This is a genomic window from Devosia sp. P1_H9 (assembly GCF_056405135.1).
On record NZ_JBFUCQ010000016.1, the window covers coordinates 1 to 57,671 of the forward strand.

45 protein-coding genes (1 of these 45 running past the window's edge) are annotated in these 57,671 nt (G+C 64.9%); 19 read left to right on the forward strand and 26 right to left on the reverse strand.

The window, feature by feature from the left end; genetic code table 11:
* Positions 1–321: 321 nt before the first annotated feature.
* Together AC1DYL_RS21500 and AC1DYL_RS21505 are read left to right on the forward strand one after the other, a co-directional pair.
* Positions 322–864, forward strand: a complete 543-nt coding sequence (locus tag AC1DYL_RS21500; RefSeq protein ID WP_477174746.1) for an RNA polymerase sigma factor — start codon at positions 322–324, stop codon at positions 862–864.
* Positions 861–3,029 carry a vWA domain-containing protein gene (locus tag AC1DYL_RS21505; protein WP_477174710.1) on the forward strand — a complete coding sequence of 723 codons (2,169 nt, stop codon included), beginning with the start codon at positions 861–863 and terminating at the stop codon, positions 3,027–3,029. The genes AC1DYL_RS21500 and AC1DYL_RS21505 overlap by 4 nt, the downstream gene beginning before the upstream one ends.
* Before the next feature lie 22 nt (positions 3,030–3,051).
* Here the strand turns inward: AC1DYL_RS21505 and AC1DYL_RS21510 are convergent, their stop codons facing one another.
* The 5 genes from AC1DYL_RS21510 to efp form a co-directional block, all read right to left on the reverse strand.
* Positions 3,052–3,684 (reverse strand): hypothetical protein, encoded by a 633-nt coding sequence (locus AC1DYL_RS21510; protein WP_477174711.1) that lies wholly within the window; start codon positions 3,682–3,684, stop codon positions 3,052–3,054.
* Positions 3,685–3,686: 2 nt separating this feature from the next.
* On the reverse strand, positions 3,687–4,859 hold the full coding sequence (locus AC1DYL_RS21515) for a hypothetical protein (RefSeq protein ID WP_477174712.1): 1,173 nt from the start codon (positions 4,857–4,859) through the stop codon (positions 3,687–3,689).
* A gap of 6 nt (positions 4,860–4,865) precedes the next feature.
* Positions 4,866–5,231 carry a hypothetical protein gene (locus tag AC1DYL_RS21520; RefSeq protein ID WP_477174713.1) on the reverse strand — a complete coding sequence of 122 codons (366 nt, stop codon included), beginning with the start codon at positions 5,229–5,231 and terminating at the stop codon, positions 4,866–4,868.
* A 128-nt stretch (positions 5,232–5,359) separates the two neighbouring features.
* Positions 5,360–6,310: a ring-cleaving dioxygenase gene (locus tag AC1DYL_RS21525; RefSeq protein WP_477174714.1), complete on the reverse strand. Its 951-nt coding sequence runs from the start codon at positions 6,308–6,310 to the stop codon at positions 5,360–5,362.
* 175 nt (positions 6,311–6,485) lie between these two features.
* Positions 6,486–7,055: an elongation factor P gene (gene efp, locus AC1DYL_RS21530; protein WP_477174715.1), complete on the reverse strand. Its 570-nt coding sequence runs from the start codon at positions 7,053–7,055 to the stop codon at positions 6,486–6,488.
* A gap of 139 nt (positions 7,056–7,194) precedes the next feature.
* On the opposite strand from efp, the gene epmA reads away from it, so the two are divergent.
* The 3 genes from epmA to AC1DYL_RS21545 are packed head-to-tail and all read left to right on the forward strand — an operon-like array spanning position 7,195 to position 10,162.
* The gene (gene epmA, locus AC1DYL_RS21535) at positions 7,195–8,265 is read left to right on the forward strand and encodes an EF-P lysine aminoacylase EpmA (RefSeq protein ID WP_477174716.1); all 1,071 of its coding nucleotides are present in this window, start codon (positions 7,195–7,197) and stop codon (positions 8,263–8,265) included.
* Complete coding sequence (locus tag AC1DYL_RS21540; RefSeq protein ID WP_477174717.1) at positions 8,262–9,329, forward strand: lysine-2,3-aminomutase-like protein; 1,068 nt, start codon at positions 8,262–8,264, stop codon at positions 9,327–9,329. Before epmA ends, AC1DYL_RS21540 begins: the two co-directional genes overlap by 4 nt.
* Entirely contained in the window at positions 9,326–10,162 is an 837-nt protein-coding gene (locus AC1DYL_RS21545; protein WP_477174718.1) for a carbohydrate-binding family 9-like protein, read from the forward strand. Before AC1DYL_RS21540 ends, AC1DYL_RS21545 begins: the two co-directional genes overlap by 4 nt.
* Before the next feature lie 3 nt (positions 10,163–10,165).
* On the opposite strand, the gene nudC is transcribed toward AC1DYL_RS21545, so the two are convergent.
* The 3 genes from nudC to AC1DYL_RS21560 all read right to left on the reverse strand — a co-directional run bounded on the left by nudC (position 10,166) and on the right by AC1DYL_RS21560 (position 12,739).
* Positions 10,166–11,125, reverse strand: coding sequence for an NAD(+) diphosphatase (gene nudC, locus AC1DYL_RS21550; RefSeq protein ID WP_477174719.1), 960 nt, complete (start codon positions 11,123–11,125; stop codon positions 10,166–10,168).
* A 137-nt stretch (positions 11,126–11,262) separates the two neighbouring features.
* A complete protein-coding gene (locus AC1DYL_RS21555) occupies positions 11,263–12,003 on the reverse strand; it encodes a sugar isomerase domain-containing protein (protein ID WP_477157020.1) in 741 nt (246 codons plus the stop codon).
* A gap of 1 nt (position 12,004) precedes the next feature.
* Entirely contained in the window at positions 12,005–12,739 is a 735-nt protein-coding gene (locus tag AC1DYL_RS21560; protein WP_477174720.1) for a GntR family transcriptional regulator, read from the reverse strand.
* A 205-nt stretch (positions 12,740–12,944) separates the two neighbouring features.
* On the opposite strand from AC1DYL_RS21560, the gene AC1DYL_RS21565 reads away from it, so the two are divergent.
* A complete protein-coding gene (locus AC1DYL_RS21565; protein WP_477174721.1) occupies positions 12,945–13,577 on the forward strand; it encodes a GNAT family N-acetyltransferase in 633 nt (210 codons plus the stop codon).
* A gap of 31 nt (positions 13,578–13,608) precedes the next feature.
* Here the strand turns inward: AC1DYL_RS21565 and AC1DYL_RS21570 are convergent, their stop codons facing one another.
* From AC1DYL_RS21570 to AC1DYL_RS21590, 5 genes are all read right to left on the reverse strand, one after another.
* Positions 13,609–14,385, reverse strand: coding sequence for an SDR family NAD(P)-dependent oxidoreductase (locus AC1DYL_RS21570; RefSeq protein WP_477174722.1), 777 nt, complete (start codon positions 14,383–14,385; stop codon positions 13,609–13,611).
* Positions 14,382–15,377: an ABC transporter permease gene (locus AC1DYL_RS21575; RefSeq protein ID WP_477174723.1), complete on the reverse strand. Its 996-nt coding sequence runs from the start codon at positions 15,375–15,377 to the stop codon at positions 14,382–14,384. The genes AC1DYL_RS21570 and AC1DYL_RS21575 overlap by 4 nt, the downstream gene beginning before the upstream one ends.
* 70 nt (positions 15,378–15,447) lie before the next feature.
* Positions 15,448–16,488, reverse strand: coding sequence for a sugar ABC transporter substrate-binding protein (locus AC1DYL_RS21580; protein ID WP_477152063.1), 1,041 nt, complete (start codon positions 16,486–16,488; stop codon positions 15,448–15,450).
* A 38-nt stretch (positions 16,489–16,526) separates the two neighbouring features.
* A complete protein-coding gene (locus AC1DYL_RS21585; protein WP_477174724.1) occupies positions 16,527–17,297 on the reverse strand; it encodes an ATP-binding cassette domain-containing protein in 771 nt (256 codons plus the stop codon).
* A complete protein-coding gene (locus AC1DYL_RS21590; RefSeq protein WP_477174725.1) occupies positions 17,294–18,442 on the reverse strand; it encodes an ROK family transcriptional regulator in 1,149 nt (382 codons plus the stop codon). The genes AC1DYL_RS21585 and AC1DYL_RS21590 overlap by 4 nt, the downstream gene beginning before the upstream one ends.
* 144 nt (positions 18,443–18,586) lie before the next feature.
* Between AC1DYL_RS21590 and AC1DYL_RS21595 the strand changes: the two genes are divergently transcribed.
* From AC1DYL_RS21595 to AC1DYL_RS21655, 13 genes are all read left to right on the forward strand, one after another.
* The gene (locus tag AC1DYL_RS21595; RefSeq protein WP_477174726.1) at positions 18,587–19,183 is read left to right on the forward strand and encodes an ANTAR domain-containing response regulator; all 597 of its coding nucleotides are present in this window, start codon (positions 18,587–18,589) and stop codon (positions 19,181–19,183) included.
* A gap of 2 nt (positions 19,184–19,185) precedes the next feature.
* Complete coding sequence (locus AC1DYL_RS21600; RefSeq protein ID WP_477174727.1) at positions 19,186–20,397, forward strand: CmpA/NrtA family ABC transporter substrate-binding protein; 1,212 nt, start codon at positions 19,186–19,188, stop codon at positions 20,395–20,397.
* Positions 20,398–20,758: 361 nt separating this feature from the next.
* Complete coding sequence (locus tag AC1DYL_RS21605; RefSeq protein WP_477174728.1) at positions 20,759–22,063, forward strand: CmpA/NrtA family ABC transporter substrate-binding protein; 1,305 nt, start codon at positions 20,759–20,761, stop codon at positions 22,061–22,063.
* Positions 22,064–22,137: 74 nt separating this feature from the next.
* Positions 22,138–23,022, forward strand: coding sequence for a nitrate ABC transporter permease (gene ntrB, locus AC1DYL_RS21610; RefSeq protein WP_477174729.1), 885 nt, complete (start codon positions 22,138–22,140; stop codon positions 23,020–23,022).
* 10 nt (positions 23,023–23,032) lie between these two features.
* Positions 23,033–23,827: an ABC transporter ATP-binding protein gene (locus AC1DYL_RS21615; protein WP_477174730.1), complete on the forward strand. Its 795-nt coding sequence runs from the start codon at positions 23,033–23,035 to the stop codon at positions 23,825–23,827.
* A gap of 392 nt (positions 23,828–24,219) precedes the next feature.
* Complete coding sequence (locus AC1DYL_RS21620; protein WP_477174731.1) at positions 24,220–25,503, forward strand: MFS transporter; 1,284 nt, start codon at positions 24,220–24,222, stop codon at positions 25,501–25,503.
* Positions 25,500–27,950, forward strand: coding sequence for a nitrite reductase large subunit NirB (gene nirB, locus AC1DYL_RS21625; protein WP_477174732.1), 2,451 nt, complete (start codon positions 25,500–25,502; stop codon positions 27,948–27,950). Before AC1DYL_RS21620 ends, nirB begins: the two co-directional genes overlap by 4 nt.
* A 5-nt stretch (positions 27,951–27,955) precedes the next feature.
* Complete coding sequence (gene nirD / locus AC1DYL_RS21630) at positions 27,956–28,288, forward strand: nitrite reductase small subunit NirD (RefSeq protein WP_477152073.1); 333 nt, start codon at positions 27,956–27,958, stop codon at positions 28,286–28,288.
* A 12-nt stretch (positions 28,289–28,300) separates the two neighbouring features.
* Positions 28,301–30,940, forward strand: a complete 2,640-nt coding sequence (locus tag AC1DYL_RS21635) for a nitrate reductase (protein ID WP_477174733.1) — start codon at positions 28,301–28,303, stop codon at positions 30,938–30,940.
* Between the two features lie 111 nt (positions 30,941–31,051).
* Positions 31,052–36,535 carry an MG2 domain-containing protein gene (locus tag AC1DYL_RS21640; protein WP_477174734.1) on the forward strand — a complete coding sequence of 1,828 codons (5,484 nt, stop codon included), beginning with the start codon at positions 31,052–31,054 and terminating at the stop codon, positions 36,533–36,535.
* Positions 36,532–38,658, forward strand: coding sequence for a penicillin-binding protein 1C (gene pbpC, locus AC1DYL_RS21645; RefSeq protein ID WP_477174735.1), 2,127 nt, complete (start codon positions 36,532–36,534; stop codon positions 38,656–38,658). The genes AC1DYL_RS21640 and pbpC overlap by 4 nt, the downstream gene beginning before the upstream one ends.
* 1,308 nt (positions 38,659–39,966) lie before the next feature.
* Positions 39,967–40,143, forward strand: a complete 177-nt coding sequence (locus AC1DYL_RS21650; protein WP_477152077.1) for a hypothetical protein — start codon at positions 39,967–39,969, stop codon at positions 40,141–40,143.
* A gap of 575 nt (positions 40,144–40,718) precedes the next feature.
* On the forward strand, positions 40,719–41,465 hold the full coding sequence (locus tag AC1DYL_RS21655; protein WP_477174747.1) for a Crp/Fnr family transcriptional regulator: 747 nt from the start codon (positions 40,719–40,721) through the stop codon (positions 41,463–41,465).
* Between the two features lie 64 nt (positions 41,466–41,529).
* On the opposite strand, the gene AC1DYL_RS21660 is transcribed toward AC1DYL_RS21655, so the two are convergent.
* The 13 genes from AC1DYL_RS21660 to AC1DYL_RS21720 all read right to left on the reverse strand — a co-directional run.
* Positions 41,530–43,389 carry a glucose/sorbosone family PQQ-dependent dehydrogenase gene (locus AC1DYL_RS21660; protein WP_477174736.1) on the reverse strand — a complete coding sequence of 620 codons (1,860 nt, stop codon included), beginning with the start codon at positions 43,387–43,389 and terminating at the stop codon, positions 41,530–41,532.
* Between the two features lie 116 nt (positions 43,390–43,505).
* Positions 43,506–44,342, reverse strand: coding sequence for an NAD-dependent epimerase/dehydratase family protein (locus AC1DYL_RS21665; protein ID WP_477157003.1), 837 nt, complete (start codon positions 44,340–44,342; stop codon positions 43,506–43,508).
* A 12-nt stretch (positions 44,343–44,354) separates the two neighbouring features.
* Complete coding sequence (locus AC1DYL_RS21670; protein ID WP_477174737.1) at positions 44,355–45,317, reverse strand: mannonate dehydratase; 963 nt, start codon at positions 45,315–45,317, stop codon at positions 44,355–44,357.
* Between the two features lie 157 nt (positions 45,318–45,474).
* Complete coding sequence (locus AC1DYL_RS21675) at positions 45,475–46,320, reverse strand: ABC transporter ATP-binding protein (protein WP_477152081.1); 846 nt, start codon at positions 46,318–46,320, stop codon at positions 45,475–45,477.
* A 3-nt stretch (positions 46,321–46,323) separates the two neighbouring features.
* Positions 46,324–47,343, reverse strand: coding sequence for an ABC transporter ATP-binding protein (locus tag AC1DYL_RS21680; protein ID WP_477174738.1), 1,020 nt, complete (start codon positions 47,341–47,343; stop codon positions 46,324–46,326).
* A gap of 5 nt (positions 47,344–47,348) precedes the next feature.
* Positions 47,349–48,263, reverse strand: a complete 915-nt coding sequence (locus AC1DYL_RS21685) for an ABC transporter permease (protein ID WP_477152083.1) — start codon at positions 48,261–48,263, stop codon at positions 47,349–47,351.
* An 11-nt stretch (positions 48,264–48,274) separates the two neighbouring features.
* Positions 48,275–49,273, reverse strand: a complete 999-nt coding sequence (locus AC1DYL_RS21690) for an ABC transporter permease (protein WP_477174739.1) — start codon at positions 49,271–49,273, stop codon at positions 48,275–48,277.
* A 71-nt stretch (positions 49,274–49,344) separates the two neighbouring features.
* Complete coding sequence (locus tag AC1DYL_RS21695) at positions 49,345–51,141, reverse strand: ABC transporter substrate-binding protein (protein WP_477152085.1); 1,797 nt, start codon at positions 51,139–51,141, stop codon at positions 49,345–49,347.
* Between the two features lie 756 nt (positions 51,142–51,897).
* Complete coding sequence (locus tag AC1DYL_RS21700) at positions 51,898–52,728, reverse strand: carbohydrate ABC transporter permease (protein ID WP_477174748.1); 831 nt, start codon at positions 52,726–52,728, stop codon at positions 51,898–51,900.
* 62 nt (positions 52,729–52,790) lie between these two features.
* Positions 52,791–53,717: a carbohydrate ABC transporter permease gene (locus tag AC1DYL_RS21705; RefSeq protein ID WP_477157000.1), complete on the reverse strand. Its 927-nt coding sequence runs from the start codon at positions 53,715–53,717 to the stop codon at positions 52,791–52,793.
* A 69-nt stretch (positions 53,718–53,786) separates the two neighbouring features.
* Complete coding sequence (locus AC1DYL_RS21710; RefSeq protein WP_477152087.1) at positions 53,787–55,064, reverse strand: ABC transporter substrate-binding protein; 1,278 nt, start codon at positions 55,062–55,064, stop codon at positions 53,787–53,789.
* Between the two features lie 189 nt (positions 55,065–55,253).
* Positions 55,254–56,339, reverse strand: coding sequence for an ABC transporter ATP-binding protein (locus AC1DYL_RS21715; protein ID WP_477174740.1), 1,086 nt, complete (start codon positions 56,337–56,339; stop codon positions 55,254–55,256).
* 210 nt (positions 56,340–56,549) lie between these two features.
* Positions 56,550–57,671 carry the final stretch of a glycoside hydrolase family 2 protein gene (locus tag AC1DYL_RS21720; protein ID WP_477174741.1) on the reverse strand. The gene runs 1,623 nt beyond the window's last position, so only the last 1,122 of its 2,745 coding nucleotides appear in the window; its start codon lies off the right edge, out of view — the gene reads right to left on this strand; the stop codon is at positions 56,550–56,552.

Below are 57,671 nucleotides of genomic sequence, written 5' to 3' on the forward strand. Positions count from 1 at the left end.
GCGATGCGGCAGGGGATGCGCCCCGGCACTGGTGGCATAGGCCCAAAACCCCGGCCGGCCGGCGAGGCGTGAGCCTCTTTCATCTGCGGACTACCGCTACGGGGCAAACGCCTCGCCGGTCCCGCTTCGTCTTCCTCGATCAGGGGAAGGTTCTTTGAAACCTCCGAAGCCCACGGGCTGTCGGATGCATCAGCTTGCCTCCGCTCATTGCATGCGAAAAATCTTCACCCTCACCCCAAGGATCAGCCCGCGTTCATCGTCTCACCCTAGAATGCCGACGGAAAGCTCACGCAGGTGCTACGATCCTTGACGCCTGAATTCATGAACACCGGGGTGCTCGACGCCCCCACAGCCGACGAAACGCTGATCGCGCGGGCGGTCGGCGGCGATCGGCGTGCATTTGGCGAGTTGGTGGAGCGGCACTACGACTTCATCTTCCGCACGGCGTGCAAATGGTGCGGCAAGGTTTCGGATGCCGAGGATGTGGCGCAGGATGTGTGCGTCAAGCTCGCCTCGATCCTCAGGAGTTTCGACGGGCGCTCGGCGTTCACCAGCTGGCTCTATCGCGTGACGCTCAACGCGGTGCGCGACATGCAGCGAGCCCGGAGCCGGCGCGGGCGCAACGCCGACCGCTATGCCGAGGTGGCGCCGGACGAATACCTGCCCGAGCAGGAAGACGCAGCGACCTGTGGGGAGTTGTGGAATGCGGTGCGCAGACTTCCCGAACAGCAACGGGATGCGGTGCTGCTGATTTACGCGGAGGGGATGAGCCACGCCGAAGCCGGCGTGATCATGGGGTGCAAGGAGGCGACAGTCTCATGGCACGTCCACGAGGCAAAAAAGACCCTGAGGGGGCTCCTATGAGCAACCACATGAACGACGACGACAAGCTGAACGCGTTGCAGCAGGCGCAGACCCCGGCTCCTTCGGGGGCGGCGCGCAGCCGCGCGCTCGATGCCGCGATGCTGGCGTTCGATGCCGAGCAGGCGAGCCAGAAGAAAGCTGCCCAAGGAAATCCGATCACCCAGCGTCTCAGGTCCATCTTCGCCAATGCGAAAGGGACTTGGACCATGAATACGCGTCTCACCTATGGCCTCGGCACCGCAGCCGTCGCACTGCTGCTGCTGCCGCTCGGCTACCAGCTCTACACCACCACCGCGATCACCCCGATCGGCGTGCCGCCGGTGGCCGTCAGCACCACCGACGCGGACAAGCCGGTGGTGCAGCCCGAACCCGCGCCGATGGAGATCGGCCGCGTCGATGCGCTGAAGAAGGAAGCAGCCGGCGGCGCGACGGCCACCACGACGGCCGAAGCCCCTGCAACTGTCGGCGCCGATGGCAACGTTTCGAACCTTGCGGCGGCTGCGCCGGAAGGTGAGACAGATCTGCAAATGCGCGACGAGGTCGCTCCGCAGGCCAGCATGTCGCTCGATGCAACGGCACCGGTCGCACCGATGACCGTGATGCGAATGGCTGCGCCCAAGCAACAGGCGGCCAATCCGACCCTGTCTGCCGGCATGATGCAGGAGGAATCGTTCGCCGCGGCACCTGCGCCGGCCGACGCGACGATTGCCACGCCGACGGAGCCGAGCGGCGACGAGTTCACCAAGTTCACGGAATCGCCGGTGAAGGTGGTGAAGACCGAGCCTGTCTCCACCTTCTCGATCGACGTCGATACGGCTGCCTATTCGTATGTCCGGCGCTCGCTCACCGAGGGCTGGGTGCCGGAGCCCGATGCGGTGCGGATCGAGGAGCTGATCAACTACTTCAACTACAACTACCCGGCCCCGACCGACGCCTCGACGCCGTTCAAGCCAACCGTCTCGGTCTATCCGACGCCGTGGAACGGCAAGACGCAGATCGTTCAGATCGGCATCAAGGGCTATGTGCCCCCGGTGACCGAGGACAAGCCGTCGAACCTGGTGTTCCTGATCGACACCTCGGGGTCGATGGATGAGCCGGACAAGCTGCCGCTGCTGAAGCGGGCGTTCGCGCTACTGGTCGACCAGCTCGGCGCAAACGACACGATCTCGATCGTCACCTATGCCGGTTCGGCCGGCGTCGTGCTGGAGCCGACCAAGGCGACGGAGAAAGCCAAGATCCTCGGCGCGCTGGAGAACCTCTCGGCCGGTGGATCGACGGCCGGTGCCGAGGGCATCGAACTGGCCTACCGGCTGGCTGAGCAGAACAAGGTGTCCAACGGCGTCAACCGGGTGATCCTCGCGACTGACGGCGATTTCAATGTCGGGATAGACGATCCGGAAGACCTGAAGACCTACATCAAGAGTAAGCGCGACGGCGGGGTGTTCCTGTCGGTGCTCGGCTTCGGCCAGGGCAATCTCGGCGACGACACGATGCAGGCACTGGCGCAGAACGGCAACGGCAATGCGAGCTACATCGACAGCTTCAAGGAAGCCCAGAAGGTGCTGGTCGAGGACGCCGGCGGCACGCTCGAGACCATCGCCAAGGACGTCAAGATCCAGGTGGAGTTCAACCCGGCGGTGGTCAGCGAGTACCGGCTGATCGGCTACGAGACCCGGGCGCTGAACCGCGAGGACTTCAACAACGACAAGGTCGACGCCGGCGAGATCGGCGCGGGGACCACCGTCACCGCGCTCTACGAGATCACCCCGGTCGGCTCGGGCGCCGAGCTCAACGATCCCTTGCGCTACAGTTCCGAGGGTACTGCGGAGTCGCCTGGGAATGGCGAGATCGGCTTCCTCAAGATGCGCTACAAGCTGCCCGACGAGGAGACCAGCAAACTGATCGAGCAGGCGATCGGTCAGGATCAGGCCGTATCGAGCCTCTCCCAAGCCTCCGAGGACTCGCGGTTTGCCGTCGCCGTCGCCGCCTTCGGGCAGAAGCTCAAGGGCTCCAACTACGGCGAGATGAGCTGGAACGACATCCGGGCCCTGGCCCAAGGTGCCCGCGGCGCCGACGAGAATGGCTACCGCGCCGAGTTCATGCAGCTGATCGACATGGCCAAGGTGCTGGTACCGGAAACCGAGGCGGCGACGCCCAAGCAATAGCGCCGCCAGCCCCCCACGGCGCTTACGAGCGCGGCCCCGCTGCTGACGGTACCGCGCTCGACTGCGTCGAGAGGCGCAGATCGTATAGAAAGACGGCATAGACGCGGCTGCCGGTGCCGGCTGGTCCCGACACCTTCTCTGCGTCGGGATAGATCAAGGTGATGTCCACGAAGCTGGAGCTTCCAATGACGGCAGCCGGAATGGCGATCTCTCTCGTTGTCGCTGAGCGTCCTGCAAATTCCAGCGTGCCAAGCGAGGCGCCATTGACGCTGACTTCCACGCGCTGCCGGGTGGTGTCGCGATCGACATAGGGTCGCATGTTGAGTTCGAGCAGCAGGTCGGACGGCGCCGCAACGGCGAAGCGCAGCATGGATCGGTCGCCGTCTGACCAAGAGCCCGCTGTGTCCGGATCGCGCCATCCGCAGCGGGCGAGCGACCCGCGTGATGCGCCGCCGTCGGCTCCGAACGAGACGCGTTCGCCAAGGGCATAGGTGCCCCGTACGGGCAGGGGGAAGCAGTCGCTGGATTTGTCGATGTAGTAGGCGCGATAGAGCGGATCGACGGTGGGCGACATGGCGATGGCGAGAATGGCGGCTTCCCCCGCAAGCAGCAGGGCGGCCAAGCTGTAGAGAATGGTGCCGCGGCGTTGGCCCATGGCTACATTACGAACAGCGAACTGTTCATCCAGCCGATCGTGAGCACGATGTCGAGGATGATGAAGATCGGAAAGGCGAGCAGCCAAGCCGGCGTCCAGCGCGACACGAGATCGGCGATAGCCCACCCGATAGGGGCCAAGCCGGCAACGAAGCGAACCAGCGACGTCGGGCCTGCCGAAAGCGAGACCAGGATGCAGAGCAGGCAGAAGATCGCGGCGGGCAGGCGGCGCTGGACCACCAGCAACAGGCAGGCGGCGGCGCCGACCAGAGCCGCGACTGTCCAACTCGCGGTCACCATGGCGGCCGGAGTCAGCGGCCAGGTCAGCGTCAGCAGCGCGCTGATCGTATCGAGCGGGCTGACCAACTCCCGCCCCCAGGCGCGCTGGATGTGGGCGAAGGCAAATCCATCGCCGGTGAGGTAGCTGAGATAGGCGATGTAGACGAACAGACCCGCCGGGGCGAGCGCGACGCCCAGCACCAACCGGGGATTGCCGAGCAGCGCGAGCGGCAGGTCGCCCCAGCGGCCGCCGGCCTTGAGATGCTGCTCCACGGCACGGGTCAGCAGCGCGAAGACCATCAGCACGCCGGTGATACGCGTCGCCGAGAGGAGGGCGGCAAACAGGCCAGCCAGCACATAGCGCGACCGATCGAGCGCCAGCAGGGCTAGCGTCGTCAGGAGGATGAAGAGCGCCTCGGTGTGCAGACTGGAAAACAGGAAGGAGAAGGGGCCGATGAGCAGGCCGGTGGCGAACAGCCAGTAGGCCCGTGCGCTGGCGAACAGTGGGCGCGCTGCCAGGGCAGCGAGGATTGCCGCCGTGTTCGAAACGATGAAGCCGGCCCATTCGGCCGACAGCCCGGTCACGCGGCCGAACAGGGCCGCGAGGGCGGGCGAGAGCGGAAAGAAGGCCCAGTTGGCGGCGCCCGGGCGCAGCCGGACACCCGGCGCAAGATCGTAGCCGCCATTGGCGACGGTTCTGTACCACCCACAGTCCCAGACGCACAGCGCGTGCACATAGCCGGTCAGGTCAGTGCCGCCCTTGATCCACGCGAAGACAGCGAACCGCAGGGCGATCCCTGCAAGTGCCAGAAAGAGGAGTACGGCAATGCGCCGGTACGGCACCGCCCCGGCTAAGTGGTGCCGTGCCTCCGCGATCGCTTGGTCGGCGGCTGTCATGCGGACCTAGCCGAGGCTGCCGCCCTCGTTGTTCCCGCCCTCGTTCCCGCCACCGGTGCCTGTCGTGGTGGTGGTCGTGGTGGTCGTCGTCGTGACGATCACGTCAGGTCCGTCACCGTCGTCAGAGCTACTTAGCGATTCGGCGGGCCAGACGTAGTTTGGTGGCGAGCACTTGGCGTTGTGCATTTCGGGGTCAGTGACCATCCAGCCGAAGCACTCGACGAAGTGATCGATCTGTTCGATCACCTCGGGCGTGAAAAAGGCCTGGCTGGTGACCGTGCTACCCAAGAACAAAAGCCCGGCAGTGGGAATAGCAACGACCACTAGGCGCAGGCGAGATTTCGGCTTGGAAGATTTGTTGGATTCCAACATGGGAACTCCGTGACGCTGTGCGATGGAGAAGCAGTGCACGAACCGCACACTGCTTCTCTCTGCCCGCCACAGTTAGCGAAGGGCTCGTGTTGGGGCAATCCTTCACGCTCGATCTGGCAACTATATTGTTACAACGGCTTCAAACCTGCTTCGATCTCGGCCCGACGGTCCTCCAGGAACGGCGGCAAGGCCAGGCGCTGGCCGAGGGTTTCGAGGGGTTCGTCGGCGGTGAAGCCTGGGCCGTCGGTGGCGATCTCGAACAGGATGCCGTTGGGCTCGCGGAAGTAAAGCGACTTGAAATAGAAGCGCTCGACCTCGCCGCTGGAGCGGACGCCGAATTGAGCGGTGCGCTTCACCCACTCGTCGAACTGCTCCTTGTCCGGGGTGCGGAAAGCGACATGGTGCACGCCGCCGGCGCCCTGGCGGGCCTGCGGCAGATCGGGGTTCACCTCGACATGCAGTTCGGCCGCGGCGCCGCCTTCACCCATCTCGAAGACATGGATTTCGCCATTCTTCTCGCGTGCCGGGTAGGAGCGGACCTCGCGCATGTTCATCACCTTGGTCAGCACCGGCTCGGTGCGACGGAGATCAGGTACGGCAAGAGTGATGGGGCCGAGGCCTATGATCTGGTGCTCGGCGGGGACCGGGCTCTCGGCCCAGGGGTGGCCGGCAGCGGATTTCGGATCGGCGATCAGACGGAAGCGCTGGCCTTCGAAGTCCTCGAAGTCGAGCGACAGGTGTCCGGCACGTTCCTTGATGTTGCCCGAGGAAATGTCTTTCTCAGTGAGGTGTTCCTTCCACCACTTGAGATCGGCTTCGGAGCCGACACGCAGGCCGGTGCGCGACACTTCGTGGTTGCCACGCTTCGACGGTGCGGTGGGCCAATCGAAGAAGGTGAGATCGGCGCCCGGCGAGGCGATCGCGTCGCCATAGAACAGATGATAGGCGCTGACGTCGTCCTGGTTGACGGTCTTCTTGATCAGCCTGAGGCCAAGCGTGCGGGTGTAGAATTCGACATTGCGCTGCGCCTGGGCGGTGATCGCCGTCAGGTGATGAATGCCTTCGAGTTCGAGGGTCATGACTGGCCTCCGTTGTTATCGGTGGCCAATACATAGTCTGAACGAAGGTTCCGGCAGAGCCCTTGAATCCCGACGCGTTGTCAATGTGGGGTGAACAATCCGGGTGCGACGGGCCTGGAAATGGAAATCCCCGCTTTCGCGGGGATTGTGCCGTTCTAGTCGCTACGCTGGACGATCAGTCCTTGGCGCGTTCCACGTAGCTGCCGTCTTCGGTCATCACCACGACGCGGGTGCCGACGCCGATGTGAGGCGGGACCATGGTCTTGGCGCCGTTCGAGAGCGTCGCCGGCTTGAACGAGGAGGACGCAGTCTGGCCCTTCACTACCGGTTCGGTCTCGGTGATTTCGAGGGTGACGCGGGCGGGAAGTTCGATGGCGATGGCGGCGCCTTCGAAGGTCTTCAGATAGACCAGCATGCCATCGGTGAGGAAGGCGCCCTGGTCGCCGACGACGTCCTCGGAGACTGCGATCTGCTCGTAGGAGGCGGGGTCCATGAAGTGGTAGCCCTCGCCGTCGTGGTAGAGGAACTGGTACTCGCGCTCATCGACGTCGGCCTTCTCGACCATTTCGACGGTGCGCCAGCGGCCGATGACCTTCACGCCGTCGGACATGCGGCGCATGTTGACGTTGGTGACGGAGTTGCCCTTGCCAGGGTGGACGTTCTCGGCGGTGAGCACGACGTGCAGGTTGCCGTCCTGTTCGACGACGTGGCCTTTGCGCAGGGACGAGGCGATGACCTTGACCATATTTCTTCCTTGTTCAACGGTTGGCGGCGGCCTAGAGAGCGGCAACGGAGGCCGGCGGACGCGCTGATCTGACTATTCGGTGCCGCCCGATATCCTAATTCCGCGAAAACCGCCAGTCCTGAGCCGAAAGACACTGCCGTTGCCCACGTCCTCTTCTTTTTCACCGGTTTCGCCGTGGTGGACGCCATCGGTGCATGCCGACCGGCGACCGGCGCTGCTGGCGCGGAACAGGATCGAGCTGGCACTGCGCAAGTATCTGGCGGAACAGGATTTTCTGATGGTGGACCCGCCGGGTTTGCAGCGCAGCCCGGGCAACGAGACGCATCTCCATGCCTTCGCCACCACGGCGATCGGCAATGATGGGGTGGGGGAGACGCTGTATCTCCATACGTCGCCGGAATTCTCGATGAAGAAGCTGCTGGCGGCGGGGGAGCGGCGGATCGCGAGCCTCGGGCATGTCTGGCGAAATCGGGAGCGGAGTGCGCTGCATCATCCCGAGTTCACGATGCTGGAGTGGTATCGGGCAGGGGAGCGGTATGACGCGGTGATCGCCGACTGTGTGGCGATGTTGCGGATTGCGGCGGAGACCGCCGGAAACGCGCTGTTGCGGTTCAAGGGGCGGGAGTGCGATCCGTTCGTCGAGCCGGAGCGGTTGGGAGTTGTCGAGGCTTTTCAACGGTTTGCGGGGATTGACCTGTTCGCGACGATGGACCCTGACGGGTTGACGGATGCCGACGCGCTTGCCGCCGAGATGCGGCGGGTGGGACTGGAGGTGCCGGGGGAGTATACCTGGTCGTATCTGTTCAGTCGGGTGCTAGTGGAAAAAGTGGAGCCGAATCTGGGGCTTGGGCGGGTGACGGTGCTGGATCGGTATCCGGTGGCGGAGGCTGCACTTGCTCGTCGCACGGTGGATGACCGGCGGGTGGCGGAGCGGTTTGAGCTTTATGCGTGCGGCGTAGAGTTGGCGAACGGGTTTGGCGAGCTGACAGACGCAGCAGAACAGCGCGTAAGGTTCCAAGCCGAGATGGACGAAAAGCTGCGGCTGTACCATGAAACTTATCCGCTGGATGAAGACCTGCTCGCGGCGCTGCCGCTGATGGAGGAAACCAGCGGAGTGGCGCTCGGGTTCGACCGGCTGGTGATGCTGGCGGTGGGGGCGCGGCGGATCGAGGACGTACTGTGGGTGCCGGTGGTCGGAGGCGACAGATGAAACAGGATCGCGCGATACGGTCGGCGACGGAGCTGGTCTCGGCCGGGCTGCTCGATGCGGAGCGGCTGGGTGATGCCGAGGCCGTCGCGAAGAAGTACGCGGTCGCAATCACGCCGGCGATGGCGGGGCTGATCGACCGCGACGATCCGAACGATCCGATCGCCAAGCAGTTCGTGCCGGACTTCGCCGAATTGAGCGTGACGCCGGAAGAGCGGGCGGACCCGATCGGGGACCTGACGCATTCGCCGGTCGAGGGGATCGTGCACCGCTATCCTGACCGCGTGCTGCTGAAGGCGGTGCATGTCTGCCCGGTCTACTGCCGGTTCTGCTTCCGGCGCGAGATGGTTGGGCCCGAGGGGTTGGGCACGCTGACGCCCGAGGCGATGGATGCCGCGATCGGCTACATCGCCGGGCATCCGGAGATCTGGGAGGTGATCCTCACCGGCGGCGATCCGCTGGTGCTGTCGGCACGGCGGCTCGAGGAGATGATGGTACGGCTCAGGGACATCGCGCATGTGAAGATCGTGCGCTTCCACAGCCGGGTGCCGGTGGTGGAGCCGGAGCGGGTCGACGACAAGCTGATCGCGGCGCTGAAGGCCAGTGGCAAGACCACCTATGTGGCGATGCACGCCAACCATCCGCGCGAACTGACGTCGGCGGCGCGAGCTGCGGCGGGGCGGCTGGTCGACGCGGGCGTGGTGATGCTCAGCCAGTCAGTGCTGCTGCGGGGCATCAACGACGATGCCGATGTGTTGGCGGAACTGATGCGCGGTTTCGTCGAGATGCGGGTGCGGCCGTATTATCTGCACCATCCGGACCTCGCGCCCGGCACGGCGCATTTCCGGCTGTCGATCGCCGAAGGACAGGCGCTGGTGAAGGGCCTGCGCGGCCGGGTGTCAGGGCTGTGCCAGCCGACATATGTGCTCGATATCCCCGGGGGCTACGGCAAGGCGCCGATCGCGGCCAGCAATGTCGAGGCGACGGGCGAGGGAACCTATTCCGTGTCGGACTGGCAGGGCGGGGTGCATGCCTATCCACCGGCAGGAGGATATGAGGCCACATGAGCACCGGGTCGGCGCCGCCGTTTCCCTGGCCCGAAGAACGAGTTGCGCATTACACCGCCTATCGCGTGCCCGAGCCACTCGCGATTGGCGGCAAGCTCGATGATGCGAGCTGGCGGCTGGCCCCGCGCTCGCCGCGCTTCGTCGACCTGATCACGGGCAAGCCGACGGTGCATGACACCCGAGCGGCCGTGCTGTGGGATGACAGCTACCTCTATGCCGGCTTCTGGGTCGAGGAGCCGTTTGTCGAGGCCAAGCTCACCGAGCGTGACTCGCTGATCTGGAGCGAGAACGACATCGAGGTGTTCGTGGCCGGGGCGGACGCGTATTACGAACTCGAGATCAATGCGCTGGGCACGATCTATGAGGCCTTCTTCCTGTGGGAGGATGCGTATGAACGCGCGGGCTTCAGCAAGGCGCCGGAGTTCTCGCGCACGGCGCCCGGGGCGAAGCCATGGAACGGCGTCGGCTTCGACAAGCACCCGCGCGGCCCGCGGCTGGGGTTCTTCAACTGGGACCTGCCGGGACTTCGAAGCGCAGTCGCAGTCGATGGGACAATCAACGACAACCGCGACCGCGATCGCGGCTGGACGGCGGAGATTGCCATTCCGTGGTCCGGCATGCAGCAGCTTGCGACTGACGGACGAACGCTGCCGCCGCGTGACGGCGACACCTGGCGGATGGACTTCTCGCGCTTCAACACCTATCGGGCGGCAGCGCCGGCCGAGGACTCCGGCGGCTGGGCCTGGAGCGCGCATGGCGTCTGGGACTCGCACGTCCCCGAGCTGTTTCCGTACATCCACTTCTCGACGAAGCTGGTGGGGAGCGAGGGCTAGGGCTCAGTTGTTCCAGTAGCCGGGGTCGAGCAATTTGCCGTTCGCCCAGGCTTCAATCAGCGCGCCGGCGATGGCGCCGGGGCGGGGCTTGTTGATCTCGGAGTGGGTGCCGGCGAGGATTTCGAGCACTTCGCTGCGGGTAACCCAGCGGGCGTCGGACAGCTCGACCGGATCGACGGTGATCGCCTCGCTGGTGGCGTCGCCCTGGCAGCCGAACATCAGCGACATCGGGAACGGCCAAGGCTGCGAGGAGACGTAGCGGACCTGGCCGACCTTGATGGCACTCTCCTCCAGCGTCTCGCGGCGCACAGCGGCCTCGATGGTTTCACCCGGCTCTACGAAGCCGGCGAGCAGGGAATACATCCGCTCCGGCCAGCTGGGGCTGCGGCCGAGCAGCAGCAGGTCACCGCGGGTGATTGCCATGATCACCACCGGGTCGGTGCGCGGGAAATGCTGCGTGCCGCATTGCGGGCACTTGCGGACCCAGCCGGTGCTCTCGACATTGCTCGGCGCGCCGCAATTGGCGCAGAAGCGGTGGGTGCCGTGCCAGCCGATCAGGGCGCGCCCGGTGGCGACGGTTTCGCCTTCGAGCCGCGACAGCATCGGCATCAGACCGCGGATTTCCGTGAACTTCGCGTCGGGGAAGCTGGGATGGACCTGCTGGGTCTGGTCGATGAACTGGCCGATGGTCGTGGCATCCTCGGGCGGCGACCAGAGTGGTAGGTCGACAGCGAAGCGCGGCCCCTCGGGCGTCAGCCCAACGAAGATTGGCGCTTCGCGGCTATCGGAGAGGGCTGGGTGATCGAGCGGCACGGCTGCGGGCCGGCCGTCGGCATCGGCGAGAAGCTTGCCGCGCCAGAACACCAGCGTGCGGGCCCGGGCGTCGTTGCGCGCCTCGTCCGTGGTGCGCAGGTGCGCGACGCGATCGAGTTCACCCGGCTTGAATGCAAACCCGAAATCCACCGCTCAACCCTCCAAATTCGCCGGAAGGTTTAGGGGGATGTCGAACCGGCTACAAGCCGGGACGCATCTGTGGGGCAGATGGGGGGCAGCCCACCTGCAAATTAGTCGAGGCTGTAGGGTCGCCTGCCCGGACGACCCTACAGCCCCCTGATCCGCGATTGCCACCGGCGGATCATTTCCTCTGCAGCGGCTTCGGCACCCTGCATGTTTGCGCTTTGATAGACATCAACCTCGACACCGTTGCGTGACAGTTGGTCGACAGCTTCGGCGAGCACGGCGTTCAGGAGGAACACTCCTGATATGGTCGAGGTCGGGCCCATGCGTATGTCGTTGTCGCCGACGCTGAGCGCGGCGTCGCCGTACTCGCCGCCATTGTCGAGCACCAGGTCAGTGACCTCAAAGAGGAGCTTGCCCGACTCGTGGCGAGAGGTGGTGGCGCCGGCGTGCCGCAGCGAGGTCAGCGCGATGGTGGTGGCGCCACGAGCCTTGCAGGCGAGCGCCAGTTCGATCGGGTAGGCGTTGCGGCCCGAATTGGACGCGATGAAGACCACATCGCCGGCCTCGACGGGATAGTCGGCAAGGACGCGCTCGGCGCGGCCGGCTTCGCGTTCGAGCAGGGTGGAGCGCTCGGCGCCGAGGTGCAGCATCAGGTCGGGATCGAGGATGGCCTGGGCGGCGGCGATGCCGCCAGCGCGGTAGAAGGCTTCCTCGGCGATGAGGTGGGAGTGGCCGGAGCCGGCAACATAGACCAGGTGGTCGCTGCCGAGCGCCGTGGCCACGGCATCGCGCGCGGCATCGAGGACATCGGACTGTTCGGCGAGCACGCGGTCGAGGAGGGCCGTGACCTGATCGCGGTAGCGCTGGCGTGGGATGGTCATTCTAGCCTCTGATCTCGCCGACATATTTGTAGCGGTCGCCGCGGTACCAGCTGGTCGCGTCTTCGACGACGGTGCCGGTTGCGCCGTAGCCGAGTTGCGAAATCTCGAGTACGGCGGCACCCTGGCGGATGCATAGGTGGCCGGCCAGTTCCTCGTCGGCCTCGGTGGCCTGGAGGCTCTGCAGGACGCGCTGCGGGCGGGCGTTGCGGGCATCCATGCGGTCGTAGAGCGAGCCGGTGCCGTCATAGTCGGCGCCGACCGTCTCGACCGGTACCACGGCCCGCTCGTAGGCGATCGGCTCGCCGCCGGCGAGGCGCAGGCGGACGAGGGTGAGGATGGGCGAGCCGAGCGGCAGGCCGGTGCGGAAGGCGGCGTCGGCCCCGACCTGGCCAATGGAGCACTCGAGCACGCGTGAGCTGGGCTCGAGACCGCGCAGGCGCATATCCTCGGAGAAGCCGGAGAGGCGCGACAGGGCCTTGGGGATGCGCCCGACGACGACGGTGCCGGCGCCCGGGCGGGTGGCGACGATGCCCATCTGGGCCAGTTCCTTGAGGCCCTGGCGCAGGGTCGAGCGGGAGACTGCGAGCGCCTCGGCCATCTCGCGCTCCGAGGGCAGCGACTCGCCCGGGGCGATGCCGCCGGAATCGAGCACGGCGGTCAACGCGTTGCGCAGCCGCTCGCCCAGCGGGCCGTGCTGCCGCTCCATGCGCTCGCGTACAGCTGCGTAAAAGTCCAAGGCTGCTCCCGGCCACCGATGCGTGGTTCCGTCCGCAGCTGGTATGATTTTGGACTGGCGTTGGCAAGCGTGCCGCACGAAAAGTTGCAGGAGTTCCGGCCAATGGACATACTGGGCCAAACCAACAACATACCAGTTAGCAGGGAAGGGTTCACCGTGGCGGTACAGGAACTGCTGTCGCGCGACGGCAAGGGGCGCTTCCGGCATGGTGCTTGATTTCGGCGACGGGTACCGGCTGCGGGCGGCGACGGAGGCTGATCATGCGGCGTTGTGCATGGTGTGCCTGAAAACCGGGGATAACGGCGAGGACGCCACGGCGCGGGAAGATGATGCGGACCTGCTGGGGTTGATCTACGCGGTGCCGTACCAGGTGTTTGCGCCGGAGTTTGCGTTCGCTGTCGATGGGCCGCACGGGGTGTGCGGGTATGTGCTGGGGGCGGTGGACAGCGCTGCATTTTATCGCTGGGCCGGAAGCGAGTGGTTCCCGCCGATTGCGGGGCAGCTCGCGGATCCCGGACCGGACCGGGAGCATTGGCGGGGGAGCGACTGGGCGCGATATGAGATTCATCATCCGACGTTCGTCAATCCCGAGGCACTGCATCCCTACCCGGCGCATGGGCATATCGACCTGCTTCCGGAGGTGCAGGGGCGCGGCATCGGGCGAGCGGCGCTTGGCCTGGTGATGGAGCGGCTGCGAGCCGCCGGTGCAGCGGGCATGCACCTCGGGGTGAGCCCGAGAAACCGGCGGGCGCTGGCGTTCTATCGCAAGCTCGGGTTCGAGAGGCTGACGGGCGAAGGGGCACCACGAAACGCGGTGTACATGGCGCGCCGGTTGTAGGCGATTGGCCTAGGGCAGGCCCGCTCCCGCCTTATGGTCGATCCGGCATGATCTTGAAGTCGTTCCCCTCGGGCAGCAGTTGGCCACCGTCGACCACGATCGTCGTGCCGGTGATGTAACTGGCGTCGTCGGAGGCAAGGAACAGGAAGGCATTGGCGACGTCACGAGTGCTGCCGAGGCGGCCCAGTGGGATGGCGTCTTCCATCGACTTGATGAAGGCGGGGGAGCGGTGCTGCTGCACAGCTTCGGTGAGGATGTTGCCGGGCTCGACGCCGTTGACGGTGATGCCGTAGCCCGAGAATTCGAGCGCGGCGGCGCGGATCAGGCCGTTGATGCCGGCCTTGGTGGCCGAGTAGTGGCCGTGGCCGGGGCTGGTGACGTGCGGGCCGGTGATCGACGAGGTGAAGAGGATGCGGCCGTAGCCCTGCGCCTTCATCGGGGTGAGCGCCGCGCGGGCGGCGATGAAGCTGCCGCGGAGGTTAACGCCCATGACACGGTCCCAGTCCTCGACCGACGTTTCCTCGAGCAGCTGCCAGGGGTAGATGCCGGCATTCTGCACGAGGATGTCGAGGCGGTCATATTGCTTGAGCGCCAGGGCGACGGCGGCCTCTGCGTCGGCCAGCTTCGAAATGTCGGTGTAGATGAACGGCGCATCGAGCTCCGCTGCTGTTGCCACGCCGGCTTCGCGTTCGGTGTCGGCGATGACGAGGTTGGCGCCTTCTTCGGCGAAGCGGACAGCAATGGCTTTGCCGATGCCGCGCGCTGCTCCGATGACGAGCGCGGTCTTGCCTTCAAGTCGTTTGGTCATGCGAGTTTCTGCCTGATCGAGAGTTTCAGGGTGTCGAGGAGCACGGCGGCGAGCACCAGCAGTCCGTGGATCACCTGGGTGGAGGTGGCGGGGAGGCCCATGAGGTTGATGGCGGTGTTGATGGCCGAGAGCAGCAGCACGCCGGCATAAACGCCGGGTAGGGCGCCGACGCCGCCCTTCAAACTGACGCCGCCGATGACCACCGCGGCGAAAGCGTTAAAGAGCAGGCCAATGCCGAGATTGGCGGTGGCGCCAGAGGTGCGGATAGCGAGCAGCCAGCCAGCGAGCGCGGCGATGGCGCCTGCGAGGATGAAGCTCAGCATTAAGATGCGATCGACCTTGATGCCGGCGCGGAAAGCGGCGTTCTGGTTGCCGCCGATGATGACGATGTGCCGGCCGAAGCGCGTCCTGGCCATGATCAGGGAGAACACCACGAAGCAGGCGATGGCGATCCAGGCGGTGAGCGGCAGGCCGAGGAGGCGCTGCACGCCGAACCAGCGGATGGCGGGTGCGAGATCCTGTGCCGAGCGGCCGCCGGAGATGGCGAGCACGATACCGCGCACCCAGATGTAGGAGGCCAGCGTGACGATGAAGGCGTTCATCTTCAGCTTCACGATGAGGAAGCCGTTGAGCGCGCCGATGGCGCTGCCGACAGCGAGCGCGATGATGAGCGAAACGGGGACGCCGAGCCAGTCGGGCGTCAATTGTACGCCCATGCCGATGCCGGCGGAACAAAAGATGATGCCCACGGCCATGGCGGAGAGCGCGGCGACGGACTCGACCGAAAGGTCCATGTGGCCGGCGATGATCACGAGCGCGAGGCCGATCGACATGACGCCGAGCACGGATGAGGCCTCGATGATGTTGGCGAAGATGCCGGGTTGGAAATAGTTGGGCACGAAGGCGGAGAACACGATCAACACGAACAGCAGCATGAACCAGACGAGGTTATCGAGAATGAACTCGAGGGTGCGGCGGGTGTTGGGGTTCATGCTGGGGTTCCGGTGAGGGGACATCTGTCCCCCTCCGCACGAGGGGAGGGGGACGTGGTTGAGGACGGGCTTATTCCACCGACTTGATGGTGTCCGTCGGGGGCTTCATGTTGCCCCAGAAGGCCGGGTTGTCGATGTTTTCCATGGTGATGGCGGCGCCGGGGATCTTGATATTCGGGCCCCAGGCTTCGTTGGTCACAGTGGATTTCAGGCCGAGCACGTCATACTCGCCGGGCTTGATCTCCTGGTGGTTGACGATCTTGTCCATGAACATGGCGACGGCGGCCGCCTGCGCATAAAGCGGCTGCTCGACTTCGGCCTGCATCCACCCCTTGCGGATCAGGTCGAGGCCAACCGGTGCTCCGTTAGACGAGAGCATCAGCACGTCGCCCGGCTTCTTGCCGGCTGCTTCGAGCGAAGCGGCGGCGGCGACCGAGAGGTGGGCGGCGTGGTTGAAGATCAGGTCGATATCGGGGTTGGCGAGCAGCTGGTCGTTGACGATGGTACCGGCGGCGTCGGCGGCCCAGGCCATGGCGGGAACCGAGATGATCTTGACGTCAGGGAAGGCCGCCATCTTCTCCTCGAAGCCCTTCTGGATATCGAGGGTGTAGGGGTCGCCCGGATCGCCGAGCACCTGCAGCACCTTGCCCTTCACCGACCCGTTCTTCTTGGTCAGCAGGTCCTGGACCACGCCGGCGGCGACGTAGCCGATCTCGACGGTGCCGGCGACCGAGGTGAAGGCCGACGGAGTGGAGGTGATCTGGCGGTCGAATTCCACCACCGGAATGCCGGCCGCCATGGCGGCTTCTATCGAGGGTTTCAAGGCGTTGAAGTCGACGGCGGCGAGGATGATGGCCGCGGGCTTCAGCGCGATGACGTCGTTCATCTGGGACTGCTGGACGTCGGTCTTGTTGTCGGCGTTCAGCGTCTGCATCTCGTAGCCGACCTGCTTCAGGAACATTTCCAGCGCCGACACGGAGCCAGTCTGGAATTCATCGATCAGCGTGGGGACGAGGTAGTAGACCTTGCCCTTCGACTGGGCGAAGGCAGGCGACAGCAGGGCAAGCGCCACTGCCAGAACGCCGAAGACGGATAGGAGTATTCGCTTCATTTCGTTCGCTCCTTGATGCCGGATTTCCCTGTTTCCCATCAGCCAGCCGCTCCGGCAGCGGCCAGGGTTTCCCCGGTGATCATGCGGACCACCGCATCGGGGCTCGTATTCCTCGTTGCAACATCGCCGGCCACGACGCCCTGGCGGATCACCACGATCCGGTCGGCGACCTGGAAGGCCTGCTGCATGATGTGGGTGATGATGACGACGCCGATGCCCTGGCTGGCGACCTGGCGGATCATCTCGAGGCCGCGACGGGTCTGCTCGACGCCGAGCGCGGCGAAGGGCTCGTCGAGCAGGACCAGCTTGCCGCCCCAGTGGACGAAGCGGTTGAGCTCGATGGCCTGGCGTTGGCCGCCCGAGAGGTGCTCGACATTGGTGCGGAGCGACGGGATTTTCGTGCCGGCGCTGGCCATGGCCTTGGCGACGACGGCCTCCATGGCCTTTTCGTCGAGCACGGGGATGCCGAGGACCTTTTTGGTGATCTCGCGGCCCATGAAGAAGTTGGCGACGACATCGACATTGGTGGCGAGCGAGAGGTCCTGGTAGACCGTCTCGATCCCCGCAACCTTGGCTTCGGACGGCGATTTGGCGAGGAAATCGCGGCCCTCGAACAGCATCTTGCCGGAGGTGGGTTCGAGCCCGCCGGCGATGATCTTCACCAGCGTCGACTTGCCGGCGCCATTGTCGCCCAACAGCGCCACCACCTCGCCCTTGCCGATGGTGAAGCTGACGCCCTTCAGCGCTTCGATGGCGCCGTAGTTCTTCTTGATGTCGTCGAGGACGAGCAGCGGCTCGAATGTGCTCATGCGGCAAGGCCCTTCATCTGGTCGCGGCCGGGGGCGAAGAGCTGGCCGAAGCGGGGTGAGAGAACGCCGGCGACGGCGAGCGCCGCGGCGCCGCGCAGCACTGTGTGCGGGCCGCCATTGGAGACGATGAGGCGCGGTGCCTTGCGATCGCGGCGGGCGGAGACGGAGTTGGGCAGGTCGGCGGCGACGCGGGCCAACTCGGCGGACAGGCTCTCCGGGGCGAGGCCGCCGAGGATCACGGTCTCAGGATCGAACAGGTTCTCGACGGTGATCAGCGCGGCGCGCAGCTGCGGGGCGATGGCGTCGGCATAGGCAGCTTCGCCGAGGCCGCGGCGGGCGAACGCCTCGAGCGAGATGTAGCGTTCGAGGCAGCCGCGATTACCGCAAGGGCAGGGCTCGCCGTCGGGCACCACGGGGATGTGGCTGATTTCCCCCGCATTGCCCCAGGCGCCACGCTGGGCGACACCCTCGTGCACCATGATGCCGCCGAGGCCGACACCGATGAACAGGTAGTAGAAATCGCCGAACTTGGCGCCCCGACCATAGAGCCGCTCGCCGAGCGCCGCGGCGGCCATGTCGGACTCGATGAAGGCGGGCAGGCCGGTGACTTCGGCGAGGCGCTCGCGCAACTGCACATTGTCCCAACCGACCATGGTCGTGGGGCCGACGAAGCTCATCGACTCGACACCGAACGGGCCCGGCAGGGTGAGGCCGACGCCGAGCATGCGGACGCCTTGGCGGAGGGCACGCAACTCGGCGACCATTGCGCCGATCAGCGTGAAGGCCTCATCGGGGGTAGCGTGGGCAGCATTGCGATGGGCGCTGCCGATAACGTCGCCGGCAAGGTTGATCAGCGCCGCGTCGATGCCCAGCGGGGTGATATAGATGCCGATGGCATAGCCGCCTTCGGGATTGACGCGCAGGGTCGTCGGCGGCAGGCCGCGGCCGCGCGGCTCTTCCTTGAGCGACAGGATGAAGCCCTGCTCTTCGAGTTCGCGGATGATGGTGGAGACGGTCTGCACCGTGAGTCCGACCTCCGCGGCGATGCGGCCACGGGTCGTGGGGCCGGTCGCACGGATAGCTTCGAGGACGATCCGCCGATTGTACGGCCGTCCGAATTCCTGGTTCGTCCCTCTCAGGCCCAAGGCGTCCCTCCTAGGCTGGAGGGGAGACTGTGCTGGCTGATTTATTAAGTCAAATGGAATTCAGAAATCGGCGGTAGCCGGTGCGCAGCAGGGTTGCGCGAGCACCGCTTGCGCTTTGTGGCTTGGGACAGATAAGTCAGCCCCATGCAGGTGCAGGACCTCGCCATTCTGGTCATCGACGAGAACCGCATTCGTGCCTCGATCATCGAGGACGGGTTGCGGGAGGCGGGGCATTTGCGCGTCACCGTGGTCAACGAGATCAATGAAGTGGCGCGGGTGATCGAGCGCGACACGCCCGACGTGGTGGTGATCGACCTCGAGAACCCCAACCGCGACCGGCTGGAGCATTTCTTCACGCTGAGCCGAGCGCTCAGGAAGCCGATCGCCATGTTCGTCGACCGCTCCGACGCCTCCGCCATTGAGGCGGCGGTGGAAGCTGGGGTGTCGGCCTACGTAGTCGACGGGCTGAAGAAAGAGCGGGTGAAGCCGATCCTCGACATGGCCGTCAGCCGCTTCAACGCCTTCGCACGGCTGACGCGCGAACTGGAGCAGGCGCGCAGCGAACTCGAGGATCGCAAGGTCATCGACCAGGCCAAGGCGATCCTGCTGCGGACGCGCGGGCTGGCCGAGGCGGATGCCTATGCACTGCTGCGGAAGACCGCGATGAACCAGAACCGACGGATCGTCGATATCGCCCAGAGCCTAGTTACGGCCGACAGCTTGCTCGGCCCAGAGGAATAATCATGTCGCCCATTCCCCTCTCCGCCGGATTCCTGCCCCTGCTCGATAGCGTGCTGCTGGTGCTGGCGCGGGAGAAGGGGTTCGCGGCGGCCGAGGGGCTGGACCTGCATCTGGTCAAGGAAACCTCGTGGGCCAATATCCGCGACCGGGCGGCGCTGGGACATTTCGACTTCGCGCAGATGCTGGCGCCGATGCCGATCGCGGCGACGCTGGGGCTCAATCCGCTGTCGGTGCCGATGATCACGCCGATGATCCTGGGGCTCGGCAATAACGGCGTCACGGTGAGCGCCGAGCTTTGGGCGCGGATGGCTGATGCCGGAGCGCCGGCGACGCTGGAGGCGGGGCCGGTGGGCGCGGCGCTGAAGCGGGTGGTCGCGGCGTCGGAGCGGAAGCTGCGGTTCGGCGTGGTGCACCAGACCTCGTCGCACAATTACGAGCTGCGCTACTGGCTGTCGGCGAGCGGCATCGCGCCGGATCGCGATATCGAGATCGTGGTGCTGCCGCCGCCGCTGTTGCCGGAGGCGCTGGGTTCGAGCGGAATCGATGGCTATTGCGTGGGTGAGCCGTGGAACACGGTGGGGGTGAAGAACGCCGGCGCGCATATCGCGACGGTCAAGGCTTCGATCTGGCGAAGCAGCCCCGACAAGGTGATCGGTATGCGGGCGCACTGGGCCGAAGCCAATAGCGAGATTGTCGCCGGGCTGATTCGGGCGGTGCACCACGCGGCGCGCTGGTGTGGCGAGAGCGCCAACCATGCCGAGACCGCGGAGATTATGTCGTCGCCGCACTATCTGGGTCTGCCAGCGGAGCTGATCCTGCCGGCACTGGATGGGCAACTCGATATCGGCGGCGGGATGGCGGCGAGTGTGCCGGACCACTTTGTGCCGTATGCGGGGGCGGCCAACTTCCCGTGGAGCAGCCACGCGGCGTGGTTCTACAGCCAGATGGTGCGCTGGGGCGAAGTCGAGCACACGCCGGAACGGGCGCGAGCGGCGGCGATGACGTTCCGGCCGGATGTGTACCGGTCGGCGCTGGCGCCCCTTGGGGTGCCGATGCCGGTCGTGGACAGCAAGATCGAGGGGCTGCTGGCAGCGCCGACCGAGGTGACGGCGACCGCGAGCACGCTGGTTATCGGGCCGGACGGGTTCTTCGATGGCCGGGTGTTCGATCCCGATCAGGTTGACGCGTATATCGCCGCGCAGAAGGCTGTTTGACAGTCTGCGCACTATTTAGGCGTATTCCCATATTGCCTATTTTTGCATCTGTACGCAGCTGTGTGGATTCGGATTAGGCACAATTGGCGCCTGCCTAATTTGCGGGCAATGCTGTAACAAGCTGAAATATCTTATCTTATTGCCTCCGGCCAGTTTGGCACGGCACGTGCATTGCATTCTCCGACACGCGAAATCGCGATGATCCGGCGTCCAACGGTGGGCGCTCCCAAACAGGCAAGGCTGCCAACAGGAACGTTTCACTGGCTTTCGGGCCAGCGCTACGACCTGCTGGCAGCTTTTTCATTTTGGGAGCCGAGGGGCACTTCGGGGCGCCGGCTGATCGCATCACACGGAGAGACTGATGAAGAAGTTGACCTCGACCACCCTCCTGAGCCGGCGCGCCTTCCTGGCCGGTACCACGGCAACCGCCGCGACGCTCGTTGCCGCCAAGACGCTGTTCCCCTCGGGCGCCTTCGCCCAGGGCGCGGGACCCGAAGTCACTGGCGCCAAGCTCGGCTTCATTGCGCTGACTGACGCCTCGGCGCTGGTTATTGCCAAGGAGAAGGGCCTGTTCGCCAAGCATGGCGTGCCGGATGTCGAAGTGCTGAAGCAGGCCAGCTGGGGCGCAACGCGCGACAACCTGGTGCTCGGTGGTGCAGCCAACGGCATTGACGGTGCCCATATCCTGACGCCGATGCCGTATTTGATCTCCACCGGCAAGGTGACTCAGAACAACGTGCCGCTGCCGATGTCGATCGTCGCGCGGCTCAACCTCGACAGCCAGGCGATCTCGGTGTCGCAGGCCTACAAGGATGTCGGGGTCGGCCTCGACTCCTCGCCGCTGAAGGACGTGTTCGCGAAGCGCAAGGCCGAGGGCAAGGAAGTCACCGTCGCGATGACCTTCCCAGGCGGCACGCACGACCTCTGGGTCCGCTACTGGCTGGCCGCCGGTGGCATCAACCCGAACACGGACGTTTCGACCATCACCGTGCCGCCGCCGCAGATGGTGGCGAACATGAAGGTCGGCAACATGGACGCGTTCTGCGTCGGCGAGCCGTGGAACGAGCAACTGGTCAACCAGGGCATCGGCTTCACCGCGGCATCGACCGGCGAGCTGTGGAAGGGCCACCCGGAAAAGGCGCTGGGCCTCCGCAACGACTTCATCGATGCCAATCCGATCGCTACCCGCGCCATACTGATGGCGGTGATGGAAGCGGCGCAGTGGGCCGATGACATGGCCAACAAGGAAGAGCTGGCACAAATCCTCGGCAAGCGCGGCTGGTTCAACGTGCCGCCGGCCGACGTGCTGGGGCGGCTGAAGGGCGACATCAACTACGGCAATGGCCGTGTCGCCAAGGCCACCGGGCTCGAGATGAAGTTCTGGAAGGACCATGCGTCCTATCCGTTCAAGAGCCACGACGCCTGGTTCCTTACCGAGGATATCCGCTGGGGCTACCTCCCGGCCGACACCGACGTTAAGGCGCTGGTCGATCAGGTGAACCGCGAAGACCTGTGGCGCGATGCGGCGACGACCCTCGGCATTGCCGCGGCCGATATCCCGACCTCGACCTCGCGTGGGCCGGAGACCTTCTTCGACGGCAAGGTGTTCGATCCCGAGAACCCATCCGCCTATCTCGAGAGCCTCGCGATCACCGCTCTCGGCTGATGTCCCCTACTGGCGCCGGGTCCTCCCTGGCTCGGCGCCGCATTTTTTCCCCATTCAGTACGGACCCCGCGATCATGAGTGCAGAGGCCCAGTTCGAAACCGCCGCGCCGCCCCAAAAGGCGAAAGTGTTCGCCTTTCCGGGCAAGCCCGCCGGCCGGAAGATCGACATGAAGAAAATCGCCGCGGGCGTTGCGCGTTCGGTCGTGCCGCCGGTGATCGTCATCCTCCTGATGCTGCTGATCTGGCAGATCGCCTGCTCGACGCCCGGTGCGTCGCTGCCGCCGCCCTCGGTGGTTTGGGATCAGGCAGGCGAGCTGATCTGGAACCCGTTCTTCGACTACGGCAACGGCGACATCGGGCTGGCGTGGCGGGTGTTCGCCTCGCTGCAGCGCGTCGCGGTGGGGTTCGGCCTCGCCGCACTGGTCGGCGTGGCGGTCGGCGCGTTCATCGGACAATCGGTGTGGGCGATGCGCGGACTCGACCCGATCTTCCAGATCCTCCGCACCGTGCCGCCGCTGGCATGGCTGCCGCTGTCATTGGCCGCGTTCCGCGATAGCCATCCCTCGGCGATCTTCGTGATCTTCATTACCGCCGTGTGGCCGGTGATCATCAATACCGCGGTGGGCGTCCGGAACATTCCGAACGACTACCGGAACGTCGCCGCCATTCTCCGGCTCAACCCGATCGAGTTCTTCTTCAAGATCATGGTGCCGGCGGCGGCGCCGTACATCTTCACCGGGTTGCGTATCGGGATCGGGCTCAGCTGGCTCGCCATCGTCGCGGCGGAAATGCTCACCGGCGGCGTCGGCATCGGCTTCTTCATCTGGGATGCGTGGAACTCGTCGCGCCTGCCCGACATCATCGTGGCGCTGGTCTATATCGGCGTGATCGGCTTCATGCTCGATCGCCTGGTTGCCAGTTTCGGCGCCTTCATCACCCGCGGCACAGCCGCGAACTGAGGGGAGCGTCATGACCGCCTATCTCAAGATCGACCACGTCGACAAAAGCTTCGAGCGCAACGGCGCGACCTCGGAAGTGCTCAAGGACATCTCCCTGGAGATCACCGAGGGCGAGGTGATCTCGATCATCGGCCACTCGGGCTGCGGCAAGTCCACGCTGCTGAACTTGATTGCTGGCCTCACCGAAGTGTCCTCCGGCGCAATTTTCCTCGAGGGCAAGATCGTGTCGGAGCCGGGGCCGGAGCGGGCCGTGGTGTTCCAGAACCACTCTCTGCTGCCCTGGCTGACGGTCTACGAAAACGTCAACCTCGCGGTCGCCAAGGTGTTCGGCGCCACCCGCACCAAGGCGGTGCGGCATGACTGGATCATGCACAATCTCGACCTGGTGCAGATGGGGCATGCCAAGGACAAGCGGCCGGCAGAGATCTCCGGTGGCATGAAGCAGCGCGTCGGCATTGCCCGCGCGCTGGCAATGGAACCGAAGATCCTGCTGCTCGACGAGCCGTTCGGCGCGCTCGACGCGCTGACCCGGGCGCACCTGCAGGATGCGGTGATGGAGATCCACGAGCGACTCAACAACACCATGATCATGATCACCCACGATGTGGATGAGGCGGTGCTACTGAGTGACCGGATCGTGATGATGACCAATGGGCCGGCAGCGCGGATCGGCGAGGTGCTTTCGGTACCGCTGGCGCGGCCGCGCCAGCGCCTCGATCTGGCGGGCGACCGGACATACCTCAAATGCCGCGAGGCGGTGTTGAAGTTCCTCTACGAGCGGCATCGGTTCGTGGAAGCGGCGTAAGGAACTGAACGATCGCGTGGTGGGCGCGTCCACGTGGGCCGCCCGCCACCCAGTCGCTGACGAAGTGCCTAAATAGTGACCACGCCATGTGTGCGATTAAAGTTTGTGCACTTGTTTGGTCACTCTGGACTCGAATTAGTCAGTCCTGCTGCCTGATCATATTTCGTACTTCTGCGTAACTCTTTGTTGTAGAAGGCATTTCATCCGTTCTGCCAGTTTGGCACGGTACATGCATTACAGTCTACGAGGCGCGAGTTCGCGATCTCCCCGCGTCCAAAGATGGGCGCTCCCCTAATAGGCAAGGCTGCCCACAGATGCTCGGTCCCGATCCGTCGGGTCGCGCCTCCAGGCAGTCTTTTTTGTTTTGGCTCTCAGCAGCGGAGAGAAGTTTCATGAGCAGTCCCGATGCTCAAACCAGTTCACAGCACCGAGCGCTGGCCTTGTCGACGGTCGCCTTCACGGTGTGCTTTGCCGTCTGGACCATCTTCTCGATTATCGGCGTGGCGCTGAAGGATCAGCTCGGCCTCTCCGAAACGCAGTTCGGCCTGCTGATCGGCACGCCGGTGCTGACCGGCTCGCTGGTGCGGATCGTGCTCGGCATCTGGACCGACCGGTATGGCGGGCGGGCTGTCTACACGGTGACGATGCTTGCCGCGGCAGTGGCGACGTCGCTACTGGTGTTCGCGCAAACCTACGAGCAGTTCCTTGTGGCGGCATTGGGCGTGGGTCTTGCGGGCGGATCGTTCGCAGTCGGCGTCGCCTATGTGTCGCGGTTCTATCCGCAGAAGCAGCAGGGCACGGCGCTGGGGATTTTTGGTGCGGGCAACGTCGGCGCCTCGGTGACGAAGTTCATCGCGCCGTTCGTGATGGTGGCGTTCGGCTGGCAAGCCGTGGCGCTCGCCTGGGCCGGGGTGCTGGCAATCATGGCGGTGGTGTTCTGGTTCTCGACTGAGGACGATCCGGTGCTGGTGAAGCGCCGCAAGGAAGGCGCACCGCAGCGCAGCCTCGCGGCCGAGTTCGCGCCGCTCAAGGACATCCGCGTCTGGCGCTTCGGGCTCTACTATTTCTTCGCCTTTGGCGCGTTCGTCGCGCTGACCCTGTGGCTGCCGCGCTACCTCATCGGGGTGTACGGCTTCGACATCAAGACTGCCGGCATGGTCGCCGCCGCGTACTCGATCCCGGCCAGCCTGTTCCGTGCCTATGGTGGCTCTCTCTCCGACAAGGTCGGGGCGCGGACGGTGATGTACTGGACCTTCGGCGTTTCGGCCGTGGCGACGTTTATCCTGGCGCTGCCGCCGAGCGACGTGACGATCCACGGCATCGCCGGCAGCTTCAGCGTTCCCTTCGCCATCAGCCCCTGGGCCTTCATCGGGCTGGTGTTCGTGCTGGGCTTCTTTATGAGCCTTGGCAAGGCCGCGGTCTACAAGCACATCCCGGCCTACTACCCCGAGAATGTCGGGGCCGTCGGCGGCCTCGTCGGGATGATCGGCGGGCTCGGTGGCTTCATCCTGCCGCTGCTCTTCGGCTGGCTCAATGACGCGACGGGTCTGTGGAGCAGCTGCTTCATGGCGCTGTTCGTCCTCGTCGTCCTGTCGCTCGGGCTCATGCACATCGCCGTGCGCCGCATGACCCGCGTGCAGCCGGCCGCACACCTTCAACTGGAGACGGTTCAGTGAAAGAGAAACTCGTCATCGTCGGCAACGGCATGGCGCCCGGGCGGGCGCTGGAGAAGCTGTTCGAGACCGACCCCGATCGCTACGACGTGGTGATCTTCAACGCCGAGCCGCGAGTCAACTACGACCGCATCATGCTCAGTCCGGTGCTGTCGGGCGAGAAGAGCTTCGACGACATCGTGATCCACGGTGACGCCTGGTACATCAAGCACGGCATCACTCTCTACAAGGGCTGCAAGATCGAGACGATCGACCGGGTGAACAAGACGGTCACCTCGGCCAATGGCATCACCGAGAGCTACGACAAGCTGGTGATCGCGACGGGCTCGGTGCCGTTCATCATCCCGGTGCCGGGGGTCAACCTCGCCGGCGTCGTCACTTATCGCGACCTCGACGACGTCAACATCATGATGATGGCGGCGAAAGCGCGGGGCAGGGCGGTGGTCATCGGCGGCGGCCTGCTCGGGCTCGAAGCGGCGGCTGGACTCAACGAGCAGGGCATGGACGTCACCGTGGTGCACGTGATGCCGACGCTGATGGAGCGGCAGCTCGATCCGGCGGCGGGCTACCTGCTCGGCGAGTCGATGAAGGCCCGCGGGGTCAAAGTCCTGACCGCGGCCAATACCAAGCAGATCCTCGGCGACAAGCGCGTCACCGGCGTCGAACTGGCCGACGGCACTATCCTGCCGGCGGACCTGGTGGTGATGGCGGTCGGCATCCGGCCGAACGCCGCGCTCGGCAAGGCGGCGGAGCTGGCGGTCAACCGCGGTATCGTGGTCGACGCGCAGATGCGCACCTCCGACCCTTCGATCTACGCGCTCGGCGAGTGCGTCGAGGTGAACGGGGCCACCTTCGGCCTCGTGGCGCCGCTCTACGACATGGCCAATGTGCTTGCCGCCCAGCTCTGCGGCGACGAGAAGGCGACGTTCGTCCCGGTTGCCACGGCGACCCGGCTCAAGGTGACCGGCATCAGCCTCTATTCGGCGGGTGACTTCGCCGAGGGTGAGGATCGCGAGGAGATCGTGCTGCGCGACGCCACGGCCGGCGTCTACAAGCGGCTGATCCTGCGCGACGACAAGATCATCGGCACGGTGCTCTACGGCGACACCGGGGACGGACCGTGGTTCTACGACATGCTGAAGCGCAACGTGGACACGCGCGAAATGCGCGACACGCTGATCTTCGGCCAGAACTATCAGGGTGGTGCCCCGCTGGACCCTACGGCGGCCGTTGCAGCCTTGCCGGATGAGGCAGAGATCTGTGGTTGTAACGGCATTTGTAAATCGAAGATCACCGGCGCCATCACGGCAAAGGGCCTGACGTCGCTCGACGACGTTCGTGCTCACACCAAGGCTTCGGCGAGCTGCGGCTCGTGCACGGGCCTAGTCGAAAAGCTCCTGCTGCTGACGCTGGGCGACAGCTACAACCCGTCGGCGGTGCAGCCGATGTGCAAATGCACCGATCTCGGCCACGACGATGTGCGCCGGCTGATCATCGCCAAGGATCTGAAGACGATCCCACAACTGATGCAGGAGCTCGAGTGGAAGACCTCGTGCGGCTGCGCCAAGTGCCGGCCGGCGCTCAACTATTACATGATCGCCACCTGGCCGGGTGAGTACGAGGATGACGGGCAGTCGCGTTTCATCAACGAGCGCGTGCACGCCAACATCCAGAAGGACGGCACCTATTCGGTGGTGCCGCGCATGTGGGGCGGCATGACCAGCCCGAACGAGCTGCGCGCCATCGCTGACGTCGCCGACAAGTTCAAGATACCGGCGGTGAAGGTGACAGGCGGGCAGCGCATCGACCTGCTCGGGGTGAAGAAGGAAGACCTGCCGGGCGTGTGGGCCGATCTCAACGCCGCCGGCATGGTTTCGGGCGCCGCCTATGCCAAGGGCCTGCGCACGGTGAAGACCTGCGTGGGGTCGGACTGGTGCCGGTTCGGCACACAGGATTCGACCGGGCTCGGCATCAAGCTCGAGAAGTTCATGTGGGGCAGCTGGACCCCTGCCAAGGTGAAGATGGCGGTCTCCGGCTGTCCGCGGAATTGCGCCGAGGCGACCTGCAAGGACGTCGGCGTGATCTGCGTAGACTCCGGCTACGACATCGTCTTCGCCGGTGCAGCGGGGCTCGACATCAAGGGCACCGAGGCGCTCTGCCATGCCGACAGCGAGGACGAGGCGATCGAGATCATCGCGGCGTTGACCCAGCTCTATCGTGAGCAGGGGCGCTATCTCGAGCGCATGTACAAGTGGCTGAAGCGGGTGGGGATGGAGTCGATCCAGGCTTCGATCGTCCGTGATCTGGAGAAGCGCCGCTTCTACTACGACCGGTTCGTGTTCTCGCAGAAATTCGCCCAGGTCGACCCGTGGGAAGAGCGGGTCAATGGCAAGGACGCACACGAATTCGCCGCTCTGGCAGAATTCGGCGTGCCGCAGGCAGCGGAGTGAGCTTGATGGAAGACTGGGTCGAAATCGGTCGCATCGAGCAGATCCCGTTGCGGGGTGCGCGCTGCGTTACCACCCCGGCTGGGAAAATCGCGGTGTTCCGCACGGCGGAGAACCACGTCTATGCCATCGAGAACCGCTGCCCGCACAAGGGCGGCCCGCTCAGCGAAGGTATCGTGCATGGCGGGTCGGTGACCTGTCCGCTGCACAACTGGGTGTTCGATCTCGCGACTGGCGAGGCGCAGGGCGCGGACGAGGGACAGGTACGGACCTTCGCGGTGAACGTGGTCGAAGGGCGCATCTTCATGGCGGCCGAGGTCATGCTTATGGCGGCGGAGTAGGGCGGAGCAACCATGGCCGACCCCAAGACGGTCCGCACCACCTGCCCCTATTGCGGGGTAGGGTGCGGCGTGCTCGCGACGCCGCAGTCGGATGGCTCGGTGACGATTGCCGGTGATCCGGAGCATCCGGCCAATTTCGGGCGGCTCTGCTCGAAGGGCTCGGCGCTGGGCGAGACGCTGTCGCTGGAGGGGCGGCTGCTCCACCCGGAGATCGGCGGCGAGCGGGCCAGCTGGGACCAGGCGCTGGACCTCGTGGCGAATACCTTCGCCGAGACCATTGCCGAGCATGGGCCTGACTCCGTCGCCATCTATGGTTCGGGGCAGCTGCTGACCGAGGACTATTACGTCGCCAACAAGCTGATGAAGGGGTTCATCGGCTCGGGCAACATCGACACCAACTCGCGGCTCTGCATGGCCTCGTCGGTGGCCGGGCACAAGCGGGCCTTCGGCTCGGACACGGTGCCGGGGAACTACGAGGACCTTGAACTCGCAGACCTGATGATCCTCGTCGGCTCCAACCTCAGCTGGTGCCACCCGGTGCTGTACCAGCGGATCATCAAGGCGAAGGCCGAGCGGCCGGGGATGCGGATCGTCTTGATCGATCCGCGGCGGACCACCACGGCGGACCAGGCGGACCTGCATCTCGCGATCAAGCCGGATGGTGACACGGCGCTGTTCGTCGGGCTGCTGAAGTCGCTGGCGGAGCGGAACGCGGTCGATGCCGAGTTCATCGCCGAGAGCACCAATGGGTTTGGCGCGGCGCTGGACGTGGCGCGGAGTTGGAGCCTCGAGCGGGTGGCCGAGGCCACCGGGCTCAGCGTGCGCAATATCGCGGTGTTCTACGACTGGTTCGCCGAGACGACGCGGACGGTGACCGTCTACTCGCAGGGCGTGAACCAGTCGGCGACGGGGACTGACAAGGTCAACGCCATCGTCAACGCGCACCTCGCCACCGGTCGCATCGGCATGCCGGGGATGGGCCCGTTCTCGGTGACCGGGCAGCCTAATGCGATGGGCGGCCGCGAGGTCGGTGGGCTCGCCAACATGCTGGCCGCGCACATGGATTTCGACGCCATCAATGTCGACCGGCTGCAGCGGTTTTGGCGCTCGGAGCGGGTGGCGACCAAGCCCGGGCTGAAGGCGGTCGACCTGTTCGAGGCGATCGGTGCGGGCAAGGTGAAGGCGCTGTGGATCATGGCGACCAACCCGGTGGACTCGATGCCCGAGGCCGACAAGGTGCGGGCGGCGATCCGCGCCTGCCCGTTCGTCGTGGTGTCGGACATGAACGCGGCGACCGATACGGCGGTCGAAGCCCATGTGCGGCTGCCGGCGGCGGGCTGGGGTGAAAAGAACGGCACGGTGACCAATTCCGAGCGCCGGATCTCGCGGCAGCGGCCTTTCCTCGCGGCGCCGGGGGAGGCAAAGCCGGACTGGTGGATCGTCACCCAGGTGGCGCGGCGGATGGGGCATGCCGAGGCCTTCGCGTACGAGCGGCCGGGCGAGATATTCGCCGAGCACGCGGCGCTCTCGGCGTTCGAGAACAACGGCAACCGCGACTTCGACCTGTCGGGGCTGATGCACGCCGAGTATGACGGGCTGCAGCCGGTGCAGTGGCCGGTGCGCTCGGTGCGCAGCACGGCGCGGATGTTCACGGATGGACGGTTCTTCACCCCCGATAATCGGGCACGCTTCGTGGCGGTGGCACCGCCGCCGCCGATCGTGCCGCCACCGGGAATGCTGGTGCTGAACACCGGGCGGGTACGCGACCACTGGCACACCATGACGCGGACGGGGAAGACGCCTCGACTGTCGGCGCATATGGCGGAGCCGTTCGCCGAATTGCATCCGGACGATGCGTTCGAAAAGAGCATCCGGCATGCGAGCCTGGTGCGGCTCGAGAACCGGCATGGTTCGGCGCTGGTGCGGGCGCTTGTGACGGACCGCCAGCAGAAGGGCTCAGTGTTCGTGCCGATGCACTGGACCGGGCAGTTCTCCGCCGCCGGCCGCGTCGATGCGCTGGTCACCGGGCAGACCGACCCGCAATCAGGACAGCCGGCGTTGAAGATGGCGACGGTAAGCGTAGGGCCGGCCCTGGCGCGGCGCTACGGCTTCGCGGTGAGCCGGAAGCGGCCGGAGCTGGCCGGCGCGGACTACTGGGCGATCGCCGAGACGACCGGCGGCTGGCGCGCCGAGCTGGCGTTTCTCGATGACCTCGCCGACCCGCTCGAATGGGCGCGCGGGGCCTTCCAGCTGGCGCCCGAGACGGCGCCGCTGACCATCACCGACAAGGCAACCGGACGTCAGAGCCTCGCGCTGTTCGACGGCAACCAACTGGTGTTCGCGCTGTTCCTATCGCCCGATCCGGTGCTCGTATCGCGACAGTGGGCGGTGTCGCTGCTGACCGAAAACATCAAGCCGGCGCGGCGGGCCGACATCCTGGTCGGCCGTCCTGGAGCCGATCGTCCGGACCCCGGCCCGATCGTCTGCGCCTGCTTCTCGGTTGGCGCCAACCAGATCGCCGAGGCGGCACGCGGCGGCTGCCACACCGTCGACGCGATCGGCGCGGCGCTGAAGGCGGGGACCAATTGCGGCTCGTGCCGCGCGGAAATCCGCGGGCTGATCGAACTCAACCGACTCGAAGCGGCGGAGTAGCACCGCGCCCCGCAACCGGGTTTCGTCGACTTTGCGCGCCTTCATTCATTTGTCGTTCAGCCCCCGTCATCATAGGGTAGCGCAACTATAAGAGATCACAGGGGTGAGGGAATGCAGCGGCTTTTTCGGTCGATCTGGTGGCTTGTTGTGGCCGGAGCCCTCCTCCTAGGACCTGCCCAAGCGGCGGACCGCAACATCACGCTGTTGCCGGGCACAGATCTTCCCGGTTTCGACTATTCGGTGATCAAGGACGTCGATATCGACGCCTGCTCGGCCGCCTGTACCGATGACAAGATCTGCCGCGCCTTCACCTTCAACGAAAAGGCCAAGTGGTGCTTCCTTAAGGGCGATGTCGGCCCCGAGACGGCGTTCAAGGGCGCCACGTCCGGCCGCGTCGACTTTACCCCGCCGTTGGCCGAGAACGTCGAAGCGCGGCTGAGCGAACTGCCGTTCCCGGCGCAGGACCTGGTCGATTCCGCCCGCTACATGGCGACCAGCCTACCACAGACCGATCCGCCGCCGCCGGATGTGACCTATGCCGACCTCGTTGCCGCGGGTGACGAGGCATCCGCCCAGTCGAACCCCTCGGCGGCGATGGTGTCGTACCGGCAGGCGCTGGCGATCAACAAGAACGACCCGTCCGTATGGCTGAAGCTCGCGGCGCAGGGCGAGGCCCGTGCCGTGATAGAAGCAGCGGCCGGCAACGGTGTCTACGACCTCGCGGTCAACTCGTCCTATGCTGCGATGAACGCCTTCGTGCTGTCCGAGACCGTTGCCGAGCGCGCCGATGCGCTGGGTGCGCTGGCCGTGGCGTTGTCGCGTCGTGAGATGTGGCGCGAGTCCATTGCGCTTTATCGCGCCAGCCTTGCGCTGGTCGACAATGCCACGCTGGAAGCGGCGCTGGAGAAGGCGGTCGCCGAGCACGGCTTCCGCGTCACCTCGAACCAGGTGGATGCCGAAGCGGCCAACCCGCGCATCTGCGCGGTGTTCTCGGACTCGCTGCCTGCTGGCGGCACCGACCTTTCGAGCTACGTGGTGGTCGACAATGCGCCGACTGTGGCGGTTGAAAGCGACCAGAGCCAGATCTGCATCACCGGCGTCGAGCATGGCCGGCGCTACCACATCAAGCTGCGCTCGGGCCTGCCGTCGGCCAATGGCGAGCAACTGCGCGCCGATGTCGAGCTCGACCTCTACGTGCCCGATCGTGCGCCGTTCGTCGGCTTTGCCAACAGTGCCTACGTGATGCCCGCCGGGCTCGGCGGCGGCCTGCCGATCACCTCGGTGAACGCCAAGACCGCCGACGTGGTGATCTACCGGATCGGCGACCGCTCGATCGCGACCGCGGTGCGCCAGGGCATCTTCCAGCGCACGCTCGACGGCTACTCGGCCGAGGACGTCGCCAATTCGACCGGCGAGAAGACCTGGGAAGGCCAGGTGGACCTGGCGCAGGGCGCGCCGAACGCCATGACGGTGACGGCGATCCCGGTCGCGGAGATCGTCAAGGAGCTGCAGCCGGGCGCCTATGTGGTGACCGCCAAGGTCAACGGCGTGCAGCAGGAATACTGGAAAGAAGTCGCGACGCAGTGGTTCATCGTCACCGACCTGGGCCTGACCACGGTGACGGGCGATGACGGCGTGCACGCGTTCGTGCGCTCGCTGACCAGCGCGCAGCCGGTGGCCAATGCCAAGGTGCGGCTCGTCGCCGTCAATAACGAGATCCTCGGCGAAGCGGTGACCGATGCCGATGGCCGGGCCGATTTCGCGCCGGGCCTGTCGCGCGGCGAAGGCGGCCGGGCGCCGCAGCTGATCACCACCGAGACCGATGGCGGGGACTATGCGTTCCTCGACGTGTCGAAGGCGGCGTTCGATCTCACCGATCGTGGTGTCGAGGGCCGGCCGTCGCCGGGTCCGCTCGACCTGTTCGCGACCACCGAGCGCGGCGTGTATCGCCCGGGCGAGACGGTGTTCCTCACCGCGATCCTGCGTGATGTGCACGCCAAGGCGGTGACCGACCTGCCGCTGACACTGGAGGTGCAGCGTCCGGACGGGGTGATCTCGACCACTGAACTGCTCAACGACGCAGGCGCCGGCGGCTATTTCAGCGCCGTGACGCTCGATCCCGAAGCCATGCGCGGCTCGTGGACGATGCGGCTCTATGCCGACCCCAAGGCCGATGCACTGACCAATGTCGGCTTCCTCGTCGAGGATTTCGAGCCGGAACGGCTGGCGTTCGAGATCAGCGCGGCGGATGAGCCGATCAAGACCGGCGAAGTGACCCCGGTCGAGGTGACGGCGAAGTATCTCTACGGCGCCACGGCGCCCGACCTCGCGGTCGAGGCCGATGCGGTGCTGCGTCCGGTGACCTCGCTGCCGGCTTACCCGGGCTACACGTTCGGCCGTCTCGACGACACGTTCGAGACCTCGCGCGAACCGCTCGGCGTCGTCGGCACCACCGACGAATCCGGCAATGTCACCGCCGAGGTGACGGTCAGTGCGCCGCAGTCGACGACGCGGCCGCTCGAGGCACAACTGATCATGCGCCTCGTCGACAGCAATGGCCGCGCCATCGAGCGCAGCCTCACCCGTCCGGTGCTGGCCGATGGCAATCGCATTGGGCTGAAGCCGCAGTTTGCCGATGCCAGCGGACTGGCCGAGGGCAGCAACGCTACCTTCGACGTGATCGCGGTGGCGCCCGATGGCGCGACCGTCGACCAGGCGGGCCTCGATTGGAGCCTGTCGCGGGTCGAGACCACCTACCAGTGGTACCGCAACAGCGGCACCTGGAAGTGGGAAGCCGTCACCACGACGCGCGAAGTTGCCAACGGCACCGTCGACGCGCTCGCCTCCGGCCCGGTCGCTATCGGGGCAGCCGTCAGCTGGGGCCAGTACCGGCTCGAAGTGTCGAGCACCGGTGAAGGCGCGACCTCGTCCAGCTACGAGTTCTATGCCGGCTACTACTATCCGGAAGCGGGCTCGGACACGCCGGACACCCTCTCCGTAGCGCTCGACAAGCCGGCTTATCGCAAGGGCGAGACGGCCAACCTGAAGCTCGATCCGCAGTTCGCAGGCACGGCGTTGGTGATGGTGGTCGACGACCGGATCATCGCCATGAAGGCGGTCGACGTGCCGGAAGGCGGCACCACCGTGCCGCTGGAAGTCACCGATGACTGGGGCCCTGGCGCTTATGTGACGGCGATGCTCTATCGTCCGGCCAGCGCGGAAGCAAAGCGGATGCCGGCGCGTGCGCTCGGCCTCGCTTTCGCCGATGTCGAGCCGGGCGACCTGAAGCTCGACATGACGCTCGACGCACCCAAGGACGCACTGCCGCGGCAGCCGTTCACCACCACGGTGAAGCTCGCCAATGTGCAGCCGGGTGACAAGGCTTACGTCGCGGTTGCGGCGGTGGACCTGGGCATCCTCAACCTCACAAAGTTCCAGGTGCCGGATCCGGATGGCTGGTTCTTCGGCCAGCGCCAGCTCGGCGTCGAGGTGCGCGACCTCTATGGCCAGCTGATCGATCCGATGCAGGGTACTCCGGGCGCGTTCCGCACCGGTGGTGACGAGGGCGCCTCGCGCTTCGGCACGCCGCCGGCGACCACGGTTCTCGTGGCACTGCACTCGGGCATCGTCGAAGTGGGTGCCGACGGCACTGCGACGATCAGCTTTGACATGCCGGACTTCAACGGCACGGTGCGGCTGATGGCGATGGCGTGGAGCGCCGGCGCCGTGGGCCACGGCTCCGCCGACGTGATCGTGCGCGATCCGGTGGTGGTGAACCTGAGCCCGCCGCGGTTCCTGCGCCTCGACGACACGTCGCGGCTCTTGGTTGAGGTCAACAACGTCGCCGGCCAGCCGGGCACCTACAAGGTGGCGCTGGAAACCGGTGAGGGGCTCTCGACCGACGCGGCCGAGACGAGGATCGACCTGCCGACGGGCGAGCGCACCGCGCTCAACCTCAGCCTAACTGGCACAGCGATTGGCGACCAGACGCTCAAGGTCGTCGTCACCGCGCCGGATGGGACAACGCAGACCAAGGAGCTGACGCTCGGGGTCCGCGCCGCCAGCGCACCGGTGACCACCAGCCAGCTGATCCCGCTGGAGGTCGGCGCCACGACGACGCTCGACGCCAGTTTCTTCGCCGACGCCGTGCCGCACACAGGGGAACTGACGCTCGCGGTGGGTCCGATTGCCCGCCTCGATGTGCCGGGTCTGCTGATGCAGCTCGACCGCTACCCGTACGGCTGCGCCGAGCAGACCTCGAGCCGTGCCCTGCCGCTGCTCTATCTCAACGAAGTCGCCTCGATGATTGGCCTGGGCGATGACGAAGCGATCACCCAGCGGGTCAAGGACGCGATCAAGAACCTGCTCGCCAAGCAGACCTCCAGCGGCGGTTTCGGCCTCTGGGGACCGTACGATGGCACCGACCTGTGGCTCGACTCCTACGTCACCGAGTTCCTGCTCCGCGCCAAGGCGGAAGGGTACGACGTGCCGGAGCTGGCGATGACCCGGGCGCTCGACAACCTCGGCAACCAGGTGTCCTACGCCACCGACTTCACCGTCGGCGGAGAGGACGTGGCCTTCGCGCTCTATGATCTGGCGCGCGCCGGCCGGGCTGCCATCGGCGACCTGCGTTACTACCTCGAGGCGCGCCTCAGCGCCTTCGGATCGCCGCTCGCCAAGGCCCAGCTCGGTGCCGCGCTCGCCCTTTATGGCGACCGGACCCGTGCGGCGACTGCCTTCCAGGCGGCTGTCGAGGACCTCAAGGCCCGCGAGGACCGGGCGAAGTACCGCAACGACTACGGCAGCCAGCTGCGTGATACGGCCGGAGTGCTCGCACTCGCCGCCGAGTTCTCGCCGTCGGGTGTCGATATCGGCGAGCTGACGACCAAGCTCGCGACGCTCCGTGACCAGGAACGCTGGACCTCCACCCAGGAGGATGCGTGGACGCTGGTTGCCGCTTCGGCGCTGGCACGTGAGGCCGGCGATGGTTCGGTGACGATCGATGGTGAGCCGCTGACAGGCACCGTCTACCGCCGCTACGAGCAGGAGGCGTTCGACAGCGCACCGGTGGAGATCGTCAACAACGGCAACCGGCCGACCGAGATGAAGGTGACCGTCACCGCAATCCCGGCGACCCCGCCGGCGGCGAGCTCGAACGGCTTCACTATCCAGCGCGACTACTACCTGCCGAACGGCGAGCCGGCCGACCTCAGCAATATCCACCAGAACGACCGGTTCGTGGTGGTGCTGACGACGCGGCCGACCCAGCTCGGTTCGGGCCAGTATGTGGTGGCCGATCCGCTGCCGGCCGGGTTTGAGATCGAGAACCCCGACCTGCTGCAGGGCTCGGGCGTTGCCGACCTCAGCTGGCTCACCGTCGATACGCCGGCGCATGTTGAATCGCGGACCGACCAGTTCGTTGCCGCATTCAGGTTCACCTCGGCGGCCAGCAGCGTCACCACCGCCTACATGGTGCGTGCCGTCTCGCCGGGGACGTTCGTTATGCCGGGCGCCACGGTCGAGGACATGTACCGGCCGGAACTCCTCGCCAATACCGACGCGGGTTCGATCGAGGTCAGCGCGACCGGGCCATGAGCACCGCCGTACCCAAACAGCAGCCCCGGCGCTTCCGAGCGCCGGGGCTCTTTACTGCCACGCTTATCGTCCTCGCCGGCGTGGCGTTGGTCGGCAGCCAGTACGGGCTCGCCGTGCTGCGCGATATCCGCGCCACGCTGCCGCCCACACCGGTGGTGTCGGCCGTGCCGGTTTCGACCGCGGTGGTCGACAACGCCGGGCTGCTGCTCCGGCCGTTCACCACGGCCAATGGGCGCTGGCGGTTGCCGGTGACGATCGAAGAGGTCGACCGGCGGTTCATCACGATGCTGCTGGCCTATGAGGACCAGCACTTTGCCGAGCACCACGGCATCGACTGGCCGTCGATGCTGCGCGCCGCGGTGCAATATGCCGGGGCAGGGCGGATCGTCTCGGGCGGCTCGACCCTCACCATGCAGGTGGCGCGGCTGATCGGCGGCGAGCCGACGCGCAACATCGCCGGCAAGCTGCGCCAGATGGTGCATGCCGACGCGCTGGAACGGACGCTGAGCAAGGACGAGATCCTGACGCTCTACCTGACGCTGGCGCCCTATGGCGGCAATATCGAAGGGATCCGCGCGGCGAGCCTCGCCTATTTCGGCAAGGAGCCGGGCCGGCTCACCACGGCGGAGTGCGCGCTGCTGGTGGCGCTGCCGCAATCGCCCGAGGCGAGGCGGCCGGATCGCGATGTCGAAGTGGCGCGGGCAGCGCGCAACCTGGTGCTCGACCGCATGGTCGGTGCGAAGGTGATCAGCGCGGAGGAGGCCGAGGCGGCAAAGCTCGAGCCGATGCCCAAGGCGCGGCGCGAGTTCCCGATGTATGCGGCGCACCTTGCCGAGGCGGCGGTGAAGGCGCGGCCGAATGCACGGAAGATCGAACTCACCATCGACCGGCAGCTGCAGGCGAAGCTCGAGCGGCTGGGCGCGGATCGCGCGGCACAACTCGGCTCGAAGCTGTCGGTGGCGATCGTCGTCGCCGATCAGCAGACCGGCAACATCCTCGCCTCGGTCGGTTCGGCCGGGCTCTTCAATGCCGAGAGCGACGGCTATGTCGACATGACCGAGGCGGTGCGCTCGCCCGGCTCGACGCTGAAGCCGCTGATCTACGGGCTGGCGTTCGAGCTGGGGCTCGCGCATCCCGAGAGCCTGATCGAGGACCGGCCGACGGCGTTCAACGGTTATGTGCCGGTCAATTTCGACGGCTTCAGTCGCGGCACGGTCAGCATCCGGCAGGCGCTGACGGAGTCGCTGAACATTCCGGCGGTGGTGGTGCTCGACGCGGTCGGACCGGCGCGGCTGGTGTCGCGGATCAAGCGGGCGCACGCGGCGGCGCGGCTGCCGGCGGATACGGCGCCGAGCCTGGCGGTGGGTCTCGGCGGCGTCGGTCTGACACTGCGCGATCTCGTCTCGATCTATGCGGCGATCGGCCGGGGCGGTACGCCTGTGGTGCTGCGCGACGGGGTGACGGCGGTGCCGGACGAGGCTGAGACGCCGGCGCCGGTGCTCGATCCGACCGCGGCGTGGTATGTCGCCAACATCCTCGCCGACGTGCCGCCGCCGCTCAACGGCTCGGCCGGGCGCATCGCCTACAAGACCGGCACGTCCTACGGCTATCGCGACGCGTGGGCCATCGGCTTCGATGGCAAGACGGTGATCGGGGTGTGGGTCGGCCGGCCCGACAACTCGCAGATCCCGGGGATCACCGGGATCCGGGCGGCGGCGCCGATCCTGTTCGAGAGTTTCGACCGGCTGGCCGAGAAGACCGTGCCGCTGCGCGATGCGCCGCCGGGGACGATCTTTGCCTCCAACTCGGAGCTGCCATTGCCGCTGCGCCGCTTCCGCCATCCGGACGAGCAGAAGGTGAAGCGCGATGCGGCGCCGCAGATCGCCTATCCGACCGATGGCGTCGACGTTGACCTGGGGCTCGCCTCGGGCAACGAGGCGCCGCTGATCGTCAAGGTGCGCAATGGCGTGCCGCCCTTCACCTTCTTCGCCAACGGCGCGCCGTTCGGCCGCTCGGCCTTTGCCAGGCAGAACAGTTGGCGGCCGGATGGGCCGGGGTTCGTGACGCTCTCGGTGGTGGACGCCGAGGGACGGTCGGACTCGGTGAAGGTGTTTCTCGACTGAGCCAAATCAATTCGAATGCCCGCCGGGCGCGAGAGCTTTCGGCAAGTTCTGGCGTCCAGTCTCGTTGGGGAGCGCCCGGGTCATGGCAGAAACCGCAGCAATTAGATGCGACTACGCCTTACCGGCTTCATCAAAACGGAACGGCGGAACCGCGATAGTATGTTCGCCTCACTTCGCCGCTCGGTGGACCACCTGCCGGGCGGCGCCATTTCCCTGATACACCGCTGAGCGTCGAAATGCGATATCCGCCGGTCACCGGCGTTGATGTCCGCAGAAGGGCGCTGCCCAAGGGACTCGTCCAAAGTCATTTCGCAATATGCGGAACTTAGGCCGGTTCATGCTGCAGCAACCATTAAGTGCTCCAGCGTACAGGTAATGTTCGGTGCCAACAAAGCTTGCGGGAATCGTTGACGTCTTGCGAAGCAACTTAGTACAGTATTTGACCGATAGATACCGTGTCTCACTGCCGGCTTCACCGCGCATAGGCGGACGACAGGGCCGAGAGCCCGCCGGCGACATACACTATTCGGACGTCCAACAGGACCGGCGTCTCGCGGATCGAAGGTTCGATCCGTGCCGAGGCCATTGCTCCGGCGCTGTTGAACCCCGATCCCCGCTATGGCCGCAGAAGCGGCAAGTCGCGGTATCCCAAGTCCGGGTGATCGCCGGGCATTGGTGGAGCGCTGCGAGGCTGCTGACGAGTGGAGCTCCCTCCTCCCTCTCCATTCGCTGTAGCTTCGCGGCGTTCGCTTTAGTTGCGCGTCAGTTTGGCTGCAAACAGAACTCTCAAGCTTAGTTCGCTCGACTGGGACTTGTTGCTTAGAAAAGTTGCAGTTCGTTATCGTACCGACGGCCATTAAAATTGATTGAACAACGGCTCTAAATAACTATCGTCCATTCTGAGTTTCATTAGTACTTGAGCCTAGTGTCGATCAGGTCGGATGACGTCGAGATGTGAGGCCTTGGCTTCGTCCGGTTCGACCAACGGCATGATGCTCCCAGGTGGCTCCCCATCGCTGACTCGCGAGCCCCCAAGGCCACCACAGACCGACGCAGCCCTCGGTTGGAAGCAGCAAGCGGTCGACGGACCATCCGGGCGGAGGCCCTGCCGTCCGGATGGTCGTCTCCTCAGCCCCTCGCAGGTTTTCGCGGCAGGCGGCAACGCCGAGCAGCGGATATGTTCTTGTGTGCCAGGTTCACCGGCCAGTTCTGCGATCTCGTTGGAGGCCGCTGAGCTATCGGCAATTCGAGGCGGGTCTGTCACAGGCCGACGTTTGTGAGTGATGAAAGGACCTTGGAATGCCCTCAATGCTGATGATGGTGGCACTCGGTGTGATCGCGCTACTCGCGGTCGGGGCCATGGTGGCACCGGTGATGGCACAGCAGCAGCTCTGCCTGCACCTGCACGAGGTGACGGGCCAGACACCCACAACCACGTTGCTCCAGCGCCCGGTCAGTTTGGTGGCAGAAACAGCGCAGCGTTAGCGAATGGTTAAGCGGCAGCTTCGCAAGAAACTGACTGCAACGTCGTGCCGTTACTGACATGCCTACGAAAGCGGGATTTTCACCGTTATTTCGACGGCTCGAATCGATGTGTCGCAGCTACTCGTACTTCTGTCACAATCTAGCCGGCAGCCTCGCTTTGACCTATCGAGTGGCGCTTCAACGGCCGAGCGACCTGAATGTCGCCTTGATCAACCCCGTCACGTGATGTAGCTTTAGTCGTTGCCACAATATCGACGGTGCATTGTACGGTTTGGTACCGTTTGGTGAAGTATATGATTGTGTGCTGATCGTATTGCAGGGAAAACCTGTTAGCTTTCAGGCATATCGTCGGTGGCGGTAGACGGTGGCAGAATGCCGCCCGCGCTTGATCAGCGGCCCCGAGGGGCGCGTCTTATAGCGCAAGGGAATCTGCGGGGGGCGCAGCTTCACTTGGACATTGATATTTGGCATGAGCGGTAGCCCATGGCAGTTGCGGCGCGTTTACGCCGGCCCTGAATAGGGAAACAACAGTTACCGGGCGCGCCGCTCCAGCAGGAGCGTGACGCTTGTCTTTCATGTCCCCGCAATTCGAGAATGGCCTGCTGTCGCGGCTGTCCGAGCATGACCTGGAGTTGCTGGGGCCGATGAAGCGCATCGAACTGGCGCCGCACAACGCCCTTGAGGTAGCTAACCGCAGCGTCGACTCGATCTACTTCATAGAGCGCGGCTTCGCCTCGGTCGTCGCCGACGATGCCGATGGCGGAATCATCGAAGTCGGGCTCATCGGCCCTGAGGGTATGACCGGACTGTCGGTGGTGCATGGGGTCGAGACGACGCCGTTCAGCACGTTCGTCCAGGGCGGTGGCACTGCGGTGCGGGTCGAGCCGGAGAACCTGCGCGCGGCACTTGCCGATAGCCCGTCGCTGCACCAGCTGTTCATGCGCTACGCCCAGGCGTTCTCCGTCCAGGTCGCCTCGACGGCATCGGCCAATGGCCGGCTGCTGCTGGAGCAGCGGGTGGCTCGCTGGCTGCTGATGGTCGGCGACCGGCTTGGCGAGTCGTTTCAGATCACCCACGAGTTTCTCGCCGTCATGCTGGCGGTACGCCGGGCCGGCGTGACCCGGGCATTGCAGGATCTCGAGGCGCGGGGCCTCATCCGTACCATGCGCGGCGTTGTGGCCATCGTCGATCGGGCGGGCCTGGCGCAGTTCACCAACGGCGCCTATGGCCTGGCGGAGAAGGAATACCAGGCGCTGCTCGGCCAATTCGGGTCGGATCTCGATGGCGACGAGCCACGGGAGCACCGCAAGGTCGGCTTCTGAGCCAGAAGCAAGGCCAAATGAAGGGGCCCGTCGGGCCCCTTTTCGTTTTCGGATCAGACGCCTGCTACTTGGCGATGACCATGGTCTCAAGCTTGGCCACATCCGGGGGCAGTTCGGTGTCGCCAGCGGTTAGGCCGTTGACCTTTAGGATGTAGGCGACGAGATCGGCGTAGGTCTGGTCGCCCAGCTGGCCGGCGCGCGAGGGCGGCATGCGATCGTGCGTATGGGTGTAGAGCGCGGCGGCGGTCTGGCCGATCCACTTGCCCGCGAAATACTCGCCGGCAAGAGGCGGTCCGTAGTTGGCGCTCACCAGATCCGGGCCATGGCACGAAACGCAGTTGGCGTCGTAGGCAGTCTTGCCGCGTGCGGCCTGTTCGGTGGTGAAAGTCACCGGGTTGCCGGATGCGGGCGTTGCGGCCGCCGCGCCTGCCGCCGGGGCCCCCTTACTCGTGGTAGTCGCGGCCGTGCCATCGCCTTCGCCAGTGTAGGTGTAGACGAGGATGGCGCCGGGGTTCTGCAACGTGGTTCCGGCGCCGCCGTCCATGGTGCCGACGAGGCCGCTGACGTCGGTCGCGACGTACAAGGTCTTCATGTCGGGGCTGAGCGCCATGTCACGCAGGCGGTTCTCTGATTGGAAGTAGCGCTCGATGGGGCCGGCGGCCGTCTTGCCGTCCGCGGCGAGCGGGATCCGATAGATCGAGCCGCGCTTCAGCGTGGTGACCAACAGCGAGTTCTCCCAGCCGGGGATGCCTTCGCCTGCAGCTGGGAAGTAGGCCTGCATGCTGGAGGCGGCGACGGTCGGCCAGCAGATGAAGTCGATGCCGCCGCAGGCGGGATCAGTGAAGTCCCAGTCGCTGGGAACGGTGAACAGGGTCGCGACAGGATCGTGCTGTTCGCCGGTCCAGCTGGTTTCGTCCTCGACCGGCACCGACGGGTCGATGGTGATGTCGCTGAACGTCAACTGCGCGCAGGGCGTCGTTGCATCGGCCCAGCGGGCGTACTGATAGGCCTTGTCGTCCTTGAAGCCGGCGACATGCGGCCAGCCATAATTGCCGCCGGCGACGAGGATATTCACCTCATCGTCGGTCTTGGGACCTTGCTCCGACGCATAGAGCGTGCCGTCGGGGCCGAAGTCGATGCCTTGCATGTTGCGATGGCCGTAGGTGAGGACGTGGCTCTTCACACCATCGAGCTCCGGATTGTCGTCGGGGATCGAACCATCGAGGTTGAGGCGCAACGATTTGCCCTGGTAGGCGATCCAGTTCTTGCCGCCCACTTCGTCTGCGGTGGGCAGCCGCTGCGCCTCGATGGGAATGCACCAGTTGCCGAGCTGGTTCTTACCGCCATCGCCGATGGTGTAGTAGAGCTTGCTATCGGGGCCGAACTTCAAGCGCCCGGAATTGTGGTCGTTCTTGCCGGGCATGCCCGTGATGAGGTCCACGGGGTCGGACAGCTTGCCGGTCGCCTTGTCGTAGCTCAGACGAACGATCTTGACCCAGAGGTCGTGATACGGGCTGAACTGGTCCGTTACCCAGGGGATGCCGCCGAGCGACTTATCGACGTAGCTATAGGCGGTGTAGACGTAGTCGTTGCCGGTATCCTTCAGCAGGCCCGGATCGAGCGCCAAGCCGAGCAGACCGTCCTGTCCACCGGGAGCCGAGACTTCCTCGATATCGATCGCGACCTGCTTGGTGCCGTCAGCCGGATTGACGCGCGTGATCTTGCCACCAGTGCGTTCGGTCACCCACAGCCAGTTGTCCGGTCCCCAGGTGATTTCCCACGGACCCTCGAGCCCGTTGGTGAGTTCCTTCATTTCGAACTGCTTGGTGCCCACCACCGCAGAGTCCGGCGCATCTTGCGCGAAGACCGGGACGGCCGTGCCCAAAAGTACGGTGGCCAGGGCGAACGTTGCAGAGAGTCTCATGGCGTTCCTCCAGGGGGTGGACCGACGGTCCAACCCGCGGCGGGCGGGTTGGTTCCGGGTTTCATCAAGCAGTATCGAGGACAGCGTCTAGCGAGCGTTAATCGCCAGACACGGAGTTATGACAAGTCGTGCTTCCAGCCGAGCAGCCGCTCGGCCTTGGTCGAGTTGAAGAAGCTGCGGAAGCCGCTGAGGTCGCCCTTGATGGGGATGTTCGGGAAGTGCTTGGCGGCCAGTTCGAGGCTCGGCACGTCAACTGTGGTGTCGGGGCCGACGATGTAGAACACCTCGTGGCCGTGGAAATCGGCGGTGAGGCTGAGGAGGCAGGCGCGCGCCGCGGCGTCGAAGCGGGTGTAGGCGAACAGGTGCTTGGCGGCGTCGACAGGAGTGCTGTTGGCAGTGAAGCTACGGGCCGCGAGCTCGCGCTCCGGCACCACCCAGTGAAAGCGCATGCTGGCGATGCGCATGTCCTCGTAGCGGCGCACGAAGGTATCGGCCTGCTGCTCGCAGATCCACTTGGAGAGGCTATACGGGTCCTCGGTGTAGTTCGGGTGCTCTTCGTCGAGTGGCAGATAGTCGTAGCGCGGGTTGCGGCTGTAGGAGTGGCCGATCGCGTTGACGCTGGAGGCCTGGCAGACGCGTTTGATGCTGTGCTCGGCCGCGGCGCGCAGCACGTTGTAGCTGCCCACGACGTTATTGTTGTGGACGATGTGGTCAGGATGACGGCCGGGCGAGGGGATGGCTGCCATGTGGATGACCGCATCGCAGCCGGCGAAGGCTTCGACGAGCTTGTCATATTCGCTCATGTCGGCCTGGATGAAGTGCAGCTTGCTGGCTTCCTCGGTTTCGGGCGCGGCGACACGGTCGATGCAGACGAGGGTGTGGCCCTGCTTGGCGGCTTCGACGATGATGGCGCGGCCGATGCCGCCGGACGACCCGGTGAGTGCGATCTTCATAATCGGAATTCCTTAGCTGGCGTAGACGGCCTGATGCAGGCCGCGGATGTAGCCAATGGCGTAGAGGCGGCCAAACGACGAATAGCCGGCGTGTTCGTTGCTGTCGCCTTCGACGGTCGGCACGTGATCGGGGCGTAGCACGCCGCTGAAGCCGATGTCCTTGTAGGCGCGCATGGTGGCCAGCATGTCGGTCTTGCCGGCGTCGTGCCAGGTTTCCTCGAACCTGGTCGGGATGCCCTTTACGTCGCGGAAGTGCACGAAGCTGATCTTCTTGCCGAACTTCCTGATCTCGCGCGGCAGATCGTCGGTCATCAGGGTAAAGTTGCCCTGGCACATGGTGATGGTGTTGCAGTCCGACGGCAGCATGTCGATGAGCCGCTGGTAGTTCGGGATCGTGCGCATGATGCGGCTCACGCCCTTGATCGGGGTGATCGGCGGATCATCCGGGTGCATCGAGAGCTTCACGCCGGCCTTCTCGGCCACCGGCAGCACGCGGCGCAGGAAGTACTCGAGGGTCTCCCAGAGCTTTTCCTCGCTGATCGGCGGATTGGAGGTGAGGTTGTCCGGCACGTCGTCGACGTTGAAGCTGGTGACCACCGATCCGCCGCGCGAGGGGGTCGCCATGTTGGTGCGGACCCAGTTGAAGTCGGTCATCCACTCGTAGCACCACACCGGGATGCCGAGCTTGCCCATGTTGGCGAGCAGCTCGCAGACCACGTCGATTTCGGCGTCGCGGCCTTCGAGCCCGCGCTTGGCCAGGTTCAGCGGGGGGCGGGACTCGATGACGCGGATGTCGAAGCCACCCTCGGTGTAGACGTCCTTCATGCGCTGTAGCGCCGATAGGCTCGAGACGCGTTCGCCTGCCTGCAGAGTATCGAACGGCAGACCGGCGACCGCCAGGTCCACACCGGCTTGCTTGGCCAGCTTCCAGAGCGGCGAGGGCGTGGGATTAATGAATTCGGCAATCTCGAGCATGGCGCAGAAGGTCCTTGAAGGCGAGGCGAGGGTAATAACGGCCGGCAATAGGGCTAAAACAATGCAGGCGGCGGACAGAGTGAACACGGCCCCGCGGGGCCTGTCGCTTGGGCTTTTGGATGGTCTCCGATCAGGCCGGGAGCCTCGCTGTTCCGGCTTAGCTGCCCAGTACCTTTTCGGGGGTCAAGTCGCGGCGCTGACCCCATTTCTGGTCAAGGTTGGGCCAAGGGATCGAGTCGACCAGCAACTGCGTATAGGCATGCTGCGGATTGCGGATCACGCTCTCGACGTCACCCTTCTCCACCACATCGCCGCGATACAGCACGGTGATCGAGTTGGCGACGTGATAGGCCGTCGTCAGGTCGTGCGTGATGTAGATGATCGTCACACCATGGTCGCGGTGCAGGTTTCTCAGCGACTCGAGGATGTTGGCGCGCAGCGAAGCGTCTACCATCGACACCGGCTCGTCGGCAATCAGCAGCCGGGGCTTCAGCAGCAGGGCGCGCGCAACGTTGATCCGTTGGCGCTGGCCGCCTGAGAGCTGGTGCGGGAAGCGGCCGAGCACGTCCTCGGGTCGAAGGCCCACGGTGTTGAGCGCCTCGTCCATCTTGGCTCGCGCATCGCGGCCGGACTTGGCCAGCTTGAACTGCCTGATCGGCACGGTCAGCAGGTGATCGACGGTGTAGAACGGGTTGAACACCGCGAACGGGTCCTGGAACACTGCCTGCACTTCGCGCCGGTATGCCAGGCGTTCCTTGCCGCGCAGCGTGGTGATGTTCTTGCCGCGATAGAGGATTTCGCCGGTTGTTGGGGTGATGAAACCCAGCAGCAGCATAGCGAGGGTCGTCTTACCGCTGCCCGACTCGCCGGCGACCGTCAGGATGGTCGGCTCATCTTCCTTCAGCGTCAGCGAGAACTCCTTCAACGCGACTTTGGCGTGCGAGCTCAGCAGGCCGCGCTGGTAGACCTTGGTGACGTTGCGGATTTCCAGAAGGTTGGCCACGGATCAGGTCTCCTCGTCATACAGATTGCAGGCGACGAGACGTCCTCCCGGAAGCACGTTTATCTTGGGTTTCTCCTTGCGGGAGCGATCGGATGCATAGGGGCAGCGCGGGTGGAAGGCGCAGCCGCTGGGCAGCCGGTGCAGTGACGGCGCAAGTCCCGGAATGCCCTGGAACTTGCCGCGGTTGTCGAGCGTGGGCAGGCTGGAAATCAGCGCCTGCGAGTAGGGGTGCTTGGGGTCGGTGAACATCTCGCGCACCGTCGCCACCTCGACAAGCCGGCCGGCATACATCACCGCGACCCGGTCCATGGTCTGGGCCATAAGGCCCATGTCGTGACCGATCAGGATGACGGCGGCGCCGATCTCGTCCTGCACCTTGTCGATGGTTTCCATCACCTGGCGCTGGGTGACCACGTCGAGCGCGCTGGTCGGCTCGTCGGCAATGATCACTTCTGGGCGCAGCAGGATGCCGATGGCGATGCAGACGCGCTGCTTCATGCCGCCCGACAGTTCGTGGGCGTACATGTGGAAGACGCCGGGATCGAGATCCACCGATTTCAGCGCCCAGACGCAGCGGTCGTTGATCGCCTGGCGGCTCTCACCGGACAAATGCGACTTGATCGCGTCCACCATCTGCTCGCCGATCCGTGTGACCGGATTGAGCGAGTTCATGGCGCCCTGCGGGATGTAGGCGATCTTCGAGAGGCGGGCTTTGCGCATGCCTTCATCGTTGAGGGACTGGAGGTCCGTGCCGCCCACCCAGACGTGGCCGCCTTCGATCCGCCCGGGGGGCTTGATCATGCGCATCATGGCTAGGGCGAGCGTCGACTTGCCCGAGCCGGACTCGCCGACCATGCCCATCTTCGTGCCAGCCTCGAGGGTGAAGCTGACATTGTCGAGGGCGCGGGCCCGGCCGAGGTCGGTGTAGTAGGTGACGACGAGGTCTTCGACGCGCAAGATCGGGCTGGTCGCCGTAGCCGTGCCGCTGCGGCCCGCTACAGTTTCCGTGGTTGCAAGGTTCATAGTCATCACTCCGTCTTGCGCACGCGCGGATTGGCCAGTTCGTCGAGGCCCATGTTGATGAGGGCGAGCGAGCCAAGGATCAGGATCATCGCGACCGACGGGGCGATCGGCCACCACCACCAGCCGTTGAAGAAGGCGCCCTGCAGCTGGGCGGCCCAGATGATGTTGCCGAGCAGCGGCTCGCGCAGTGGGCCGAGGCCGAGCACGGCGAGGTAGAACGACGCGAACACGGCGGCAAACACCTGGCCGACGAAGGCCGCGGCGATGAATGGCAACAGGTTGGGCAGGATTTCCTTGAAGATGATGCCGACGTCGCTGACGCCAGAGAGCTTGGCGACGGATACGAACTGTCGCTCCTTCATGGTCAGCACCTGGGCTCGAATGACCAGCGTTGGTCCCATCCACGCGAGCATCACGACGATCAGCGCCATGGTGATGATGGTGACGTCGCGCTTGTCGAGCGAACCGGCCACGACCACCTGGATCAGCAGCACCGGGATCGGCGTGAGGATCTGGCAGATAGTACGGACGGTGGAGTCGATCCAGCCGCCGAAATAGGCCGAGGTGAAACCGAGGACGACGCCGATCAAGGTGCCGAGCCCGCCGGCAAGCACGCCGATGATGGCGGTTTGCCACATGCCGACGACCATTGCCGCGAACAGGTTACGGCCGAAGAAGTCAGTGCCGAACGGGTACTGCCAGCTCGGCGGCTTCTTGGTCGCCACTGAAAGCGGGTAGGCGTGCTTGGGGTTGATCACCATGAAGCCGATCACGGTGAACAGGATCAGGCCGAGCAGGATGAGCAGGCCTACGGCCAATCCCTTGTTCCGGCGCAGGTATCGCAGGAACAGGGTGAGCCCGTTGGGCTGCTCCATCGAGGTTTCTGCGGTCGCCGGTGAGGTTGCGGTAACGGTCGTCAATTTTCCGGTTCCTACTGGTTGCGCACGCGCGGGTCGAGCAGCGGATAGATGAACTCGAGCACTGCCATCAGCACCGCGATGGCGATGGTGATGAACAGCACGATCCCGTAGATGGTCGGGAAGTCGTTCGATTTGATCGCGTTTTGCAGCACTGTGCCGAGGCCGGGCAGGCCGAAGATGCCTTCCACGACAATGGCCGAGGTAACGACGGTGCCGAGCGCCAGTGCGAGGCCAGTGACCTGCGGCAGCAGGGTGTTGCGCAGATAGTAGTCGCGGAAGATGCGCCCGCCGGTCAGTCCTTTGTGCTCGGCGAAGTTGACGTAGTCCTCGCCCTGGATCGTTACACCCATGCCTCGCATCGACAGCACCCAGCCACCGACCGAGCCAAGGATAAGCGCGAGGCCGGGTAGCAACTGGTGCTGGAGCAGGTCGAAGGCGAACGACCAGGACCAGTTCGGCACGACGCCGATCGAATAGGCGCCGCCCAGCGGCAGGAGCTTCAGACGGAAGCCGATGAAGAACAGCAGCAACACGCCCATGATGACCGGCGGCACGCCAGTGAGCAGCACGAACGGGGTGGCGATCGAGCGCAGCCAGTTGGGCGCCTTGGGCCAAGCCGAGATGGCGCCGAGGAGGTTGCCGATAATGAAGCTGAGAATGGTGGTGACCAGCAGTAGGCCGAAGGTCCAGGGCAGGGCCTGGCTGATGATGTCGGTGACCGTCGCGGGATAGCGGTTCAGAGAGTAGCCGAAATCCATCCGGACGATGTTGCCGAGGTAGGTCCAGTACTGCTCAAGCAGCGGCTTATCGAGGCCGAACTGCTGGTTCATGTTGGCGATGAGCTTCTCGATATCGCCCGGCGAGAAACCGCCGGAACGCGCCAGTTCGGCGAACCGTTCGCGGATGGCGTTTCGCGGCGAGAGCCGAGGGATGAAGAACACGATCGTGGATGCGGCCCAGATGACCAGAACCAGGAAGGAGAGGCGCTTGGCAATCAGCTTGAAGTTCACTCGGTCAACTCCGGCACGGTGACATTTGGAGGAGTGCGCGCGGACGCGCACTCCGATTTCGCTACTTCAGGTTACTGCGCGCCAGTCGGCTGCAGCGAGGCGATCACCAGCATGCCGGTGTGGGCCCAGAACGCGCCATTGGTGCCCATTGCGGGGTTCGCGGCGGTCGGCCAATTCTTCCAGTAGTGCTGGTTGTAGGCGATGCGGTGCAGCCACTGGATGATCGGAACGTCGATCTGGTCGCGCCAGTAGATGCCCAGAGCCTTGGCGGCGCCTTCCTGGAACTTCGGATCGTCGGACGACAGCGGAGCGATCGAGTCGAGGATCTCGTCGTATTCCGGGTTCTTGTAGCGCGAGAACCGGTTGTTGCCCGCCGAGGTGCCGATGGCCTCGCTGTACTTGCCGTGGAAGAGGTTCAGGGCCTCGAACGGGTCGAACAGGGATGCGCCGTGGCCGAACATGTAGAGGCCTTCCTTGCCGTCTGCCATGTTCTGGTAGGAGTCGGGGCCGAAGTTGATCGCGGCGTCGAAGCCAGCCGTGCGCAGCATCTCGACCAGGATCGGGACGATGTCGCTATGGATGCCTTCAAAGCCCTGGATCGTGGCGTTGACGGTCTTGCCGTCCTTCTCCCACAGCCCGTCGCCGTTCAGGGTGAACCCTGCTTCGGTCATGAGCTTGGCGCTCTCGTCGAGGTCGAACTTGCGCGGCTCATACTGAGCCTCGAGCGCCTTGACGGCGGGCGAGTCAGCAAAGGCCTGCAGGTTCGGGTAGAGCGGGAACGGATAGATCGTCGCGATCTGGGCGCCGTCGTACAGGATGTCGTTGATGACATCGCGGTTGATGGCACGGTTGATCGCGTGACGGACGCGCGGGTCGCTATACGGCTCGATCTGGGTGTTCATCCAGAGCGAGTTCGGCCACCAGTCGAGGTACCCGAACGGCGATTCCGAACCGGTGTGCGTGGTGATTTCCGGGTTCTGGGCAAGGATGTTGCCGATAACCGAGGAACGCATGTCGAGGGCGGAGTCGAACTCGTTGTTCACGACGCGCTGGGCGACGGTGTCCATCGAGACGCCGGTGATGTTGGCGATGATGACGCGCTTGACCGCCGGCTCGGCGATACGGCCGGCCTTCACGGCCCACCAGTCCGGACGGTAGTCGAAGATCTTCTGGTTGGCGTTCCACGCCTTCAGGTCATACGGACCCGAGTGCGGGATATCGATCGAGCCGGGTTCCATGTTCACGTCCGGCTTGGACGAGAGGTACGCGGCCGGGACGATCGGGATACCGGTATCGAACTTCTCGGTCAGCACTTCGAACTTGAAGCGCGGGGCCGGGGCCTTGAACTTCACCAGCACGGTCAGCGGATCGACCGCTTCGGTGGATTCGACGAACTGGGTGAAGTGGGCGTTGTAGGGCAGCTTGCTGTTGTTCAGCTGGCCGTCGAACGTGAACTTCACGTCCGCTGACGTCACCGGGGTGCCGTCGCTCCACTTGGCGTCCTTGTTCAGCTTGATCTCGAGCGCCGTGAAGGTGTCGTCGGTGTATTCCATGCTGTCGGCCAGCCACGGCACGTACTCGCCCTTGAAGATGGCGAAGTACATCAGCGGCTCCCACATGAAGGCATTGCCTTCCTGGTGGGTGTAGCCGGGCAGGGCCCAGGGGTTGGTGACGCCGATCGGCGACGACAGCGCAACGCCCCAGCCGAGAACGACGGTCTGGTTGCGCGGCACGTCGGCGAGCGGGGTCGCCGGAGCGATTTCCTTGGGCGCGGTTGCGGCAAGCGGGCTCTGAGCCATCGCTGCCAGCGGCGTCGCCATGACGCCGAGCGCCAGCAGTGCCGCTGTTACTATTCTACGTTTGACCATGTGACAGAGTCTCCCTTGACTGTCGACGAAAGCTGAACGTCGCCTTGAGGCGACAAATGTTTGAAATTGTGGGTCCCATCGACCCCGGTAACGCCCCACACCTCCCCAAGATAATCTTGTTATCCTGCGATCACTTCTCGGGAGGGACGGTTCAGCCTCGCCGCAGTTCTGGGGGCTGAAACCTCAGCGCCTTGATCTGCATGTATGCACGGCAGGGATCTCATGTTCGTCCGATCTCTGCTGAAGATCGAACCCGGGCCATACGAGCTTGGCTGTCTGTGCCGAGTCCCCATCGGAAACGGCACGTCATAGACCACCGATTGCCTGACTTTCGTCAGACAGCCGCTACGCTACACTGCGCTTTGCTTGTACCGCCCATCGGACAGTTCAGATCTTGCCCTGCGGCATGTGGCTTGGCGTCTCCCCCACCAAAGCGCGGTCACTCCCTCCAGAGCGGCCCGGCTATTTCTCCCGATATTCCCAAGCGTTAGACGCGAGAGTAGGTGGAGTCAACAGCTGGAATGGTAGTCGGAGCAGGCGCTTGGCGATAAATCCGGGTTCACAAATCGAACCGCTTTGAATGTACGGGGTTTTTTCGCCTTGGCAGGCTTGTGTATCAAACGACAGAAATAATGTGCGATCGCTCGGTGGGCCATGCATCGAGTGACGTGGTTCGACCATCGGGATGGGCGAAAGCGAAGCGGGCGTGGAAGCATTGCCTCCACGCCCGCTCGAAACCCGTACACGAAGGCCGGGTCAGCCCTTGATGCCGGCCGACAGCATGATTGCCTCGGTGACCTTGCGCTGGAAGATCAGGTAGACGATCGCCACCGGCAGGCCGGCGAGGATGGCGCTGCCGAGGTCGCGGGCATACTTGACGCCAAAGGCATCGGTGACCTGGGTGATGCCGACCGTCACGTTCATCATCCTCTCATCGGTGACGGCGAGGAACGGCCACAGGAACTGGTTCCAGGCGCCGATAAAGGTGATGATCGCCAGCGCGGTCGTGATGCCCCAGTTCATCGGCAGATAGAGCTTGAAGAACATCTGGAATTCGTTGGCGTTGTCGATCTTGGCCGCCTCGCGCAGCTCTTTGGGCACCGAGTCGAAGAACTGCTTGTAGATGATGACAGTCACCGGCCCGTAGACCAGCTGCGGCAGGATCACGCCGAGCCAGGTGTTGAACAGCTTGAATTGGCTGATCAGCACGAAGTGGTTCACGATAAGCGCCGGGATGGGGATCATGAAGCTGGCCAGGATGATCCACCACAGGATGCGGCGGCCCGGGAACTTCAGCTGGCTGATGGCATAGCCTGCCAGTGCCGACATCATCACCACCAGTACCGTCACCGATACGGCGGTGACCAGCGAGTTGATGTACCAGGTGCCGATCTTTGTGTTGAACAGCACGTGCGTATAGGCGTCGAGCGTGAAGCGCGTGGGCCAGAGCTCGATGCCCGGCTGCACGATGTCATTTTCGACCTTCAGCGTCGTGATCACCGCCCAGTAGAGCGGGAAGGCCCAGAATATGGCGCCGAGCACCGTGATGATCGTGGCAACTAATCCGAGGATGTCCATCGTCCTGATGATGCGCCGCTTGCGCGGGCTCATGCCGGCGATTTCGCCGGCGGCCGGGGTCGCGACGGAGCTCATTTCTCACCTCGGGCACGGAGCATTTGGAACTGCAGCACGGAGAAGACGACGATGATGAGGAACAAGACCACCGCGACGGTGGCACCGTAGCCGCCGTTGTTCTTCTGGAAGGCGCTGCGATAGATCAGCTGCACCAGGCCCATGGTGGCGTCCGAACGGCCGCCATTGCCGAACAGATAGACCTGGTCGAAGATCTTGAACTGGGCGATCAGCTGGATGGTCAGCACCAGCACGGTGACCGGCCAGATGAGCGGCCAGGTGATGCGGGTGAACTGGCGCCATTTCGAGGTGCCGTCGAGCGCGGCCGCCTCGTAAATCTCGGGCGAGATGTTCCGCAACCCGGCAATGAACAGCAGGATGTTGAAGCCGATGGTCCACCACACGGTGATGAATGCGACCGTCGGCATGAACAGCGGCAACGTGCGGAACACCGGCACGTTCTCGCCGACGAACAGCGCGATCAGCGGCTGCAGGACGCCGAACTGGCTATCAAACATCCAACCCCAGACGCGGAACACCACCGAGACCGGCAGGATGTAGGGGATGAAGAAGCAGGCGAGGATCACCGACTGCATCCAGCCCTTGAGCCTGTTGACGCCGACGGCGATTGCCAGGGCGGTGAGGGTCGCGGGAATGACCGTGAGGGTCACGAAATAGACCGTGTTCCAGAAGGCCACGCCGAACAGCTTGTCCTTGAACAGCTTGGCGTAGTTGTCGAAGCCGATGAAGGTGCCCGGCCCGATCAGGGGCGCCTTCTGGAAGCTGAGCCAGATCATCTGCAGCGTGGGGTAGATGAACAGCACGGCGTAGACGATGACGAAGGGCAGAACGAAGATCAGTGCCGCCAGCACCTCTGAGCGGTTGAAGCGTTTCTTGCGCGCAGGCAGCGGTATTGCGGCTTCGGTGGCGGCATCGGCTGACATTGGTTCTGGCCTCCCTGCCAGTCATAAGAAGTCCGGCCGGCGCCCGGGAGAGCGCCGGCCGGGTCGGAATTACTCCACCTGACCCTGCAGATCGTCGCGCATCTGTTCCATGGCGGACTGCGGATCGATCTCGCCGTTGACGGCGGGCATCAGGTAGTTGCCGGCAGCGTCGTAGACCGGGGAGGCCACGCCTGCGAGCACCGACGACGGATCGAACACGGCAGTGTCGGCCAGGATCGAGTAGGTCGCGTTCGGCTGCTTGGTCTTGAACTCTTCGCTGTTGCGGACCGGCGAGTAGGCCGGGATGTGGCCGGCGTCTGCCCAGGCGAGGGAGTTCTTGTTCATCCAGGCGATGACCTGCATGACGGCGGCGCGCTTCTCGGGCGAGACTTCATTGCCGACGCGATTGGGAATGGCGAAGGCGTGGGAGTCAGCCCAGGTAGCCGGGTGATCGAAGAAGGTGGGGAGCGCGATGGCGCCCCAGTCGAACAGTTCGCCCTTGGCCGCGAGATCGGTCATGGTCGGGACTTCCCACACACCATTGATGTGCATGGCCGCCTTGCCGCCGGTGAACAGCGCGATCGAAGCGGGGTATTCGGTGGCGGCCGGCGCGAGACCGTCCTTCACCCAGTCGGCAACCACGGTGGTGGCCTTCACGGCCTTGTCGAGGTTGTCGCCCGACAGGAACTGGCCCTGGTCGTCGAGGAACTTGCCATCCTGCTGGCCGAGCAGCGAGTAGAAAATGCGCCACTGGCTATCGCCGGCGGCCGAGTGGATCGACACGCCGTACTCGGCGCCGCCGTCCTTGAGCTTCTGCAGCGCTGCCTTGAAGTTGTCGACGCCGTCGAGGCCCTTGGGCAGGCCGTCATCGCCGAGCAGGCCCGCGGCCTTCAGCATGTCCTTGTTGTAGTAGAGGACAATCGAATGGATATCGAACGGGATGGCGTACTGCTTGCCATCAACCTGGGCGGCCTTCCAGTTCGATTCCGCGTAGTCCGAGCCCGAAAGACCAGCTGCCGCGATCTCGTCCGGGGTGATTTCGCTGAGCGCACCCGAGGACACGCCGAGCGGCAGGCGCGACAGGTGATAGGTCATCACGTCGGGACCTTCGCCGATGGCGGCCGAGGTCTGGACCTTGGTGTAGAAGGGGGTGCCCCACTCGAGGGTCGTGCCCTGGATTTCGATCTTGCCGGCGTTCTCGGCGTTGAACTTCTCGATCAGCGCCTTCATGCGGACGCCGTCGCCGCCGCCGAGGAAGTCCCACCAGGTGACGACTTCCTGAGCCTGCGCGACGCCCGGCACCAGCAGGGCCGTCGACAGCAGTGCCATCTTCAAAAACGACTTCATAATTACATTTCCTCCCATCGGGTTAGCTCCATGCGTAGTCATGGCGTGGATCGGTGCGGACCGGTCCTGTCCCGTGGCCAGACGCATTGAGCAGTGGCGACCGTTCGGGACATTATTGCTGACCTATCTGATGATATGGATCAGGAATTCAGGTTCAGAAGGGCGTGTTTTCCCCTCGGCGGGTTGCTCCTAGCCGGCCGCGCTGTAGGCGACGTCGCGGGCGTCGAACAGGTGAGCCGCAGAGCCGTCGAAACTAAGCTTCAACTGATCGCCGACATTGAGCTTGGAGAGCCCCTCGTCCTCGGCGATCACGACTGAATTGTCCGCCAGCCGTACGTAGGCGAGGGTGCGTTCGCCGAGCCGCTCGATCACATCGGATTTGCCCGACACGGCACCCTCTGAGGTCACCCGCACAGACTCCGGACGGATGCCCAGGGTGAGCTGGCCGTCATTGGGCAACCGGGCGGTGGCAATGTTGGTCTGGATTTCGGAGTTGTCGGGGAGCTTCACCAGCGCCTTGCCGTCGCGATCCGAGATCTGCTGCACCGGCAGGAAGTTCATCGAGGGTGAGCCGACGAACGCGGCGACGAAGCGCGAGGCCGGCCGGGTGTAGATCTCCATCGGCGTGCCGATCTGCTCGATCTTGCGATTGTTCATCACCACGATGCGGTCGGCCAAGGTCATGGCTTCGATCTGGTCGTGCGTCACGAAGATCATGGTGGTCTTCATGCGTTGATGCAGTTGAGCAAATTCGATGCGGGTGCGGGCGCGGAGGCCCGCGTCGAGGTTCGAGAGCGGTTCGTCGAACAGGAAGGCCTTGGGCTCGCGCACGATGGCGCGGCCGATGGCGACGCGCTGGCGCTGGCCGCCGGAGAGCTGGCCGGGCTTGCGGTCGATCAGGTGCTCGAGCTCGAGGGTCTTTGCCGCGGCAGCGACGCGCTTGGCGATTTCTTCCTTGGGCGTGCGGATGTTCTGCAGGCCGAAGGACATGTTGTCGCGCACCGTCATGTGCGGGTAGAGCGCGTAGTTCTGGAACACCATGGCGACGCCGCGCTCAGCGGGCGGCAGCTCGTCGACGCGCTTGTCGCCGATGTGGATTTCGCCGCCGTCGATATCCTCGAGGCCCGCGATCATCCGCAGCAGCGTGGACTTGCCGCAGCCCGATGGGCCAAGGAAGACCATGAACTCACCGGACTCGATGGTCATCGAGACGTTCTCGATGACGCGCACCTGTCCGAAGTGCTTGCTGACGTTTACGAGCCTGATATCGGCCAAGTCGTGTTCCTCCCGGGTCGTCTCCGGCCCGCGTGTCCCTTGGGGATCTCACGAGCCGGCGCTGATGCTATTGCGGCTGACAATATTGTCAATCCTGTATCAAAAGAAAGTGGAAAATTGTGCTTTAGTTACAGCTAGTTAGAGATCGTCATGCATGCCGCGTGGCGTGTTTCCCATGTTTCCTACCCGAAAAGCTGATTCAGTTTCTGATCAGTCGATCTCCAGATTTGCCGTCGTGGTGACAAGGCCGTCGAATAGTGCCGCAGCCACCGGATCTGTGCCCGGCGTGTCGTTGGTGAGGCGGAACGTGGTGACCACGAGCCCGCCTCTGCCGACCCGGCGGCGGGCAATGGTCGCGGCCGGCTTGTTGATCCAGCCGATGACCACGCCAGCATCGATCAGCCCCTCGTATTCCCACGAGCGGAAGCCGGTCAGCACGTGGTGCGGCACGACGCGATCGAACGACACATCGAGCAGCGGACCGCCGGGCAGGGCGGCGAAAGCGCCGGTGCGCTTGATCCACGAGAAGTTGGCGATCCAGTCGCCGCGCCACAGCGTGCCGTCGCGGAGAACCAGCCCGATGTTGGGGAGTTGGGTTTCCGAGCCGAGATGGCGTGTCCGCTCCTTGCTCGCCGGCATGGTAGGCGCTTCGGCGCGCGGCGGATCGGTGCGAAGGTTGCGGTAGGTGTCGACCGAACCATCGGCGAGGACGAGATAGCGGGCGCCGTGGCGCATGGCCTCGATGTCCTCCTCGCCCAGTGCATGGGTGAGCACCAAGTCGGCCGAGGCCGCATCCGAAGTCACCGTGTAGCCGAGGCCCTTGGCGAAGGCCGCGAGTTCGGCGTCGGCCGCGGCGATCTTTGCCGGACCGGCTGCGCGATTGGCATAGACCGAGACCTGGATCTCGTTCTTTGCCAGCAGCTTGCTGCCGGCTTCGAGCTTCAGCGCGATGGTCGCGACGCGGGCGTCACCGCCCAGCGTGATCGTGGTGGTGCCGAGGTCGGCCACCGCCAGTCCTGCCGTCGCGGGAACGTCGAGCTTGCCGCTCGCGCCATCGACCGACCAGCTCAGCGTCGCGCCAGCCGGCACCGCCTTGCCGCCAGCTGCGACCTTGAGGCTCAGCGGCACGCTGCCGCCCGAGGTGATCGCGTGATGAGCTAGCTGCGGCACGATCACCGTGTCGTTGTTGATCTCGGCGAAGCGGTCGTGGAAGGCGCGCGGGTTGCGGTTGATGTCGAGCAGGCCGTTGGCCTCCCAGTGCACGTCGGTCATCTCGGTGATGACGTAGCCCTGGATCGGCGCGTGAGCGCGCATCGACTCGATCTCGTATTT

Excerpts from the sequence above, each read along its gene's own strand:
- AC1DYL_RS21500 (WP_477174746.1), top strand. The coding sequence starts at position 322 with ATGAACACCGGGGTGCTCGACGCCCCCACAGCCGACGAAACGCTGATC.
- AC1DYL_RS21505 (WP_477174710.1), top strand. The coding sequence starts at position 861 with ATGAGCAACCACATGAACGACGACGACAAGCTGAACGCGTTGCAGCAG.
- AC1DYL_RS21510 (WP_477174711.1), bottom strand. The coding sequence starts at position 3,684 with ATGGGCCAACGCCGCGGCACCATTCTCTACAGCTTGGCCGCCCTGCTG.
- AC1DYL_RS21515 (WP_477174712.1), bottom strand. The coding sequence starts at position 4,859 with ATGACAGCCGCCGACCAAGCGATCGCGGAGGCACGGCACCACTTAGCC.
- AC1DYL_RS21520 (WP_477174713.1), bottom strand. The coding sequence starts at position 5,231 with ATGTTGGAATCCAACAAATCTTCCAAGCCGAAATCTCGCCTGCGCCTA.
- AC1DYL_RS21525 (WP_477174714.1), bottom strand. The coding sequence starts at position 6,310 with ATGACCCTCGAACTCGAAGGCATTCATCACCTGACGGCGATCACCGCC.
- efp (WP_477174715.1), bottom strand. The coding sequence starts at position 7,055 with ATGGTCAAGGTCATCGCCTCGTCCCTGCGCAAAGGCCACGTCGTCGAA.
- AC1DYL_RS21540 (WP_477174717.1), top strand. The coding sequence starts at position 8,262 with ATGAAACAGGATCGCGCGATACGGTCGGCGACGGAGCTGGTCTCGGCC.
- AC1DYL_RS21545 (WP_477174718.1), top strand. The coding sequence starts at position 9,326 with ATGAGCACCGGGTCGGCGCCGCCGTTTCCCTGGCCCGAAGAACGAGTT.
- AC1DYL_RS21555 (WP_477157020.1), bottom strand. The coding sequence starts at position 12,003 with ATGACCATCCCACGCCAGCGCTACCGCGATCAGGTCACGGCCCTCCTC.
- AC1DYL_RS21565 (WP_477174721.1), top strand. The coding sequence starts at position 12,945 with ATGGTGCTTGATTTCGGCGACGGGTACCGGCTGCGGGCGGCGACGGAG.
- AC1DYL_RS21570 (WP_477174722.1), bottom strand. The coding sequence starts at position 14,385 with ATGACCAAACGACTTGAAGGCAAGACCGCGCTCGTCATCGGAGCAGCG.
- AC1DYL_RS21575 (WP_477174723.1), bottom strand. The coding sequence starts at position 15,377 with ATGAACCCCAACACCCGCCGCACCCTCGAGTTCATTCTCGATAACCTC.
- AC1DYL_RS21580 (WP_477152063.1), bottom strand. The coding sequence starts at position 16,488 with ATGAAGCGAATACTCCTATCCGTCTTCGGCGTTCTGGCAGTGGCGCTT.
- AC1DYL_RS21585 (WP_477174724.1), bottom strand. The coding sequence starts at position 17,297 with ATGAGCACATTCGAGCCGCTGCTCGTCCTCGACGACATCAAGAAGAAC.
- AC1DYL_RS21595 (WP_477174726.1), top strand. The coding sequence starts at position 18,587 with ATGCAGGTGCAGGACCTCGCCATTCTGGTCATCGACGAGAACCGCATT.
- AC1DYL_RS21600 (WP_477174727.1), top strand. The coding sequence starts at position 19,186 with ATGTCGCCCATTCCCCTCTCCGCCGGATTCCTGCCCCTGCTCGATAGC.
- AC1DYL_RS21605 (WP_477174728.1), top strand. The coding sequence starts at position 20,759 with ATGAAGAAGTTGACCTCGACCACCCTCCTGAGCCGGCGCGCCTTCCTG.
- ntrB (WP_477174729.1), top strand. The coding sequence starts at position 22,138 with ATGAGTGCAGAGGCCCAGTTCGAAACCGCCGCGCCGCCCCAAAAGGCG.
- AC1DYL_RS21615 (WP_477174730.1), top strand. The coding sequence starts at position 23,033 with ATGACCGCCTATCTCAAGATCGACCACGTCGACAAAAGCTTCGAGCGC.
- AC1DYL_RS21620 (WP_477174731.1), top strand. The coding sequence starts at position 24,220 with ATGAGCAGTCCCGATGCTCAAACCAGTTCACAGCACCGAGCGCTGGCC.
- nirD (WP_477152073.1), top strand. The coding sequence starts at position 27,956 with ATGGAAGACTGGGTCGAAATCGGTCGCATCGAGCAGATCCCGTTGCGG.
- AC1DYL_RS21635 (WP_477174733.1), top strand. The coding sequence starts at position 28,301 with ATGGCCGACCCCAAGACGGTCCGCACCACCTGCCCCTATTGCGGGGTA.
- AC1DYL_RS21640 (WP_477174734.1), top strand. The coding sequence starts at position 31,052 with ATGCAGCGGCTTTTTCGGTCGATCTGGTGGCTTGTTGTGGCCGGAGCC.
- pbpC (WP_477174735.1), top strand. The coding sequence starts at position 36,532 with ATGAGCACCGCCGTACCCAAACAGCAGCCCCGGCGCTTCCGAGCGCCG.
- AC1DYL_RS21650 (WP_477152077.1), top strand. The coding sequence starts at position 39,967 with ATGCTGATGATGGTGGCACTCGGTGTGATCGCGCTACTCGCGGTCGGG.
- AC1DYL_RS21655 (WP_477174747.1), top strand. The coding sequence starts at position 40,719 with ATGTCCCCGCAATTCGAGAATGGCCTGCTGTCGCGGCTGTCCGAGCAT.
- AC1DYL_RS21660 (WP_477174736.1), bottom strand. The coding sequence starts at position 43,389 with ATGAGACTCTCTGCAACGTTCGCCCTGGCCACCGTACTTTTGGGCACG.
- AC1DYL_RS21665 (WP_477157003.1), bottom strand. The coding sequence starts at position 44,342 with ATGAAGATCGCACTCACCGGGTCGTCCGGCGGCATCGGCCGCGCCATC.
- AC1DYL_RS21670 (WP_477174737.1), bottom strand. The coding sequence starts at position 45,317 with ATGCTCGAGATTGCCGAATTCATTAATCCCACGCCCTCGCCGCTCTGG.
- AC1DYL_RS21680 (WP_477174738.1), bottom strand. The coding sequence starts at position 47,343 with ATGAACCTTGCAACCACGGAAACTGTAGCGGGCCGCAGCGGCACGGCT.
- AC1DYL_RS21695 (WP_477152085.1), bottom strand. The coding sequence starts at position 51,141 with ATGGTCAAACGTAGAATAGTAACAGCGGCACTGCTGGCGCTCGGCGTC.
- AC1DYL_RS21705 (WP_477157000.1), bottom strand. The coding sequence starts at position 53,717 with ATGTCAGCCGATGCCGCCACCGAAGCCGCAATACCGCTGCCTGCGCGC.
- AC1DYL_RS21710 (WP_477152087.1), bottom strand. The coding sequence starts at position 55,064 with ATGAAGTCGTTTTTGAAGATGGCACTGCTGTCGACGGCCCTGCTGGTG.